Here is a 57,671-nt window from a genome sequence, read left to right as displayed (position 1 = left end):
TGACGCGTCCCGAGCGGAACGCGGAGCGGAGGTCGGTCGGCGAGTCAGGCAAGTTCGCTCCCGCGGGTCTCGGGGAGGAAGAACAGGGCGAACACGGCGATGGCGTAACCGAGCGCGCCGAAGATCATCGCGCCTCCGATGCCCAGCTGGGTGGCGGCCAGGAAACCCACGACGGCGGGGAACACGGCGCCGACCGCGCGGCCGAAGTTGTACGTGAAGCCCTGGCCGGTGCCGCGGGACTGCGTCGGGTACAGCTCGGACAGGAACGATCCGAATCCGCTGAAGATCGCCGACGTGCAGAAGCCGAGCGGGAAGCCCAGGATCAGGATCAGCATGTTCGCACCCTCGGGCACCTGGGTGTAGCCGACCATGAAGATCGCCGACAGGAACGCGAACAGCTGCATGGTCCGCTTGCGGCCCAGCTTGTCGGTGAGGATGCCGCCGCTGACGTAGCCGAGGAACGCTCCGGAGATGAGGATCGCCAGGTAGCCGCCGGTGCCGACGACGTCGAGTCCGCGCGAGGTCTTGAGGAACGTCGGCAGCCAGGACGCCAGCGTGTAGTAGCCGCCCTGCACACCGGTGGCGAGCAGCGACGCGAGCACGGTGGTGCGGAGCAGTCCGCCGCGGAAGATGGCCGCGAACGAGCCCGTCTGCTTGCCCGCGGACTCGCGGCGCTCCGTGACGACCTCGGGGTCCTTCAGATTCCGGCGCACCCAGATGATGAGGAAGGCGGGCAGCACACCCGTGAAGAACAGCACGCGCCACGCGACGTCGGGGTCGAACAGCTGGAAGACGACGGTGTAGACGATCACGGCCAGCGCCCAGCCGACGGCCCACGCGCTCTGCACGAAGGCGACGGCCCGGCCACGGTACTCGGCGCGGGCGTATTCGGCGACGAGGATCGCGCCTGCCGCCCACTCACCGCCGAAGCCGAGGCCCTGGAAGGCGCGGAAGATCAGCAGCGTCTCGAAGTTCTGCGCGAAGCCGCACAGCACCGTGAAGATCGTGTACGTCGCGACGGTGACCTGCAGCGTGCGGACCCGGCCGATCTTGTCGACGAGGATGCCGGCGAGGGCTCCGCCGAGCGCGGACACCACCAGCGTCACGGTGGTCAGCAGGCCTGCCTGACCGGTGGTGAGGCCGAAGTAGGCGGCGATGGCCGCGAGGCCGAGCGGGAGGACCTGGAAGTCGTAGGAGTCGAGCCCGTATCCGCCGAACGCGCCGATGAAGGCTCTTTTTCCCTTCGGCCCGAGGGTGCGGAACCAGTCGAAGGGGCGCGCCTGCGCGACCTCGGTCTGTGTATCTGTGGTCATGGCACCTCGCCTGAAGAAGGGATGTAACTGCTCGAAGAATCCGATGTAACTCCCATCACGGTACAAATCGTTCAACGATCCTGCAATACCTCGAGGGGATTGTTATCCTGGAAGAAATCGCGGAACCGAGCTGACAACTATGATTGCGGTCGAGATCGAAACCTGAGGAGTGGACTTGACCAGCTCGAATGCCCTTCGCGGCGATGCGCATTCCCGCCTGGCCGCTCACCGCGGCCTGCTCGAACGCACCAGCAGGACCACGCGGGTCGCCGGCATTCTGCGGGACGCCATCATCGACGGAACGTTCCAACCAGGGGCGCGACTGTCCGAACCCGACATCTGCGCCGCCCTCGACGTCTCCCGCAACACCGTCCGTGAGGCCTTCCAGATCCTGATCGAAGACCGGCTGGTGGCGCACGAACTCAACCGCGGCGTCTTCGTCCGCGTACCCACCGCCGAGGACATCACCGAGCTCTACATCTGCCGGCGCGTCGTCGAATGCGCCGGCGTCAACGGATTCGACCCCGCCACCGGCGACCTGTCCGGCGTCGCCGAGGCCCTGGACCTGGCCGACGAACGGCACGCCGTCGAGGACTGGACCGGCGTCGGCACCGCCGACATCCACTTCCACAGCGCCCTCGCGAGCCTCAACAACAGCAACCGCATCGACGAACTCATGCGCAGCGTCTGGAACGAGGCGCGGCTCGTCTTCCACGTCATGGACGACGCCCACCGATTCCACGGGCCGTACCTCACCCGCAACCACGAGATCTACGACGCCCTCGTCGCCGGCAACACCGAAGCCGCTGGTCAGCTGCTCAAGACCTACCTCGAAGACGCCGAGGCGCAGATCCTGGGGGCGTACTGAGGCGCTTCGCGCCTAGCGGATCAGCCCGTAGAAGCCCTCGATGTGCTCCCGCACCAGGCCGGCGGCCTCGGCGCCGTGTCCGCCGCGGAGGGCGGCGACGATGCCGCGATGCTCGCAGCGCAGGTGGGTCGCGACCGCGGGCCAGTCGTCGAGCAGCGGCACAGCCTGCATGACGTAGCCGTGAATGGAGTCGCGGAGCGAGACCATCATCGCCTCGACGAGAACGTTGCCGGCCAGCCCGGCCATCGCGACGTGCAGGTCGGCGTCGAGACGGTGGAACGCCTCCGGAGAGAGGTCCTCGTCGTCCATCGCGTCGAGCAGCGCGTCGATGGCCGAGAAGTCGAGGTCACCGGACTGCCCGGCGGCTTCCTGCACCGCCCACGACTCGAGCAGCGTGCGCGTCTGGACGACGTCGCGGATCGGCAGGGTGCGCGTCGCCATGTGCAGCCGCAGGGCCGCGCCGATGGACGCGGCCGGGTCGGCGGCGACGATCGCGCCTGCGTCCGGTCCGGAGCCGACGGCGGTGCGGACGATGCCCATCGCCTCGAGCACCCGCATGGCCTCGCGGACCGACGAGCGTCCGACGCCCAGTTCCTCGGCGAGTGCGCGCTCGGCGGGCAGACGACCGCCGACGGTGAGTTTGCCGGCCGCCAGATCCTGCTCGATGCGGTGCAGGACGACCTCGTGTGTGCGCACGACCGAAGTTTACCTGGTGTGGTCTGACCACAGTGCGCTACTGTGGTCAGACCACAGCCCAGCCCGGTTGGAGTACCCGATGAGAATCGCCCTGTTCGCCACCTGCCTGGCGGATGCCCTGTTCCCCGAATCCGCCACCTCCACGGTCCGCCTCCTCGAGCGGCTCGGCCACGAGGTCGTGTTCCCGCCGAAGCAGACCTGCTGCGGGCAGATGCACGTCAACACCGGCTACCAGGCCGAGGCGCTGCCGCTCGTCCGTCACCACGTGGAGGCGTTCGAGAGCGGACCGTCGTGGGACGTCGCGGTGGCCCCGTCCGGTTCGTGCGTCGGATCCGTCCGGCACCAGCACGCGATGGTCGCCCGCCGGTACGGCGACGAATCGCTCGCGACCCGCGCCGAGGACGTCGCGTCCCGGACGTACGAGCTGTCGGAACTGCTCGTCGACGTCCTCGGCGTCACCGACGTCGGCGCCTACTACCCGCACCGCGTGACGTACCACCCGACGTGCCACTCGCTGCGGATGCTGCGCGTCGCCGACAAACCGCTGCAACTGCTGCGCGCGGTGCGGGGGATGACCCTGATCGAGCTACCCGCGGCCGAATCCTGTTGCGGCTTCGGCGGAACGTTCGCGCTGAAGAACTCCGAGACGTCGACCGCGATGCTCGCCGACAAGATGGGCAACGTCCTGAGCACCGGCGCCGAGGTGTGCAGCGCCGGCGACTCGTCCTGCCTGATGCACATCGGCGGCGGGCTGTCCCGGCTGCGCAGCGGGGTCCGCACCGTCCACCTCGCCGAGATCCTGGCGAGCACCGAGAAGATCGGGAGCAACGCATGACCACGTTCCTCGGCTCACCCACCTTCCACGCCGGCACCGGAAACATCCGGGGCACAGAATCTTTCCCCGACGCCGCACGGAAGGCACTCACCGACACCCAGCTGCGCGCCAACCTCGGCGCCGCCACCACCACCATCCGCAACAAACGGATCGCCGCGGTCGCCGAGGTCGACGACTGGGAGGAACTGCGCCGGGCCGGCAGCGCCCTGAAGGCGGACGTGATGGCCCGGCTCCCCGAACTGCTCGTGCAGTTCGAGGAGAACGTCACCGCCCGCGGCGGCACCGTCCACTGGGCGCGCGACGCGGAGGAGGCGAACCGGATCATCACCGACCTCGTGCGGACCACCGGCTCCGACGAGGTGGTGAAGGTCAAGTCGATGGCCACCCAGGAGACGGGCCTGAACGAGCATCTCGAGGAGAACGGGATCGCGGCGATCGAGACCGACCTCGCCGAACTCATCGTCCAACTCGGCGAGGACAAACCGAGCCACATCCTCGTTCCCGCCATCCACCGCAACCGCGCCGAAATCCGCGAGATCTTCCTGAACGCGATGCCGGGGGTCGACAAGAACATCACCGACGACCCCCGGGCGCTGGCGATGGCCGCGCGGGCACATCTTCGGCGAAAGTTCCTGTCCGCCAAGGTCGCGATCAGCGGCGCGAACTTCGGGGTCGCCGAGACCGGAACCCTCGCGGTGGTGGAGTCGGAGGGCAACGGACGGATGTGCCTCACCCTCCCCGACACCCTCATCACGCTCATGGGCATCGAGAAGCTGGTCCCCACGTTCACCGACCTGGAGGTGTTCATGCAACTGCTGCCCCGGTCGTCCACCGCCGAGCGCATGAACCCGTACACCTCCATGTGGACCGGGGTGCATCCCGGCGACGGCCCGCAGAACTTCCACGTCGTCCTCCTCGACAACGGTCGCACCAACGTCCTCGCGGACGAGGTCGGGCGGTCCGCGCTGCACTGCATCCGCTGCAGCGCCTGCCTGAACGTGTGCCCCGTCTACGAGCGGGCGGGCGGGCACGCGTACGGGTCCGTCTACCCCGGGCCGATCGGCGCGATCCTCAGCCCACAACTCACCGGGACCACCGGCCACGACGACCCGAACGCCTCACTGCCCTACGCCTCCACCCTGTGCGGCGCCTGCTTCGACGCCTGCCCGGTCCGCATCGACATCCCCAGCATCCTCGTGCACCTACGCGCGGAACAGGTCGACTCCGAACGGCACGGACTTCCCGGCGGCCAGGACCTCGCGATGAAAGCCGCCGGCTTCGTGATGGGTTCGGAGAAACGGTTCGCCGCCGCCGAGACGGCGGCCAAGGTCGGCCGGGTGCTGGGCGGCCGGTCCGGACGCATCACGTCGCTGCCGTACCCGGCATCGAAATGGACCGCGAGCCGCGACCTGCCCGCCCCGCCGAAGGAAACGTTCCGACAATGGTGGGCCCGCACACACGAGGACACGACACGATGACCGCACGCGCAGAGATACTGTCCCGGATCCGGTCGGCGCTCGCCGACGCGCCGGCCCCCGACCCCGTTCCCCGCGACTACCACCGCGAGCCCGCGTCCGGCCCCGGCGACGTCGAGTTGTTCGCCCACACCGTCGACGACTACCGCGCACAGGTCCACCGCGCCGACGAGACCACCGTCGCCGAGATCGTCACCGGACTGATCGCGGAGGGGAAGCGGGCCGTCGTCCCACCGGACCTGCCGCAGTTGTGGCGGCCGCGATGTGACGTCGTCGTCGACGGCGCCCCCGCCGAACTGTCGACGCTCGAACTCGACGCCATCGACGTGGTCGTCACCGGCTGCACCCTCGGAATCGCGGCCACCGGCACCATCGTGCTCGACGGCGGCGCCGGTCAGGGACGCCGGGCGCTGACGCTGGTCCCGGATCACCACATCTGCATCGTGCGCACCGACCAGATCGTCGACACCGTGCCGCAGGCCTTCCAGACCCTCGACCCGACCACACCGCTGACGTTCATCAGCGGTCCCAGCGCCACCAGCGACATCGAACTCAACCGCGTCGAAGGCGTGCACGGTCCCCGGACGCTGGACGTCGTGATCGTGCGCTGACGCCCCCGTGCGCTGACGCCCCCGTGCGCCTTTTTGGTAGCTGGAACAACCAAAAAGGCTCACGGGGCGCGGAGCGCCCTCGCGGCGAGTTCGGCGGTGGCGCGGACGATCTCCGGGCCGCCGAACATCATGTCGTCGTTGTGCCCCGCGCCGGACAGCACGACGGTGTCGACGTCGCCGAGCGCGGCTTCGGCGACGCGGGCACTCTGCTCCGGCGGGACGATGGTGTCCGCCGTCCCGTAGACCACGGTGACAGGCACGTCGATGCGTGCGACGAACTCGGCGACGGGAAATCGGTCGCGCAACAGCAACCGAACCGGCAGGAACGGGTAGTGCGCCCTGCCGACGGCGGCGAGGTCGGCGAACGGCGACCGCAGCAGCAGTCCGGCGGGCGGGTGCTCGGTGGCGAGTTCGGTGACCACACCGGTGCCGAGGCTCTCCCCGAAGTAGAGCAGCCGCCCCGGCGGCACGCGACGTTCGTCGACGAGGTGCCGGCGAGCGGCCCGGACGTCGAGTGCCAGCCCCTCCTCGCTGGGCTGACCGGGGTTGCCGCCGTACCCGCGGTAGTCGAAGAGCAGGGTGGCGAAACCCGCGGCGGCGAGGTCCGAGGCCAGCAGTGCCCGGTCGGCCCGGTTGCCGGCGTTCCCGGCGGCCACGAGGACGGTCATGCGCGGCCCGCCGACCGCCGGCGGGACGTACCAGGCACCGAGTTCGAGGCCGTCCGACGTGGTCAGCGTGACGTCCTCCGCCCCGGCGATCAGCCGGCCGGCGGGGGGCACCGGGGTGGTGTCGGGGTAGTAGATCAGTTTTCGCTGCAGCACCCACGCCGCGGCGATCAGCAGTGCCATCACCGCGGCCGCGATCAGCACGACACGGATCATTGCCGAATCGGCGCGCCGGTCCACTCCAGCAGCTCGGCCACGGGCAGGGTGTTGATCACATCCGACGGCTCGACTCCGCGCTCCGCGGCGCGCTCGCAGGCGTAGCCCTGCCAGGCGAGGTGCCCGGTGGTGTGCGCGTCCGTGTCGATGGAGAACTTGCAGCCGCTGTTCAGTGCGAGGTCGATCAGGCGTCCCGGCGGGTCGCGGCGCTCGGGTCGGGAGTTGATCTCCACCGCGGTGCCGTACTCGCGGCACGCGTCGAACACCCGTTCCGCGTCGAACTTCGATTCGGGCCGCGGTCCCCGCACCCCCTCGACGAGGCGGCCGGTGCAGTGCCCGAGCACGTCGACGTGCGGAGACTTGACGGCCTGCAGCATCCGCTTGGTCGTCGTTGCCCGGTCGGTGTCCAGATGCGAGTGCACGCTCGCGACCACGATGTCCAGGTCGGCGAGCACGTCGTCGTCCTGGTCGAGGGTGCCGTCGTCGAGGATGTCGACCTCGATTCCGGTGAGTACCCGGAACGGCGCGAGTTCGACGTTCAGTTCGGCGACCACGTTCAACTGGACGAGCAGTTGCTCCGAAGACAGCCCGTTCGCGACCGTCAGCCGCGGCGAGTGGTCGGTGATCGCGCAGTAGTCGTGCCCCAGCGCAGCCGCCCGTCGCATCATCTCCCGGAGCTGGCACCGGCCGTCCGACCAATCAGAATGGGTGTGCAGGTCGCCGCGGAGCGCCTCGAGCAGTTCCGTTCCGCCGAGCCCGATCGGCTCCGCGGAACCGCGCAGATACGTCAGGTACAGCGGCACCGCATCGGCGCACTCACGGATGATCGCGGCCGCCTCGGAGCCGATGTCGGGCAGATATACCCAGCCGTTCGCCGCCAGGGCTTCCCGCTCCTCGGCGGTCGACGACTCGAGCACATCGGCCGCCCGGCGGAAGGCGCCGATCCTGGGTCCCTCGTCGCGCGAACGCTCGAGCCAGAACGCAATTTCCCGCAGCGCATCGACGGCGTCCATCTATCCATCGTGCACGCCGTCCGGGCTGCTGGCTAGACGTAAATCACTCCAGACTTAGGGTCGCCTCGTTGTCCGCGCGTTCACACCTACGTTCCCTTTCCCTCGCTTACGACTTCTACGGTGCCGGAGTTGTCCGCATTCGAATCGGGAGCCACGGTGAGTTTGAAACCCCTCGCACTGTTCGTCAACCATGACGGCGCGTCCTCACGCGCCTCCGTCACCTGCCAGTACAAGTGCGGAAACGCGTGCTCCCACGACGTGCCCAACACCTCGCACGGCGAATACTTCCGTGACATCGCCCGCACCGCCCTGTCGCGGCGCGGGATGCTGCGCGGGACCGGGATGGCCGTCCTCGCCGTCGGCGCGGGCAGTGCGCTGGCCGCCTGCTCGGACGACTCCGGCAGCGGAAGTGTCTCCGGCACGGGGGGTTCGGACGGCGCCACACCGGCGGGAACGAACTTCGGTGCCGTCGCCCCCAACACCGAGGACGCCGTCGTCGTCCCCGAGGGGTACGAGCAGGCCGTCGTGATCCGCTGGGGCGACCCAGTGCTGCCCGGGGCCCCCGCATTCGACTTCGACAACCAGACCGCCCAGGCGCAGGCGCAGCAGTTCGGGTTCAACAACGACTTCGCCGGACTGCTGCCGGTCGAGGGGCAGCCGAACACCTTCCTGCTGGTGGTCAACCACGAGTACACCACCGAGCCGTTCATGTTCAAGGGATACGACGCCGAGAACCCGTCGCCGGAGCAGTTCCAGACGGCGCTCGCCGCCCACGGACTGTCCGTGGTGCAGGTGAAGGGTGAATCCGGCTCGGGCGCGCTCACTCCCGACTTCGGGCCGTACAACCGGCGCATCACGGCGACGACGGAATTCGTCGTCACCGGTCCCGCCGCGGGCAGCGACTTCCTGAAGACGTCCGCCGACCCGACGGGCACCAAGGTGCTCGGCACGCTCAACAACTGTTCCGGCGGCGTCACCCCGTGGGGCACGGTGCTGTCGGGGGAGGAGAACTTCAACCAGTACTTCGCGAACGCCGAACTGGTCACCGACCCCACCGTCGCCCCGCGACTGAAGCGGTACGGCGTGGAAGGTGCTGCATCCGAACGCAAGTGGGAGCGATTCGACAAGCGTTTCGACCTCGCCCAGGAGCCGAACGAGGTCAACCGCTTCGGCTGGGTCGTCGAGGTCAACCCGTGGGACGCGACGTCCGCGCCCGTCAAGCACACGGCGCTGGGCCGGTTCAAGCACGAGGCCGCCACCATACACGTCACCGACGACGGCACCGTCGTGGCGTACAGCGGCGACGACGAACGCTTCGACTACATGTACAAGTTCGTCTCCAGCCGGAAGATGATGGACGGCAACAGCCAGGCCGCCGTCCGCAACAACATGACACTGCTCGACGCGGGCATCCTGTACGTCGCGAAGTTCGCCGGCAACTCCGCGGACGAGATCGACGGGTCGGGGGCGCTGCCGACGAGCGGCACGTTCGACGGCACCGGGGAGTGGATCCCGCTGCTGCGCACCGGCGAGGACGGCCGGGGCGAGTCACTCGTCGACGGCATGAGCGCCGAGGAGGTGGCGGTGTTCACCCGTCAGGCCGGCGACAATGTCGGTGCCACCAAGATGGACCGCCCCGAGGACTTCGAGCCCAGCCCGACAACCGGCAAGGTGTACGTGGCGCTGACCAACAACACCAAGCGCGGCGTCGACGGCGCCGCGGCCGCCGACGGGGCCAACCCGCGGAACAACAACAAGAACGGCCAGGTCCTCGAACTCACCGACGACCACGCCGGCACCGCGTTCACGTGGAATCTGCTGCTCGTGTGCGGCGACCCGACGGCGGCCGACACCTACTTCGGCGGGTTCGACAAGGAGAGCGTCAGCCCGATCTCCTGCCCCGACAACCTGGCGTTCGACCCGCACGGCAACCTGTGGATCTCCACCGACGGCAACGCGCTGAAGTCGAACGACGGCCTGTTCAGCGTCGTCCTCGACGGCGCGAACCGCGGGGAGACCAAGCAGTTCCTCTCCGTGCCCAAGGGCGCCGAGACGTGCGGTCCGATCGTCAGCGAGGAACGGGTCACGGTGTGCGTACAGCACCCGGGTGAACTGGACGACGCGAGCGCCGACAACCCGGCGTCGCACTGGCCCGACGGCGGCGACACGCAGCCGCGTCCCGCCGTCGTGGCGGTGTGGAAGTCGGGCGGCCGGATCGGCGTCTGACCCCATGTGAGTGGCAAAGTGTGCCCCGGCACGCTTTGCCGCTCACCTGGGTGGGCGGCCCAGCAGCGACTCGAACACAGCATTGCCCGCGGTGAAGCCGTGCCGGTCGTAGAACTCGAACATCGCGGACAACCGGGCGCGACCGTCGTCCGTCAGGTCGCGCCCGTGCCGCGACATCCACTCGTCGACGGACACCTGCTTCACCGACACCAGCCCGGCCGCCCGGTCGCACAGTTCCCGCACGGTGAGGGCCTCCGGGCCACCGAGTTCGTAGGTGGCGCCGTGGTGGATGTCCGGGCCCTCCATCAGCACTCGCGCGGCCACCGTCGCGACGTCCGCGAGCGCGACGAACGAGAACGCCGCGTCGGGGCTGTACGGCACGTCGACCTCGGTGGCCGTGCCGTCGAGGACCGACGCGAAGTTCTCGGCGTACGCGCACGGCTGCAGAATCGTCCACCGGAGCCCGCCGAACGTCCGGAGCATGTCCTCGCACCGCGCCTTGTCGACGTGGTGCGGCATCGCCGGGGTGTACGGCCACGCGACCGAGTGGTAGACGAAATGCTCGACACCCGCGGCGGCGGCCGCCGACAGCGCGTTCCGCAGCAGCGCCGGCTCGTCGGGATGCACATTCGGGGCGATGAAGTACACGCCCCGGCACCCCGACAGCGCGTCGGCCAGTCCCGCACCGGTTTCGAGGTCGACGGCGAAATCGCCGGAACGCCGGGCGGTGTGCACCACCCGGCGTACGTCGGCGAGTCCCTCGAGTGCCGCGACGACGGCGGCTCCGGTCTTCCCCGCGGCGCCGACGACGGCGATGCCGGCGCCGCGGGAGAGTGACTCGGTCATCGGATCACCGGTCGATGAAGTCGAACTCGGCGAACTTCGCACCGCCGGAGAGGCGTTCGTAACCGGGACCGCGGTCGAAGAACGGCTCGTCCAGTCCGCGGCTGTCGCGCATCTGCTCGCGCAGCGCCTCGGTGGCGTCGGCGTCCGCGACCGGTTCCTCGGTCGACGACGTCAGCACCACACCGTAGTCGGCGCGGGCACCCTCCGCGGACACCTTGCCCCACAGCACGTCCCGGACGACTTCCTCGATCGGACGGTCGAGGGGGTCGCCCCAGCCGCCGCCACCGGTGGTGCGGATGCGCACCACCTCGCCGGCCTTGATCGGTTCGGCGTCGGTCAGCGCGTCGAACTCGCGCTCGTTCGGGCCGCCCGGGTCGAGGACCACGGAGAAGGGCCGTCCGGCCTTGCCGCCCTTGACTCCCCAGCAGGAGAGGATCGAGCGGTCGGCGATGGACATGAAGTTGGCGTCCTTGAGCATCCGGATGTGCTTCTCGTAGCCCAGGCCGCCGCGGTAGCGTCCGGCGCCGCCGGAGTCCTTCGCCAGGCCCAGCTTCTCGACGATGAACGGGAACCGGCTCTCCGTGAACTCGGTCGGCAGGTTCCGTGAGTCGGGAACGACGTGGATGGTGTCCTCGCCGTCCGCGTAGTGCCGACCGCCGGACCCGCCGCCGAGCACCTCGCGCATCAGGTACGAGTGCCCGTCGAAGTCCTCGCCGTACACCCCGGTGTAGCGGATGGTCTCCTGGTCGGCGGGCATGTTCCCGTCGACGGCCTTCGCGACGACGCCGGCGAGCACGCCGAGCAGCCGCAGGATCACGAACGTCCGGGCGTTGGTGGGCGCCGGGAAGATCGGCGTGATCAGCGTGCCCTTCTCCGGGAACTTCATCTCGATCAACGGCACGACGCCCTCGTTGACGTCGAGTTCCGCCATCCGCTCGGGACTGTCCGCGAGGTTGCGCAGGATCGGTGCGAGCCACTTGATCAGGAAGTTGCCGTCGGCGTAGTCACCGCAGTGGTTGATCGGACCCTTGGCCTGCGGGCCGGTGCCGTTGAAGTCGAGGATGAGGCGTTCGCCGCCCTCGTCCTCCGGTCCGGTCTTGGTGAGCGTGATCCGCTGGCGGTGCAGCATGGGCTCGTCGACGCCGTCGTGTTCGGCGTAGTCCTCCCACGTGTATTCGCCCTTGGGGATCTTGCTGAGGATCTCCCGCCGGTACGTCTCGGTGGTCGCGTCCATCATCGCGTCGAAGCAGGCCTCGACGGTGTCGCAGCCGTACCGCTCGAACAGCTCGGTGAGGCGACGGGCGCCCATGAGGCACGCCGAGCATTCGGCGTCGAGGTCGGCGGCCAGCGCGTCGGGCATCCGCGAGTTGCGGGTCATGATGCGCAGTGCGGCCTCGTTGGGCACACCCTGATCCCACAGCTTGATCGGCGGGACCATCAGGCCCTCCTCGTACACCGTGGTCGCGCCGGACGGCATCGATCCCGGGCAGCAGCCGCCGATGTCGTCGTGGTGGCCGAACGCCTGCACGAACGCGACGACGGACGGTTCCTCCTCGCCCGGCCGGGTCGCGAACACCGGGACGGTGACGCAGAGGTCGGGGAGGTGGCCGATGCCGCCTTCGGACAGGTAGACGTCGTTGTGGAAGTAGACGTCGCCGGGCTTCATGGTGTCGAGCGGGAAGTCCCGCGCCACCGGATGCACGAGCGCCGAATACGAACGGCCGGTGAGCTTCCGGAGGTTGCGGTCGTGGATGCCGGCGCGGAAGTCGTGCGCGTCGCGGATCATCGGGGAGCGGGAGGTCCGCGAGATCGACGTCTCGACCTCCATCTCGACGCTGGCGAGGTAGCCGGCGACGATCTCCACCAGCACCGGGTCGGGCGTCGTACCGTCGACCGGTGTCAGCCTGTAGGGCTTGACCGGCTGCACTGCAACGGGTTCGGTGGTGACGGTCATCGGTTCGCTCCGTTCGAGTCGGCGATCTTGGTGATGCGGATGTTTCCGAAGGTGTCGATCCGTGCCCGGAATCCGGGGTGCACGGGAATGGTGGAGCTGAATTCCTCGATCACCGCCGGGCCCTCGAGCACGTCGCCGGCGCCGAGCTTGGCCCGGTCGTAGACCTGGGTGGTGACCCATTCGTCGAAGTACGCCGGGCGGGTGCCGGTCACGGCGGACTCCGCTCCCGTGCCCGCCGCGATCTCGTTCAGCGTCGGGCGCTTGATCGGGCCGATGCCGCTGACGCGCAGGTTCACCCACTCCACGTGCTGATGCGGATCGCCGCGGAAGTCGTACCCGTACAGCTCCTTGTGCGCCTGGTGGAACCGCTCCGCGGCCTCGTCCATCAGCTCCCGGGTGACGGGACCGTCCCCGACGGGCACCCGCACCTCGAACGCCTGGCCGAGGTATCGCAGGTCGGCCGAACGCGCGTACTTGCGCTCTGCCTCGCCGAACCCCTCGTCGGCGAGTGCGATTTCCGCCTCGGCGGCGAGCGCGTCCAGCCCCGACTGCAGGTCGGCGATCTCCAGCCGGTCGTGCCGGCAGACGTGGGTCTGCACGTAGTCGTTGCGGACGTCGACGGTGAGCAGTCCGAACGCGGACACGTTGCCCGGGTTCAGCGGGACGAGGACGTCCTTGAGGCCGAGAATGTCGACGAGCCGGCAGGCGAGCAGCGAACCGGAGCCGCCGAACGTCACCAGGGTGAAGTCGCGGACGTCGAGGCCCCGCTTGACCGTGATCTGCCGCAGTGCGTTGGCCTGGTTCCACGCCGACACCTCGAGGATGCCGGTGGCGCAGGCCTCGAAGTCGAGCTTCAGCTGGTGTGCGAGCTGCTCGACGCCCTTGCGGGCCAGTTCGGTGTCGAGGGGGATCTCGCCGCCGAGCAGGTGGGGTGGGATGCGGCCGAGCAGCACGTGGGCGTCGGTGATGGTCGGCTCGCTGCCGCCCTTGCCGTAGCAGAGCGGGCCGGGGTCGGCGCCCGCCGACTGCGGTCCGACGCGCAGCGTGCCTTCGGGGGTCTGCCAGGCGATGGAGCCGCCGCCTGCGCCGACGGTGACGACGTCGATCATCGGGATCTTCGACGGGTACGCCCCGACCCGGCCCTCGGTGGTGAGCGCGGGCTCGCCGCGGACCACGACGGTGACGTCGGTCGACGTTCCGCCGCCGTCGCACGTGAGGACCTGCTCGACACCCGCGACGCTGGCGATGAGCGCCGCACCGAGCGCGCCTGCCGCCGGGCCGGACAGCACGGTCGTGATGGGCTGGTGCACGACCTCCTTCGCGGACAGCACGCCGCCGTTCGACTTCATCACGTAGAACGGGATGTCGCGGGCCTCGCCCTCGTCGGAGGAGAATTCGCGCAGCCGGTTCGCGATGTTGTTCACGTAGTTGCGGATGTTCGGCTTCACGGCCGCGTCGACGAGCGTGGTGATGGACCGCTCGTATTCGCGGTACTCGCGCAGCACCTGGCTGGAGATGCTCACCGTCGCCTCGGGGTATTCCTCGAGCAGAAGATCCCGGACGCGGTTCTCGTGGCTCGGGTTGGCGTAGGAGTGCATCAGGCACACGCCGATGGTGCGGATGCCGCGGTCGGCGAAGAAGCGGGCCGCCTGGCGGACGTCGTCCTCGACGAGGGGGCGGATCTCGCTGCCGTCGAACGCGAGCCGGCCGCCGATGGTGCGGACGCGGTCGGCGGGGACGATGCGGTCGGGCTTGACCCAGAAGTAGGAGTTGCCGTAGCCGTCGGGGACGGACTGGCGGGCGATCTCGAGGACGTGCTCGTACCCCTCGGTGGTGATGAACCCGAGGTTCTCGACCTTGCCTTCGAGGAGCTTGTTGGTGGCGACGGTGGTGCCGTGGCTGACGGCGCCGATCGCGTCGCCGGTCTCGCCGAGCTTGGCGAGCACCTTCTCGATTCCGGTGAGGAATCCCTGCGCCGGGTCGGCAGGCGTCGAGGGTGTCTTGGTGGTGACGACGGCTCCGGACTCCTCGTCCACAGCCACGACGTCGGTGAATGTTCCGCCGGTGTCGATACCGACCCGAATCTTCCTGGATTCCACGATTCCTCCTGGGCTCGTCTCTGTAAGGCAATTGCACCGTTTCCGCCGCCCGGTTTCTTTGTCACATATCGCCGAACTCGGCGGTCCTCGTTCGGCGCTGCCCGCGCGGCCGCACCCCTGGACAGACGACAGCACCCCGAACCGGGCGGTTCGGGGTGCTGTGTCGAGGGTGTGCGCGGGTTATTTCGAGCAGGTGCCCCGCACGAGGATGCCGCCGACGAGGACACCGGCGAGGGCGATGCCGGCGCCCAGTGCGGCCGACGCGAGAACAGTTGCCGTGGACGCCGCCTCGGGTGCCCGCAGCCGGGCCGCGGCCGCCGTGGGGACCGGGGCTGCCTGCGCGACACCCGCGACCGCCGGGGCCTCACCCGCCGCGGCGGCGACCTCGGCCGGTGGGATGCCGTTGGCGATGACGCCGTCGATGCCCTTGAAGAACACCCCGGCCATCTTCTTCGCGACGCCGGTGATCATCCGCTGCCCGACGCCGCCGACCATGCCGCCGACGACGGCGTCCGCGTCGTAGCTGAGCAGGGTGCCGCCGTCGCGTTCCTCGAGCCGCACCGTCACGTCGGCCTTGACGGTGCCGGGCGCACCGGCTCCGGACGCCGTCATCACGAACGACTGGGGCCGATTCTGCTGCGACAGAATCACTTCGCCGTCATAGGTGCCCTTGATGGATGCGACGCCCGCGGTGATGGACAACTTGTAATGGTTGTCGCTGACCTGCTCGAGGGACTGCACCCCGGGAATGGTGGCCGCGAGGACCTTTCCGTCCTGCAGGTTGTCGTACACGGCCTCCGGCGGTGCGGTCAGTAGGGCGGTGCCTGCGATTCTCATTCGTTCTCCTTGCTCTGTGACGACGCGTGCGCGAGGCGAAGCTCGAACAACTCCGAAGGGGATATCGGCATGGATGTGATCGGGATGCCTTCCGCGTCCTCGATCGCGGCGGCGATGACGGCGGACGTCGGAATCACGCCCGCCTCGCCCGCACCCTTCATACCGAGGGGATTGAGGCCGGACGGGGTGACGGTGTGGTCCATCTCGAGCGAGTCGGGCATCTCGGTGACGAACGGCATCAGGAAGTCCATGTACGACGCGTTCAGCATCTGGCCGTGCTCGTCGTAGACGATCTTCTCGTACAGCGCGCCGCCGACCCCCTGCGCGACCGCGCCCATGACCTGGCCCTCGACGATCCGCGGGTTGATGACGTTGCCGCAGTCGTGGATGACGGCGTACCGCCGGACGTGGATTTCCGCCGTCACCGGATCGGTTTCGACGATCGCCGCGTGCACGCCGGACGCGAACGTCGACGTCGGGGGCGAGTAGTAGCCGGTGGCCTCGAGCCCGGGTTGTTCACCTTCCCGGACCGGCGGAATCGTCATGTCCGTGTCGGCTTTCGCGAATCCGGTGGCCTGCCGCGACGCGTCGTCGAATGCGTAGCGCAGCGGGTTCGACAGCACGGCGACCACGCCCAGCGAGATGGAGGTGCCCTCGGCGCCGGGCAGCGTGCCGATCTTGCACACGTGCCCACCGCGAAGTTCCAGTTCGGCGGGATCGAGGTTCAGCGCGTCACCGGCGATCTTGCGGGCCTTCTCCGCGACCATCTGCGCGGCCACGTGGAACGCCGACCCGGACATCACGGCGCCGCGGGACGCGAACGTGCCGACGGCATAGCCGAATCGGCGGGTGTCGCCGGTGACGATCTCCACGTCGGTGACCGGCACGCCGAGGTCGTCCGCGACGATCTGCGCGAACGCCGTCTGGTGGCCCTGCCCCTGAGTGGTCAGACCCGTTGCGGCCTTCACCTTCCCGGACGTTTCGACGAGGACGTGGGCGCCCTCGTACGGGCCCGGCCCGGTTCCCTCCACGTAGGCGCCGATCCCGATGCCCACGGCCCGGCCCTCGGCTTTCGCCTGCTTCTTGTACTCGGCGAACCCGTCCCAGTCGATGAGCTTCTTCAGCTTGTCGATCCCGGCCTGGTAGTTGCCGGTGTCGTAGATCAGCGGGCGGCCGTCCTGGAACGTGAGATGGAAGTCGTACGGCATCTCCTCGGGCCGGATGAAGTTGTGCTCGCGGACCTCGATGACGTCCTTGCCGAGATATTTCGCGATCGCGTCCATCGCCCGCTCCATCGCGAACACGGCCTGCGGGCGCCCGGCGCCGCGGTAGGGCGTCACGATGACGGTGTTCGTGTACAGCGAATACGCGTCCACCCGGAACGACTTCGGCTTGTACGGCCCGAGCACCTGCGTCGACGTGTTCAGCATGACGATGATGCCGTACGGCAGGTAGGCGCCGTTGTCGTGCCAGAACGTGAAGTCGAACGCGAGGAGGGTGCCGTCGTCGTCGAATCCGACCGTCACCTCCTGGATCTGGCCGCGTTCGTGCGCGCTCGACACGAAGTGCTCGCGCCGGTCCTCGACCCATTTGACCTCGCTCGAGATGCCCGCCGTCCCGAGCTGCCGCGCGGCCCAGGTGACCATGACCTCCTCCGGCCACGGGTGGACGATCTTGACACCGAAGCCGCCACCGACGTCGGGGGCGATGCAATGGACCTTGTTGTGCGCCATCTTCAGCCGGGCCGCGATCGCGGCCCGCGCCGACGTCGACGTCTGAGTCGACGTCCAGAACGTGAGCGCCTGCTCGTCGGTGTCCCAGCGCGCGTAGACGCCCTTGCCCTCCATCGGCATCGACGCCGACCGCTCGATCTCGAGGTTCAGCGTGAGCCGGTGCGGTGCGTTCGCCAGTTCCGCGTCCACGTCGCCGAATCCGTGCTGCAGGTGCGCCGCGACGTTGTCGGGGACGTCCGCGTGCACGGCGTTGTCCGCCTGCCGCGCCACGTCGATACCCACGACCGGCGGGAGCATCTCGTACGTGACGTCGATCTTGGCGCACGCGTCCTCGGCGATGTACCGGCTGTCGGCGACGACCATCGCGATTGCCTCACCGACGTGGTTGACCTCGTCCTTGGCGAGCGGATATCCGTTGCGCGGGGCGGTGATCGCCGGATGCGGGATCAGGAGGGGCAGGTTCTCCGCCATCTCCGGGGAGTCGTCCGCGAGGTCGTCGTACGTGTAGATCGCGTGCACGCCGGGCAGATCCAGGGCGGCGTCGATGTCGATCCCGGTGATCCGGGCGTGCGCGTGCGGTGATCGGACGAACGCGGCGATGAGCGCATTGTGGCCCAGGTCGTCGAGGTAGCGGCCGTTGCCGGACAGCAGCCGGGCGTCCTCGGTGCGGGGAATCGGTTTGCCGAACAGCTTCTCGGATTCGGCGGTGTCCCCGCCGGTGTGCTTCGTGCCTGCCGGCGCGGTGCGGGGTTTCGTGACGCTCATGCTCTCCCTGCCCTTCCCCCGACGGGGTTGGTGGTGCCGCGGACCTTCGGATCGAGTGACGCGCGGGCCGACTCGTCGTCCTTGCCGAGCGGGAATTCGCCCGAACGCTCGCGCTTGATCTCCGCGGCGCGCAGCACGGCCGCCCGGATGTTCTGGTAGCCGGTGCACCGGCAGAGGTTGCCGGCGATCGCGTCGGTGGCCTCCTCGCGGGTGGGCGAGTCGTTCTCCTCGAGGAACGCCGCGATGGTCGTGACGAACCCGGGAGTGCAGAACCCGCACTGCAGGCCGTGGCAGTCGATGAACGCCTGCTGCACCGGATGCAGCGTGCCGTCGGGTTCGACGAGTCCCTCGACCGTGGTGACCTCCCTGCCTTCGAGGCTTGCCGCGAGTACCAGGCACGACCGCACCGGCTTGCCGTCGAGCAGCACGGTGCAGGCGCCGCACACGCCGTGCTCGCAGCCGACGTGGGTTCCCGTCTGGCGCAGATGGTGCCGGATCGCGTCGGACGCGAGCGTCCGCGACGGCAGCAGCACCGTCTGCGTCACCGCGTTGAGCGTGAACGTCACCGCGACGTGCTGTTCGCCCGTCTCCTCCTGTAGCTCGGCGAGTTGCTCGTCGATGCTGGTCGTTGCCTTTGCCATGGTCATCTTCCTCCCGCCGACGCGTGCACGGCGGCACCGTCGAGCACTGCATCCTGCGCGGCCGCGAACCCAACCCGTGCGGTCAGGGCCGCCACCAGTTGCGACCGGTACCGCGCCGTGGCGTGGATGTCTGGTTCGGTGTCGATCCGTTCCCGCGCGAACTCGGACAGATTCCGCCACAACGGGTCCCGGTCGTCCGTCGCGGACGCGCCCTGGAGGATGTCCGTGTAGTCGACGACCTCACCGAGTTCGCCGGCCGACACATACGTCATCCGGGCCTCCGCGACCGCACCGTCCTCGACCCGCACCTGCGCCGCGACCCCGACGAGCGCGTAGTCGCCGTGCCTGCGGGCGATCTCGTCGATCGCCGTCCCGACACCGGGCTCGGCCGCCGGGACCGTGACACTGGTCGCGATCTCGTCCGCCTCGAGGGTGCTTTCGAGCGGCCCGGCGAACAGGTCGGTCGAGCGGATCTCCCGGACCCCGCGCACGGAACGCACGGTGATCGAGCCCCCGAGCAGCGCGAGCACGGCCGGCATCTCGGCGGACGGGTCGGCGTGAACGATCGAGCCGACCGTCGTGCCGCGATTGCGGATGGTCGGGTGCGCGACGAGACGCAGCCCGCGGCCGATCAGCGGCTGCACCTGGGCGGCGCCGCGGTCGGCTTCCAACATCGAGTGCGTGGTCAAGGCGTCGAACGTGACACCGAGGTCACGTGAGGACGACACCGCGTCCAGCCGGGGGATCGACCCGATGTCGACGAGGTGCGCCGGCGCGGCCAGCCGCATCGAGAGCAACGGGATCAGCGACTGCCCGCCCGCGAGCACCTTTCCCTCGTGAGCCACGTCCGCGAGGATCTGACAGGCCTCGTCGATCGACCGAGGTCGGTGATAAGTCAGTGGCGACGGTTTCATTCCTCAGATCCTGCCCGTATCGTACGCTCGACGTTTCGTGAACTAGTGACAAACCTCACGTGCTGACGCTGGCAGATCACGTGAGCTGACCGACCCGGTCCGGGACCGTTCCGTCGTCGGTGGTCGGCTTCGGGTGGTGACGGCCGGTGCCTGCGTCGTCGGGGTTGTCGGCGTCCTTCGGGGCGATGACGCGGCACAGGTGGTACATCCCGATCACCACGATCGTGCCGAGCGCGATGCCGCTGAGGGAGAAGCTGTCGCTGAACGTCAGCTCCACGTCACCGATCGCGATGATCAGGCCCGCCGCGATGGGCATCAGGTTGAGCGGATTACCGAAGTCGACGCCGTTCTCCTTCCAGATCTTCGCGCCGAGCAGGCCGATGATCCCGTAGAGCACAACCGTGATTCCGCCGAGCACGCCGCCGGGGGTCGCGGAAATGACGGCACCGAACTTGGGGGAGAAGCCCAGCAGCATCGCGATCACCCCGGCCGCGGCGTACGCGGCGGTCGAGTACACCTTGGTCGCGGCCATGACGCCGATGTTCTCCGCGTACGTCGTCGTGGGGGATCCGCCGACGCTGGTAGCAATGGTGGTGGCCAGGCCGTCGCCGATCAGGGCGCGTCCCATCATCGGGTCGAGGTCGGTCTTGGTGATCTCCGCGACGGCCTTGACGTGTCCGGCGTTTTCCGCGATCAGGGCGATGACACCGGGCAGCACGAGGACGATGAACGTGAGACTGAACGACGGCGCGTGGATGCCGACGATGCCGTTCGCCTCGTCGGAGAACGGCGGAAGCCCGATCCACGACGCCGAGGAGACGCCGTCCCAGTTGACGCGGAAGTGCTCGGTGACCGCGCCGGCGACCGGGTCGTACGACGTGATCATGCCGGTCGTCAGGTCGAGCACCCACGACAGCACGTAGCCGAACAGCAGGGTCAGGAAGATCGCGACCCGCCCGAGGAATCCGCGCAGCGCGACGCTCGCCACCACCAGCACGACCATCACCGTCAACGCGACCCACTGGTCCTGGGGCCAGTACGTTCCGGCGACCACCGGGGCCAGGTTGAACCCGATCAGCATGACGACGGCGCCGGTGACCACGGGCGGCAGGATCTTGAACACCACCCCGCCGCCGAGGAAGTGGATCAGCACGCCGATCCCGGCGAGCACGAGACCCGACACCAGGATCGCGCCCGTCACCTGCGCGGACGTGCCGCCCTGGGCACGGATCGCGGCGATGCCGCCGACGAATGCGGCCGACGTCCCGAGGTAGCTGGGAATCCGGCCCTTGACGACGAGCAGGAAGAAGAGCGTGCAGAATCCCGACATCATCACGGCCAGTTGAGGATTGAGGCCCATGATGATCGGGAAGACGAACGTGGCCCCGAACATCGAGACCACGTGCTGCCCGCCGAGCCCGATCGTGCGGCCCCAGCTGAGCCGTTCGCTGGGGGTGACGACCTCCCCGGGTGCGATGGTCTTGCCATCTCCGTGCAGTGTCCAGATAGGCATAGGGGGACCTTTCAGACAGGTGGCGGTGCAGGGGTGCCGGCGGGCCGCTTCTGGCGATGTGCCGCACGTCACAATTACACCTCGATAGGAGGGAAACGTTATTACAGCGTCAGCCACCCGGCGTGAGAAGAATCTGCCAGGGCGTGCCCGGCGAAATTGGCAACTTTAGGAATTGATGCCGCGCATCGCCATGATCTTGAGGGCGAGCGACAGGTCGAGGCGCAATTCGGGGTGATCGGTGAACGACCCGAGCATCTTCTCCAGCTTCACCACCCGGTACCGCAGTGTGTTGTAGTGAAAGTGGAGTTGACGTGCGGTTTCGGCGATGTTGATGTTGGTGGCGAGCAGCACCTCGAGGGTGCGCCGCATGTCCTGCGCCTCCGCTGTGTCCGCGGTCAGTTCGCGCAGCGTCTCCTGCGCGAACGACTCGAGTTCGCGGTCGTCCTCGACGAGGCTCAGCAGCCGGTACACGCCGAGGTCGTCGAAATGCGTCACCGCCCAGGCGCCGGTGATCTGCCGTCCCACCTTCAGCGCGGTCCGAGCCTGACCGTAGAGGGCAGGGATGCCGTCCACCGAGTCCGTCGGCCGGGACACCCCCACCCCGAACGCCCGGCGACCGCCGCCGCCGGCGCCGCGCACGGTGGCGACGAGTTCGTGGACGAGGTTCATCGTGTCGGTGCCGACACCCATGAGGATCACCGTCTCCGTCGCCAGTGCGGTGACGGCGGCGCCCTGGTCGCGGCCCGCGACGGCGCTGGTGAACGCCCGCGCCTGCCGCTCGACGAGCGGCATCCGGGTGGGCATCGACGGTTCGTCCTCGCCGACCGGATCGGGTTCGATCACCACGACCACCACCGGCCGGTCCAGGTCCCAGCCGAACGTCTTGGCGTGCGCGACCACGTGCTCGTGTTCGCCGCCGCGGCCGAGCAGCAGGTCGCGCACGAAGTTCGCCCGGTGCTTCTCCTCCACCGAGGAGACGACCAGTTCGCGGGCCACCACCAGGGCGCACACCGCGGCCGCCTGCTCGACGAGGTACAGGTCCTCGCTGCGCAGCGGGTGCCCGGTGGTGAAGTGCACGAGCCGCCCGTGGTCGATGCCGTTGGCCGAAATCGCTGACACCGCGATGGACTCGTCGCCCAGCCGGTGCAGGCCGAGCCCGCCCTCCGTCGAATCGGTGCGGACCCGCCCGGTGGAGTCGAGCGCTGCACTCGACGCCAGCCGGCTCAGTTCCGACTCGTCGCCCGCCCGGCACAACTGACGTCCGTCGGGTGTCGTGATCAGCACGGCCCCGCCCAATTCGGCGGCGACAGCGACGGCGAGTTCGGCGAACCCGCCGCCGGCCATCACGACGTCGACGAGCACCCGCCGCAGCCGGTCCGCCTCGAACACGGCGTCGACCTGCCGGGCCGACAACTCCGCGAGAGCAGCCGCCAGCGGATGTGCCTGCGAGTACAGGTCGGCGACCACGACGACCGGAAGCCCGAGTTCGTCGGCCGCATCGGACATCTCGGCCGGCAGCGGCGCGGTGGGGTCGTCGAGGCGCACGGCGAGCCCAGCGACACCTCGCCGGTCGAGCCGGGCCAGGAACGCGTCGATCGGCTCGACCAGCCGGCCGAGAACCGCGGTCGTGGTGATCAGCAACTGTCCGGTCCGGAGCCACGGTCCGATGCCCGGCACCGCCATCACGGCGATGTTCGACACCTCACGCGAGGTGCCGCTCTCGCCGGCGACGAGGGTCGGGGAGACGAGCAGATCGGATGCCAACACGTCGGCGAGCGGTTGCGGCGCAACGCCCGGACCAGGCCCGTTGCCGGTGTCGGCGGCTGCGCGGAACCCGGGAGCGGAACTACCGGCATCCCTCGTCGTCACTGCAACACCCTGCTCACCTGATCCGACACTCGCCCCGGATGGCGCGAAAGCCTGACCTTAAGTCTCGACCCGAATACCCGTCAAACGTCGCTCACGCGGTGCACTCGAGCGGACGGCCGGTCCCGGCGGGCGCGTCACGGTGGATCGGACCGCTCAGCTGCTGGAGCTCGAGGCCCGTGGTTCCGCGGGTCGTCTTCATCATCTCGGCGAGGATCGACACCGCCGTCTCCTCGGGGGTGCGGGCACCCAGGTCGAGGCCGATCGGCGAATGCAGCCGCGCCAGCTCCGCCGCGGTCGTCCCCTGTTCGCACAGCAGCGCGACCCGGCGCTCGTGTGTGGCGCGACTGCCCATCGCGCCGATGTACGCCGCGTCCGATCGCAGGGCCAGTTTCAGCAGCGGGATGTCGAATTTTTCGTCGTGGGTGAGCACGGCCAGGACGGTCCGGTGGTCGACCGGTGCGGTCTCGAGGAACCGGTGCGGCCACATCACGACGACGTCGTCGGCGTCCGGGAACCGGGCGCGGGTCGCGAACACGGCGCGGGCGTCGATCACCGTGACGTGGTAGCCGGCGAACGCGCCCAGCGTGCACATGGCGGCGGCGAAGTCGATGGCCCCGAAGATGTACATCCGCGGCGGCGGCGCGAAGATCTCGACCATGCACACCGTCTCCGACCGCAGCTGATACACCTGCGACTCACCGGCCTCGAGCCGCCGGCGGACGCTGTCGACGTCGGCGCCGGGCAGGTCGAGGTCGCCCACCGGCCCGTCGCCGGTGATCACGCAGCGCCGGGTCCGCGATCCGTCGCCGGTTTCCGTCACGACGGCGATCGATTCGCCGCCGCGGATGCGCCGCGCCGCGTCCGCGAAACCCGGGAAGTCGTGCCGCCCGATGCGCTGGACGAACACCTCGATGGTGCCGCCGCACGTCAGTCCGACCCCGATCGCGTCGTCGTCCGCCACACAGAACACTTCCGTCCGGCTCCGCCCGTCGGCCAGCACGTCCCGCGCCGTCTCGTACAGCGTGCTCTCGACGCACCCACCGGACACACTTCCGAGCACCTCACCGGATTCCGACACGGCCATCGCCGCGCCCGGCGCCCGCGGGGACGACTTCCAGGTGCGCACCACCGTCGCGAGCGCGAACGTCTCGCCGCGGTCGAACCACGATTCCAGGCCCGTCAGGATGTCGCGCATCGTCTCGTCCTCCTCGGGTGCTTCTTCGGGTAGCTCACGCTAACCGGCCGTGACCTGCCGTCGCGGCACACAATGCGCCGAAATCCCCAGCGGCCGCTTGTGCATTCTCGCCATCGCTATCGACCGGCGAGTCCGCAATTCTCGGACGGTCCCCTTCCTTCTCAGAGAACCGAGGATCCACCATGAACCAGTTGCTCAGCGGGATCCGGGTCCTCGACCTCACACGAGCCCTCGCCGGACCGCTGTGCACGGCACTGCTGTCCGATTTCGGCGCCGACATCATCAAGGTCGAGACCCGTTCCGGTGGCGACAGTTCCCGGCAGTGGCCGCCGTTCGACGGCAGCGACAGCCTCTACTTCACCTCCGTCAACCGTGGCAAACGTTCGGTCGCTCTCGACATGCGTAGTGAGCAGGGCCGGAAACTGCTGCGCCGCATTGCCGTCGGCGTGGACGTCATCGTGGAGAACTTCCGTCCCGGCGTTCTCGCGGAGATGGGACTCGACCAGGAGTCGCTCGCCGCGGACAATCCCGGGGTGATCGTGATGAGCGTCAGCGGTTTCGGCCCGACCGGTCCCGAGCAGTTCTCGCCGGGACTCGATCAGGTCGCGCAGGGCATGTCGGGGCTGATGTCGGTGACCGGCGCCGGTGACCACACGCCGATGCGCGTCGGGATCCCGATCATCGACACGGTGTCCGGTATCTATGCGGCGCTGGGCATCACGGCGGCACTCGTGGCCCGGGGGCGGGACGGTGCGGGTCATCACGTGCAGACGTCCCTGCTCGAATCGGCGCTGTCGATCATGTCGTTCCAGGCCCAGGACTACCTGAGCACCGGACGCGTCGCGGAGCCGAACGGGAACACGCACCCGACGATCACGCCGTACGGCACGTTCGACACCGCCGATTTCCCGATCATCATCGCGACCGGCTCGGACAAGCACTGGGACTCGCTGTGCCAGGTCCTCGGGGATCCCGCCCTCGCCGACCGGCCCGAATACCGCACCGGCCAGTCACGACTCGCGCACCGGGACCAGCTCACCAAGGAACTTCTCGAACTGCTGTCCGTGCGGCCTGCCGCCGAATGGGTGACGAAGATTCGCGCGGCGGGCATCCCGTGCGGCCCCGTCCACACGATCGATCAGGCGTTCGCCGACCCGCAGGTGCAGGCCCTGAAGATGGTGCAGCCCGTGGCCACCCCGGACGGCGGTGAGGTGCCGCTGGTCCGGAGCCCGTTCTGGGTCGACGAGGAAACCCTGCCGATCCGGAATGCGCCACCGATGGTGCTGGGGCAGGACACGGCGGAGGTGCTGGGCGAATTCGGGTTGAGCGAAGCAGACATCGAGGGTCTGCGTCGCGACCGGGTGATCTGACACCTGGCCGTGGTCGCCTCACAACCGGGCGGCCACGGCCAGCGCGACGTGCTCGCACCACGGCCGCGCGACGACCTGCACGCCGATCGGCAACCCCGACTTCGTGATTCCCACCGGAACGACGACGGATGGCAGACCCGTCACACTGATCGCGCGGCAACTCGCCAGGGCCTGAGCCCACGTGAGCGACTGCCCACCGACGTCGAACAGTTCTTCGCCGAGCGGCGGCGCCGGAATCGAGGCGACGGGAAGGACGAGGACGTCCCCCATCTCGCCGAGCAACCGGTGCACCAGTTCCGATCGCCGCGCCCACAGCCGCTCGACCGACCGGCGGTCCACGTCCCGCCCGTCGGCGAGCATCGCGGTGATGTTCGCCCCGAAGCCGGTGCCGAGTTCTTCGATGTCGGTGTGAGTTTCGACGGACCGCAACGTCCCGAACAGGTCGTTCCCCTCCGCCAGCGCCGCACCCCGATACGGGCGGGCACCGAGTTGCCGGGCGACACCGGCGACGGCCGCGACGATCTCCTCGTCCACCGGGACGGTCCCCTCACCGGGTGCCCACGTGACGTCGAGACGTGGGAGGTCCACCGTGCCCGGGTCGGTCCACCGATATTGCCGGGACGAGAGCACCCGCAGCACGAGGGCCGCGTCGTCCAGCGTCCGCGCCATCGGACCGATCGTCTGCAGCGTGCCGTGCATGGTCGCCGGATTGGTCAGCAGGTGATCGCCCGACGGGACACCGGGATACTGGCCGTCGGGGTCGACCCGACCGACGGTCGGGCGGACGGAGCGCAGTCCTGTGCAGTGCGCGGGCCAGCGCACCGAACCGCCGAAGTCGGTGCCGAGGCCGACCACGCTCATCCCGGACGCGATCGCCGCCGCCTCACCACCGCTCGACCCGCCGGGTGAGCGGGGTACGCCGTCGGGCCGGAGTGGGTTCACGGTGTACCCGAACAGGTCGTTGTGCGTGAGGCCGCTGGCCCCGAACTCCGGGGTGTTCGTCTTCCCGACGAGGATCGCGCCGGCCGCCCTCATCGCGGCCACCGCGGGGGCGTCGACAGAAGGCACGTTGTGCTCGAGCGCGCGCGATCCCGCCGTCGTCCGGACACCCGCGGTCGCGATCAGGTCCTTCACCGTGAACGGCACCCCGGCCAGCGGACCGACGTCCTCACCTCGGCCGATCCGGCTGTCGAGGTCGTCGGCGGCCCGGATCGCCTGGTCCTCGGCGACGGTGACGACGGCGTTCAGCTCCGGGTTCCGCGCCTTGATGTGCGCCAGGTGGTCGTCGAGCACCTCGCTCGCGGACACCTCCCGGCTCGTGACGGCGCGGGCGATCGTCCGCGCGTCCGAGCCGACCCAGCTGCCGTCGTTACCCCACACATGTCCTCCTCGGCTCGTGCTCAGGGGTCGACGCTAGACATCCCCGGACCCGCCGCACACGGCCAGTGTCCACAGGAATGCGGAGCCCGACCTGTGAAGAGTTGATACTTCGCCGCGCTACCGGCTCTGGGAGGATCGGATGATGCTCTCGCCCTGGGTCCGCCTTGCCGTCGCGCTGTTCGCGGTCAGCTGGGGAGCCAACCAGTTCGCCCCGATGCAGCTGGTCTACCGCGAGCATCTCGGTCTCGGGAGCGGTTCGTTCACCGCGATGCTCGCGTCGTATGTCGTTGGTCTGATCCCTGCGCTGCTGTACTTCGGGCGCGTGTCCGACCGGTTCGGCCGGCGCGCGGTGATCCGTCCGATGATCCCCGTCGGCATCGTCTCCTCCCTAGTCCTGATCGCGGGAGCCGCCGTCCCCGACCTGCTCTATCTGGGACGGGTGCTGGCCGGACTCGCCTCCGGCATGGCGTTCGGCGCCGGCACCGCCTGGATGAAGGAACTCAGCTCCACGTCGCCGGCCGGGGCGGGTGCGCGCCGCGCCGCCATGTCGCTGTCCGCGGGATTCGGCTGCGGAGCGCTGTTCGCCGGCGTGATCGCGCAGTGGCTCCCCGCGCCGGAACTGCTCCCGTATCTGGTGCACATCGTGTTGATGGTCGGCGCCCTGGCACTGGTGTGGTCGGTGCCCGATGCGCGGGTCCGCGCGACGGACCTCGTCGCCAAGCCCCTGTCGGCGCTCGCGACCTCCCGGTTCCGGTGGGGCATCGCGCCCTGGGCGCCGTGGGTGTTCGGGGTGGCGACCGTGTCGTTCGCGACGCTTCCGCCGCTCGTGTCCGAGTCACTGCGCTCCACCTCGGTGGCGTTCACCGGTCTCGTCGCGGCACTGACCCTGATCACCGGGGCGGTGATCCAGCCGTGGGCCAAACGGTGGTCGCAGCAGGACGACGCCACCGGGATCCGGGTCGGCATCGTGCTCGGGGTGCTGGGTTTCGGGGCCGCGACCGTCGTCGCGTATACGCACGGTGCGCTGCCGGTGGTCGCGATCGTCGTCGCGGCCTTCCTTCTCGGATCCTGCTACGGGATCCTGCTCGGGTCCGGTCTCGCATCCGTCGAGAAGCTGTCGCCGGAAGACGAACTCGCGCAGACCGTGGCGGTGTTCTACTGCCTGATCTACGTCGGCTTCGCCGTCCCGTTCGTCATCTCACTCCTCGCCCCGCACGTCGGCTACGCCGCGTGTTTCGCGGGGGCGGCGCTGCTGATGCTGCTGTCCGTGGCGGTGGGCCGCAAGGCGAAGGATCCGCACCTCACCCCCACGTGAGTGGCAAAGTGTGCCCGGGCACGCTTTGCCACTCACCTGGGGTTAGCGCGACCGGACGGGAAGCAGCGCCGGTGACGAGTGCGACGCGGTTCGTGAGACGGTGGGAAATTCCATTGCCGGAGGTAGGCACGAAAAGTCCTTTCGGTGGTGGGGTCGGGGACGGATCACACGACTCCTTGCGCGAGCATGGCGTCGGCGACACGGATGAATCCGCCGATGGCGGCGCCGGCGACGTAATTGTCTGCGTCGTCGGTGTAGGTGGCTGCGGTGGCCCGGGTGTGATCGTGGATGTCCCGCATGATGTTTTCGAGGCGGCTCTCGGTTTCCGCCCACGTCCACGACGTCCGGGCGGCGTTCTGCTGCATCTCCAGGGCGGAGGTGGCCACACCCCCGGCGTTCGCCGCCTTGCCGGGACCGAAGAGGACGCCGGCGTCGCGGAACAGTGCGACCGCCCCCGGGGTGCACGGCATGTTCGCACCCTCGGAGACGGCCTGAACTCCGTTGCGGATCAAAGCCGTTGCGTGCTGTTCGCCGAGTTCGTTCTGGGTGGCGCACGGGAGGGCGACGTCGCAGGGCAGGTCGAAGACGGAACCGGTCGTGACGTAGGTGGCGGACCGGCGTTCGGCGGCATACGCGGACAGCCGGGCCCGGCGGACCTCCTTGACGTCCTTGAGCAGGTCCACATCGATGCCGGCGTCGTCGACGAGGAAGCCGCCCGAATCGGAGCAGGCGATCACGGTGGCCCCGAGTGCATGGGCCTTCTCGATCGCGTAGATCGCCACGTTGCCCGAACCCGAGACCACCGCGCGGCGGCCTTCGAGCGTCCCGCCGCGGGTGGCCAGCATCTCGCGCAGGAAGTACACGGCCCCGTACCCGGTGGCTTCGGTCCGCGCATGGGATCCGGCCCACCCGACGCCCTTCCCGGTGAGCACGCCGGCTTCGAAACGGTTCACGATGCGCTTGTACTGTCCGAACATGTAGCCGAGTTCCCGGACACCGACGCCGATGTCGCCGGCCGGCACGTCGGTGTGCTCGCCCAGGTGGCGGTAGAGCTCGGTGACGAACGACTGGCAGAACCGCATGATCTCGGCGTCGCTGCACCCGGCCGGGTCGAAGTCGCTGCCACCCTTACCGGCGCCGATGCCCTGCCCGGTCAAGGCGTTCTTGAAGATCTGCTCGAAGCCGAGGAACCGGATGACTCCGAGGTCGACGGTCGGGTGGAAGCGGAGTCCACCCTTGAACGGCCCGAGGGCGCTGTTGAATTCGACCCGGTATCCGCGGTTGACCTGTACCTGTCCGGTGTCGTCGACCCACGGAACGCGGAACATCACCTGGCGTTCGGGTTCGCAGAGCCGTTCGAGGATCCGCGCCTCGACGTACTCGGGATGCCGGTCCAGGACCGGTCCGAGGGCGGCGAGGACTTCCTCCACCGCCTGATGGAAGACCGATTCCCCGGGGCTGCGATGACGAACGCTACGGAGAACCACTGAAACGTGATCGGTGGAAGGGAGAGTGTCGGTGTCCAGGAGTGTCATTGCTTCCTCCGCAACGAAGTGTCGATAGGGGGTCGGGTTCTACGAGGCGCCGTTCGGGCCGGTGAGGGTGGTGCCGGTGGGGAGGTCCGCAGGGGTCGCGGTGGTCTGCGCCGCCGAGGCCAGCGACTGGTTGCGGGTCTCCTCGGCCCAGAAGAAGCTGATGACGAAGCCGAGGAGGGTGATTGCGGCTCCGATGAGCATGGTGGTGCCGGTGCCCAGCGTGTCCAGCGACACCGGCACCAGGAAGGTCCCGGCCGCTGCACCGACGCGACTGATCGCGGTCGCCAGCCCGACCGCGCTGGCACGGATCTGGGTGGGGAACAACTCGTTCGGGTAGATGAACACCAGGATGTTTCCGGCGCTGTTGATCAGGGTGAACAGGAAGAAGAACACCATGACGAACCAGGAGGGGGCACCGGGCCACACGCCCAACGGCACGAGCGCGAGGGCGCCGAAGAAGAAGCTACCGAGGATCAGGGGCCGCCGTCCCCGCGTCTCGACCCATCGCATCCCGGGAAGTGCACCGAGAACGAAGCCCAGATTCAGGATGATCTGGCCGAGAGTTTCCGAGGCACCGTTTCCACTGAAACCCATGTGCGAGAGAATGATCGGACCGTAGGTGAACAGCGCGAACTGCGGGATCGCGAAGCACATCCAGAACAGTCCGCAGAATACGACGCGTCGCAGGTAGTCGCCACGCAGCAGTTCGGTGAACCGGCCCGGGCCGGGGGAATCTTCGTCGGCGGCCAGGGTCGCGATCTCCTCGAGGGTGACATTGCGGCCGAGCACGTCCGACACGTGTTCGCGCGCCTCCTCGAGTCGGCCCTTCGCAACCAGCCATCGGGGCGACTCGTGGGCACCCATGCGCAGGAGCAGGACGATGACGCCGAACACGGCGCCGCTCGCCAGCATCCACCGCCACGACTCCGGTCCGTACACGCTCGTCAGCGCGAAGCCGACGAGGTAGGCGACCACCGCACCGACCAACCAGACCACCGACAGCAGGCCGATGATCGCGCCGCGGGACTTCTTCGGAATCCACTCGGTCAGAAGAGATGTCGCGATCGGATAGTCGGCACCCACCGCTGCGCCGATGACGAACCGCAGGGCGATGAGCTGCCACCCGGTTTCGATCCACAGGCAGGCCACGGAGGCGAGGATCATCACCAGCAGGTCGGCGGTGTACATCACCCGCCGGCCGATCCGGTCGGTGACGGGGCCGAAGATCAAGCTTCCGAAGAACAATCCGACAAGCGAGACCGCGCCGGCGAATCCGAGCGTGCTCGCGTCCAGGTCGAGGTCGGCGCTCGCACCCGCGAGGGCGACGCCGACGATACTGAGTAGGTAGCCGTCCAGGAACGGGCCACCGGAACACGCGACGATCAGCTTCTTGTGGTATCGCGTCAGCGGACTGTCGTCGATGAGATGAGTGGTCATGGTGTGTCCTCGGGGAGGGGAGGTCAGGGGGTTGGCACAGCGTCGGGATGCGCGGTCGCGACGGTCACTTGCCGATGCGGGCGGCGTCGCCGACTGTCGCGGCGTAGGCGTCGAGAAGCCGTTCGGTGTCGGCGATCTGGTCGTTCCAGATGTCGCGGGGGATGTCGATGCGGTCTTCGGCCTCCTGCAGTCGCGCGACGTAGGCGGCGACGTCGGCGCCACCCGGCCCGGCCTGCTCGTGCAGGGTGATCATGCGTTCGGCGATCTCGGACTGCCGGCCGTAGACGGGGATCTGCGGGCCGCGCGGCGCGGCCATTCCGATGTAGTACAGCTTTTCGAGGCCCTGCGGGATGATGCCGCCGGCGTAGCGCAGCGGTCGCTGGTTGCGGCGGGCGATGAGGGCGTCGTCGACGAACGGCACGCTCGGGTGGAACCCGGTGGCCCACAGGATGGTGTCGTACTCCCTCGCCGATCCGTCCGCGAAGTGGACGGTGTTGCCGTCGAATCGGGAGATGTCGTGGCCGACGACGCCGACCCGGCCGTGGTGGATCCAGTACAGCAGAAGGTCGTTGACGACGGTGGCACCGTCCGCGAGCGTGCGGTGCTTCGGAACCGGCAGCCCGGGGTAGTCGGCGTTCTCGCCGATCGACACCCGGGCGAGCAACCGGGCGATCAGGTCCTGTTCGGAGGGTGAGAACTCGGCCATGAACGGCAGTTCCTGGCGCGGGCGGCCGAAGTACATCTTCGGCTGGAAGTACGAACCGTGCCGCACCACGATGTCGGCTTCGAGACGGTGCTGGGCGACGTCGACGGCGAGGTCGCAGCCGGAGTTGCCGGCCCCCACGACGAGCACACGGTTGCCTTCGATATCCCCGACGTTCCGGTAGCTGCCGGAATGAATCTGCTTGCCCGCGAAGGTGCCCGGAACGTGGGGCACCTTGGGGTCCCACAGGTGTCCGTTGGCGATCAGCACGCCGTCGTAGGTGCCGGCGCCGCTGGTGGTCGTGACGTTCCACCCCGCCGATCCGGTGGGGCCGTCGGTGTCCACGGGGGTGACCGACAGGACCTCGGTGTCGAACGAGATCCGCTTGTCGTGCCCCCGGGCACGGGCGTAGGAGGCGATGTAGTCGCGGATCTGGTCGCGCCGCGGGAAGTGCGGGTACTCCGCGGGCATCGGAAAGCCCTCGAAGTGGGTCATGTCGCGGGAGGTGATCAGGTGCAGGGCGTCGTAGTCGGTGTTCCAGTGGCCGCCGACGCGATCACTCTTCTCGTAACAGTCGACCTGGTAGCCACGCTCGGTCAGCACGTTCAGGGCCGAGAGTCCGGCCGCGCCGGCGCCGATGACACAGTAGGAAGTCATGGTGTTCCTTTCGAAGAGGGATCGGACGTCAGCGGATGACATCGCCGCCGGAGAGGACGATGGTTTCGCCGGTCATGAACGCGGCGTCGGGGCCGGCGAGGATGGACACCCAGCGGGCGATTTCCTCGGGTTCGGCCACCCGGCCCAGCGGAATGCCTGCGGCCGCGGCGGCCATCCGGCCGGTTGCCGCGTTGCCGGGTGTGTTGACCCAGCCGGGCGCGATGGCGTTGACGCGAATTCCCTTCGGCGCCAGCTCCAGTGCGAGTTCCTTGGTAATCATCACCACCGCTGCCTTCGAGGCGCCGTAGAGCATCTGTCCCGGCGAGACCGTGAAGGCGTCGACGGACGCGAAGTTGACGATCGCGCCGCGCTGCATGTGCGTCACCGCCTCGGCCGCGACGTTGAGCACGCCGAGGACGTTGACGTCGAACACCGTGCGGTACAGGTCCTCGGTGAAGTTTTCGAGGGTGCTGGGCGGGTAGATGCCGGCAATGTTGGCTACCAGCTCCAGGGACCTCGATCCGTCCGCGAGGTGATCGGCGATCGCGCGGCCGACGGCCTCCCGCGACGTCACGTCGACCTCGACGGTCCGCACCGTCGCACCGGGCGCCTCGAACTCCGTCGCGACGCGGTCGAGGGCGAGGACGTCCCACCCCTCCTTCACCAGAGCGGCCGCCGTGCTCTGTCCCATCCCGCTCGCCGCACCGGTGACGACCGCTGTCTTCACTTCGCCCAGGCCTGCCATCGTGAACTCCTTCGATCGACTTTCGCCGGTGTGTTCCAGCCCACACTAGACTTGCTGTTTCCCCAGTCTGTGCGACGCCTGGGGGCTCGTAAACGGCATAGTCACAGCGCCAGTTCTAGGTTTTACCTATAGATACCGGCGAATGTTGAGCGTTGGAATCGGCGAGGTTACTGCCGTATTTCGCGGGGAGCGGGATGTGTCACAGCGATGCCACGACGGGCGGAGGGGCGGCGGTCTCAGCGCCCGTTCTCGTTCGCCGCCGTCCGGGTGGGCCGTCGGCCGCTCCACCCCGAGGCCACACTCTGCAGAGCGGAGATGTGACGGTGGGCCAGGGACATGAACTGCCGGGTCGCCGGGGACAGGCTCCCGCTCGCGTGGGTGACGAACGCGAAACGCTCCTCGTAGGGCGGGTCGAGCGCAACCCACGTCACCTTGTTCGCGCTCTCGTGCGACCGGGCGACGAGATAGGAGACGAGGGTGTCACCGATTCCGTCGGCGGCAAGCTCCATGGCCGCCGACTGGAACTCGACCTCGATGGTCGGCGCCACGTCCACCGACGCCGCCTCGGCGCGTGCCGCGATACTGCGGCGAAGCGGGTCGTCGGCCTGCCACCGGGCCTCCGACAGGATGAGCGTCGCCCGGGACAGATCCTCGATGGAGATCGGCTGCCCCGTTCGATTCGCGTCGGCGCTCACGTACACCACCTCGTCCACCAGAACGGGGTCGCTCACGGCGAGGCGGGTCTCGTCGATCGGCAGCTGGACGAGTCCCGCCTCGAGATCGCCGTTGCGGACCGCGTTCGCCACCTCGGACGAGTTCAACCCGACGATCTTGACCTTGACCTGGGGGTGCAGCGACCGGAACTCCGTGATCAGCGGTGTGAGGAGGTAACGGTGCGCGCTACTGAACGTGCCGAACGAGACCTCGCCGCCAGTCAGCGTGCGGGCCTCGCGGGCGGTGGCCGCGAGGTCGTCGGCACTGCGCACGGTCTGCCGGGCCAGCGGAATGATCATTCGGCCGACGTCGGTCAGCTGTAGCGTCCGGTTCGTCCTCGTGAACAATTGCGCGCCGATGTTGCGCTCGAGCCGTCGGATCTGCTCGGACAGGCTCGGCTGGGCCACGTGCTCGGCCGCGGCTGCGGCCGAGAAGGATCCGGCCTCCACCGAGCGCAGGAAGTACCGCAGCTGACGCAGAGTCGGCCCTTCGGACATCGGCAGAAACCTTCTCGATAGGAGCTTCCTTGGTCTGGAGTCCCAGTATGCCGCACACCGGCCGGCGCCGACGCGCTGAATCGACACCATCGCAACACCTTCGACGCGCTCCGGAACCACCGATACGGAACGTCGAGAAGGAATGTGCAATGACCGTGATCGAGCCGCGTGTTCCCGGTTACGGGCGTAAGAGGAATTCTCCGGCGAGCCGGATGGCTTCGCGTTTGGTGTACCCGGGGTGGTCGGCGACGATGAAGTGGCGGCCGATGGCGAGCCCGAACATCAGGGTGCTGCGCGCCTCGATCTCGTCGGGGTCGGTGACGAAGGTGCCGAACATCGTGCGCAGGAACTGCATCCGCTCGTTGTCGATGCGCTGCAGGCGTGCCGCGACGGACCGGTCGTGGTGCGCCCAGGCCCGGATCGCGAGGTCGATCCGGTGCAGGTCCTCCGAGTAGGTGAGTTGACCCACGCGCCGGATCCGCTCGGCCGCGTCGCCGCCTTCGGCGTCGGCCTGGGCGATGACGGCCTTGGTGCAGCGGCGCTCCCACTCGTCGAGCATCTCCGTGAGCAACGCGGGACGGCCGTCGAAGTAGCCGTAGAACCCGCCCTTCGTGACGCCGAGTTCGGCGGCGAGTGCCTCGACGCGGACGGCGTCCGGTCCGCCGCGCGCGAGGGCGTCGAGCCCGGCCTCTATCCAGCGGGCTCGTGTGGTGCGGGCGACGGCGGGAATCGGTCCACCTCCATTGATCGCGGTCAATTTGTACGGTACCGTATAGATGAAATATACGGTACCGTATAGATCGGGGACGACAGTGCTACGAATAGCAGAGGCCACCTACACCGAGCAGCCCTGGCGCATCCACGAATTCACGAGCGACTTCGACGTCGAGGACGTGTGGTCGTATCGCACTCCGGGAGCCGGTCCGGACGACTTCCCCACAATGCTCGCCGCGATGCGGGCCCAGGGCGGACTCGGGAAACAGCCCCGGGTCGTGAGATTCCTGTTCGCCGTCCGGTGGAAGCTCGGCGAACTGTTCGGCTGGGACGATCCGTCGGCGGGCGTCGGCGAACGGGTCGCCTCGCTCCGCGACCGCCTGCCCGACGACCTCCGCGACGCTCCCCGCGGCCCCGACGACGCAGGCATGCCGCTCACAGCGGTGTACGAACTCGACACGGAGGCCGCCCGCGAACTGGCGAACACCACCGTTCACACCGTGATGCATCTCGGCTGGGTGCAAGCAGCGGACGGCGACTACGGGCTCCAGATGACCGTCCTCGTCAAACCCAACGGCCGGTTCGGGCGGCTCTACATGGCCGCCATCGCACCGTTCCGGCATCTCCTCGTCTACCCGGCCCTGACCCGGCAATGGGAACGCGCCTGGCGTGACTACGCCGCGAGGTGAACAAATCACTGTTCCCGATAGGAGACGGCCCCAGCCGGGTACCTTCGTGGCATGGGTGACGAGGCCATCGACCCCGTGACGGCGTATGAAGCGCTCTCCGCCGGCGCGCGCCTCGCCCTGCTGCGAGACCCCGAAGGCATCATGCCGCCGCAGTTCATCGGGCAGGTGATGGCCGTGTGCGGGCACGCGTGCGTCGTGGGCATCACCGGTGGACCCGATCCGGTTCCGCAGATGGCGATGCTCCAGGGGCCGCTCTCGGAGTACCTCGCCCAATGCCGGTGCGTCCTCGACTCGTGGTGGAACTCGCTGACGCCGCGAACCCGGGCGGGCATCAGGTGCCGCGAAGCGGTACCCGAATCGCTGGCACTGCAACTGCCCAAGCACATTCCGTGGACGGCAGTGTCCACGCCCGGTTCTCACCTGCTGGTGCGCGACTATCTGGAGCTGCAGGCGACGGGCTACGAACTGATGTAGATCGCGCGGTCAGTCGGGGGTCTTCTCTCCTGAAATCGCGTCCGGTTCGTATTCGTCATGGCGGCGCAGCCAGCTCATGAACGGGTCGTCGCCGCGGCGCGGTTCCGGTTCCCAGTCCTCCTGACGACCGCGCGCGGTGAGGTCGAGCCAGTGATAGGTGCCGACGAGCATGTCGGTGGAGCGCGCGTAGCCGGAGTAGGTGTGGAAGACGCGCTCACCCTGGCGGAGGAAGGCACTGACGCCGTGCTCCTCGCCCGACCAGCCCTTCCACGCCGGGTCCATGCGCTCGAGTTCCGCCTCGTCCTTGTAGTTGTATTCGACCGGCGCGACCGACGCGTCGATAGTCACATGGAAGTCGTAGTTGAAGTTGCTCCCGAGCGAGGAGTACCAGGGGATGGTCCAGCCCATGCGCTGCCGGTACTGCTCGAGCTTGTGCAGGGGTGCGCGGGACACGGCCGCGAACGAGGTGTCCCGGGCGTAGAGGTGGTGGAGGTCGCCGACGTTGTCCATCGTGAACGTGCAGGACGGGCATCCCTCGTCGGCGTCGGGTTCGAACATGAAGTGGTAGATCAGGAGTTGGCCGCGGCCGTCGAACAGGTCGACGAGCCGGGCCCTGCCCCCGGGACCGTCGAACTCGTAATTCTCGGTGATCTCGACCATCGGTAGCGCACGCCTGGCGGCGTTGACCCGGTCGCGGTGGCGGGTCAGCTCCTTCTCCTGTGCAAGTAACTCGCGCCGCGCGACGAGCCATTGCTCGCGGGTGGTGACCTGTGGATCGGACGCTGTCATCGTTCGTCTCCTCTCGAAGGGCACCTGTAATCCTCGCAAGAGACTCTCTGCGATGGCTCCCCGACCGCGCGCGCTACCTCGCCTCACGAATAATTCGCGTCGACGCGAACTCGCGCGGGTCCTATTCGAAATGGGCCGGTCTACACCCGTAACTTTGTGGCATCCGGTACCAAGGACTGTGCCGAGCGATTTCACCACACGCCGAACACCTGATGCGCCGCGGCTCGTTCACCACCAATTTGTTTCCGACGAACGTATGCACGATGAGCGACTTCGAGTGGCTCGCGTCCACCAGGCCGGTGAAGACGAAGTCGTACATGGTCAGCAGCCGTCCGCAACTTTGACAGGACAGTCTTTCGAGGTAGTACTCGTCACCGGCGAGCATGCCCGGCCGCAAGTCCAGGAGCCGCTCCATCTTCGCTATGTCGACTGCATCGGATTTCGTCGACTTGGTTTCGTCGTCAAGTTCCGCCTGGCTCGGCCCCGACTGCTCGAATTCCTCACGGGACAACGAAACAACGCTGTTGTAGTCAGCCATTTCTCCACTCCCACTTCCCAGAATTGCCCGCCTTCGAACACGACCGGTTGGTTCTCATCCTTGTCGGCGGCCTCGGGATTGTCACTGGTGGTTCGCTTCTCTAAACGAAACCACCGCGGCGACGCCAGGAGCTCGTGAGGATGACGAGTCGCTGGGTGGCCCGGGTCATGGCGACGTAGCGGTCGACGGCACCCTCGATGCCCTCGCCGAACGACTCCGGGTCGACGAGAACGACGAGGTCGAACTCGAGCCCCTTCGACAGCTGCGGCGACAGCGACCGGATGCGCGAGGTTGCCTGGAACGTCGGATCGCCTATGACGCAGGCGATCCCGTCAGAGTTCGACGCCAGCCAGGTGTCCAGGATCGAGCGCAGATCCGAAACCGGGCCGTGGACGACAGGAATGCCGCTGCTGCGGATGGAGGTCGGCACATTGGCGTCCGGGAGCGCGGCCCGGATCACCGGTTCGGCTTCCGCCATCACCTCTTCCGGTGTCCGGTAGTTGATGCTCAGCGCGGCCAGGTCGATCCGGTCCACCCCGATCCGCTCGAGACGTTCCCGCCACGACTCGGTGAACCCGTGCCGGGCCTGGGCCCGGTCGCCGACGATGGTGAAGCTGCGGGACGGGCAGCGCAGCAGCAACATCTGCCACTCCGCGTCCGTGAGTTCCTGGGCCTCGTCCACCACGACGTGCGCGAACGGTCCCGCCAGCAGATCGGGGTCGGCACTCGGCAGAGCGGTCTCGTCGACCAGGGACTGCTGCAGGTCCTGGCCGCGCAGCATCGACATCACGAGCAACTCGGAGTCATCGGCCGCGATCAGATCGTCGACGACGGTGCTCATCCGGGCGCGTTCGGCGGCGACGGTGGCGTTGTACCGGCGCTGCCGGAGCGACGCCTCCGGGTCCCCGAGCCGCTGCCGTGCCGCGTCGAGGAGCGGCAGATCGGACACCGCCCAATTCTGGGCGTCCGCGCGCTGCAGTGCCCGAACCTCGCCGGGGCTGAGCCAGGGCGCGCACTTGCGCAGGTAGGCGGGCACCGACCACAGGTCGCCGACGAGATCGGCGGCCTCGATCATCGTCCACGCGTTGTCGAGGGTTGCGCGCAGTTCGTCGTTCTGCAGCAACGACTTCCGAATCTGGGCCGCGGGAGCGTCGCCGTCGTACTTGTCCACCAGGATCGTGAGCAGCAGCTCCCAGATCTGTTCGCGCGCTTCGTTGTGCGGGGTACCGGGCTCCGGCGCTTCGAACGCCTCGGCCCAGTCTTCGGCGCTCAGCCAGATGTCGGACCAGTCGGTCGCGACCGTCATGCCCTTGGCAGGCGGCTCCTCGTAGAACTTCACGGCCGCGTCGATCGCCTTCACCAGATCTGCCGACGACTTCAGCCGCGCCACCTCCGGATCCTGCTCGACCCGGGCGGTGGCACCCTCGGTGACGAGGTCCCGCAGCGTGCAGAGCTGCACGCCCTCCTCTCCGAGACTGGGCAGCACGTCGGCGACATACGCCAGGTAGGGCTCGTGCGGGCCGACGAACAGCACGCCGTGACGGAGCCGGGGATCGGAGTACAGCAGGTACGCGGCGCGGTGCAGCGCGACGACGGTCTTGCCCGTACCCGGACCGCCGTCGACGACGAGGGCGCCGCCGGATCCCGCGCGGATGATGGCGTCCTGATCGGCCGCGATGGTGCCCAGCACGTCACGCATCCGGGCCGACCGGTTGCTGCCCAGGCTGGCGATGAACGCGGACTGGTCGTCGAGCGCGGCGTTCCCGTCGAACCCGTCCGGGGTGAAGACCTCGTCCCAGTAGTCGCTGATCCGGCCGCGGGTCCAGCGGTATCTGCGTCGGCTGGCCAGGCCCATCGGGTTGGCGTGGGTCGCGCCGAAAAACGGCTCGGCCGCGGGGGACCGCCAGTCGACCAGCAGCTGATTGCCCGCGCTGTCCATGAGGCCGAGGCGTCCGATGTACACGGGCTCGGAGTCGTCGGCACCGACGATGTGCCCGAGGCACAGGTCCAGGCCGAATCGGCGCAGGGCGCGCAGCTGAGCGCTCAGGTCGTGAACCATCATGTCCCGCTCCATCGCCTCCTGACCGAGGCGCCGGGGCGCCTTGCGCTCGGAATCGATGCGGCGGGACAGATCGGCGATGGACTGCTCGAGGCTCTCCTCGATCGCCGCGAAGTGCCGCTCGTCGCCGGCGATCAGCGCCGGGTCGGCCTTGGGTGCGAGGTGGTCGGGAAGGTCGAAAGCGCCGGCAGTAAGGGGTCTCACGTCAACAACTCCGATCTGTCGTGGGTGTTGTGGATTCAGATTTTCGGCGCGCACTCACGACTCCCATTTCGGCAGGTTCCGGGTCAGGCCGGTAATTCTGCGACACCACCCGGGCCTTGCCGCAAGCCCCGGGGTGCGCTATATATTGAAAGTGGAAGAGAGTTGCACTCATTCCTCCCCTCGTCCGATTCGGACCGTCAAACCCCTTTGCGCAGTAAACCCCCGTCGATTCGACGCGGGCAAGGTCCGCCCGAATATTCGAGACGCGCATACTCGCGTTCGGAAGTCGAATCAGGTGGACCGTCAGTACATTTGACGATGTTCGTCAGCGTCGCGATGAGTTTCGGCCGGATCGCGAGTCCGTACTGGTGACCGCCTTGGGACGCCGCACGACGCTGCCCGGCACGAGACACCACGGAGGACACCATGACGACCACGCCGAACGACCCGACCGCCGCGCTGCCCGGACGTCCGCCCGTCGTCGACCGAGCCACCTGGCAGGCCGCCCGCGACGAACTCATGGTCCGCGAGAAGGCCTACACCCGTGAGGGCGACGCCCTCGCCGCGGCCCGGCGCCGGCTGCCGATGGTGGAGTTCGACGGGACCGTCGAGGTCGTCGGACCGGGCGGCCCGGTACCGTTCCTGGACCTGTTCCAGGGCCGCGACGAACTCGTCGTCTACAAGCACATGTGGCACGACGGCGCGCCCCACCAGGGGCAGTGCGAAGGCTGCACCACCACGGCGTGGCACGTGAAAGACGCCGCGTACCTCAACGCCCGCGGCGTCTCGTACGCCGTCCTGACCACGGGCCGGTGGGACGAGGTGGCCCCCTACGTCGAGTTCATGGGCTACACCGAACCGTGGTATTCGGTGCGCGACCTGGACGCGCCGGTCGGCGACAGCATGGGTTCCCTCACGTCCTACCTGCGGGACGGCGACCGCGTGTTCCTCACCTACTCCACGACGGGCCGCGGCAACGAGCGGATCAACAGCTCCCTCGGCCTGCTCGACATGACGCCCTACGGCCGCGGCGAGGCGTGGGAAGACAACCCCGAGGGCTGGCCCGAGGGCAGGAACGCGTGCTGGTCCTGGCGTTCGGACGCGGACGGGAACGCCACCTGGGGCCCGACCAGCCGTCCCGTGCCGCAGTGGACCCGCCCCGGCGCGACCCCCGTCGAGACCCTCGGCCGGAACGGCCACCACTGACGCGCGCTGGACCGAGCAGTCCGAGCGACGGTATCGATCACGGCAAGCGGAACTCTCGACGCGAACTCGAACACTTGATCCACTGAGAACGTGGATCTGACCCAACTCTCCGACGACGTCGAGCACGTCTCACAGGTATATGCCGCGAGGTTCGACATCGAGCGTGATGCAACGTGGTTCCTTCTGAAGTTGCAGGAAGAGGTCGGCGAGCTGACCCAGGCTTTTCTGATGATGACAGGCCAGGCACGGGAGAAAGGACGATCACCGGAAGAACTGGACGAGGCTTTCCGGCACGAAGTCGCCGACGTGTTCTGCCAGACCTTGCTGCTCGCCCGCTTTCACGACATCGACCTGACGAGTGCAGTGAACGACAAATGGCTGGTGTGGGCGGAACGTGGAACGGCCGTCGATCGCATCAGCGCCCGCGACTGAACGCCGGCGGGTCAGGGAACGCTGATGAAGTTGGTGAAGCCCCCGTGCCTGGCTGGGAGGTCTGCGAGTGCTTCGTTGATCTTGTCGAGCGGGAAGCTGTGATGTTCGAATACCGACAGGTCGAGGATACCGGCGCCGGCGAGGTCGGCCATGTCCTGGGCTTCGGCGGTGGAGAACCACAGGCTTCCGAGGACACTGATCTGCTGGCACATCAGCGAGAACATATCCAGCGGTGGGCGTTCCATCATTCCACCGATGTCGACCGCCACCCCGCCGCGGCGCAGGGCGGTGATCGCGTCCAGGAATGATTCGGCCGGTGCTCCGGGACCGAGTGAGTCGATGACGATGTCAACGCCGTCACCATTGTTGTGCTCACGCACCCAGCTGCGCAGATCCCCCTCGCCGGCGGGCAGCACGTGTATGCGGTCTGGGGCGATCGCACGGACGTCCGCAAGGAGATCGGCATTGCGACCGGTACCGAAGATTCGGCTCGTACCGAGCGCGAGGGCGCTCAGGCAGGTGCCCAATCCCAGGGTCCCGGAGATGCCGTCGATCAGGACTGTCGAGCCCGGTCCGGCTCCGGCCTTTCGGAGAGCCGAGTATCCGGTACCGAGGTATCCGAATCGGGCGCCTTCCTCGAAGGTGACGGAGTCGGGCAGTTTCACCAGGTTGCGTTGCGGCGCAGTCAGATACTCGCCGAGTCCGCCATAGGGGTACGCGTCGAAGATCGTCTGGCCGTCGGACCCGAAGGAGAAGTAGCCCATGAAGGTGTATTTGTCGCAGTTCTGGTCGTGGCCCTGCCTGCAGGCGCGACAGCCCCCGCAGCCGATGCCGGGATTGACGTAGACGCGGTCGCCGACGGCGACGTCGGTGACGTGACTGCCGACTGCCGCGACGACACCGGCGGAGTCGAGGCCGAAGATTGCGGGAAGCTTCGGTAGCGGCAGGTACGGGAACCATTCGCTGTAGGTGGCGAGCACGTTGCTCAGGTTCGGTACGACGTTGCAGGCCTTGACCTGAATCAGCACGTCGGTCGCCCGCGGTTCGGGGGTCGGGAGTTCCTCGATCTTCATCGGCTGGTTGATCTCGTGGAGGCGGGCGACGCGCATGGTCGACTTCATGAAAGGAAACTCCTCAGTGGGGTTGTTCTTCTGGCTGGGTTGCGCGGTGGAGAGAACACGGAGTAGTGGTGCGGGCAAAGGGGTTCGGTTCGGGTGGGATCAGGCGGTGGTGCCGACCGATGCGGTCAGGGCGGTCCGGATGGCGTCGGCGGTCGCGATCTCGGCCAGCAGTCCGAGTGAATTGATGCTCGCTTCGTGCGCCTCGGGAGTGGCCGCCGAGCACGCGTCCTCGACGATTACGACTCGGTATCCGAGATCACTTGCAACGCGGGCAGTTCCCTCGACGGAGGCGTTGGTGGCGACACCGGCGAACAGGAGCGTGGTGATGCCCTTGTCGCGGAGGATGGTGTCGAGGTCGGTTCCGGCGAAGGCTCCGATCCGTTGGTGAGTGAGCACGGTGTCGTCTCCGTGCGGCTTCAACGGTTCGACGATCTCGGCCAGTTCGCTGCCCTCTTTGAGGCAGCCGGATTGGGCAACGATACCCAGCAGCGGTGAGTTGACGTCGAGGTCGGAGAAGTCCGGCTTCCACGCGACCCGGGTGTAGACGACAGTGCCACCGGCCTCGCGTACCGCGCCGAGGACAGCGGAGACCTGATCGATGACGCGGCGTTCGGTCACCTGCTGATAGAAAAAGTCCACGAAGGCGCCAGTGGGGCCGATGACATCGCCCTGGCAGTGAACGGCCATGGCGGCGGTGGTTCGGGGATCGAGTTCCATGAAGAAGCTCCTGACTGTGAGGTGGCCGGGCACGGCGAGGACGCAGTAGCCGATGTTGTTGATGTCGCGGCCTGCGATGATGTGTTGAACGGTGAGCAATTCCGTTGAAGCGGAATGGCATTGAACCGCACGCTTGTGGTCCCAGTTGGCTGCCGCCCAACCGTTGCGCCGGTCGATTACGCCACGCACCAGAATTGGAATTCTAGCGTTCCAGACAACAGTAGCCCACAGTGATGCGGACCACAAGTACTAGAATGCAAGTTATTGTAGCGAGCGCCGCAGACGAGGGGATTCCATGATCAACGCGCCCGACGAAAGCGTGAACGTATGAGCACCACCAGCACCGATCCGGGGGCTGCGGCCCTTATCGCGAATGTCCGGACCTCGGGCGCGCGGCTCTCGGCCACCATGTACGACATCCTCAAAACCAGACTGCTCGAAGGACGCTACGCGGCGGGGGAGAAGATCGTCGTCGAGTCGATCCGTCAGGAGTTCGGGGTCAGCAAGCAGCCCATCATGGACGCGCTACGCCGACTCTCCAGCGACAAGCTCGTCTACATCTTCCCCCAGAGCGGGTGCGAGGTCGTCTCCTACTCCCAGCGTGAGGTCGAGGACTTCTTCACCCTGTTCGGGGGCTTCGAGGGAACGATCGCGGCGGTCGCCGCCGCCCGCCGGACCGACGCGCAGCTCATCGAGCTGGACCTGATCTCATCCCGGATCGATGCACTGCTCACCTCCCACGACCCCGACGTGCGCGCTCACGGTTACCGCATCCACAATCGCGAATTCCACGCCGCCATCCACACGATGGCGCATTCGCGGATCATGGCCGAAACCAGCCAGCGGATGTGGGACATGTCCGACTTCCTGATCAACACCACCGGGGCCACGAACCCGCTGTCGAGCGCGTTGCCCGAGCGTCAGGACGATCATCGCGCGATCATCGAGGCGATTCGGGATCAGGACGAGGCGGCCGCCCGCAAAGCCATGGAACGACACATCGTGGGGACCATCGCAGTCATTCGCAACGAAGCCGACGACTTGGCCGGCTGAGACGCCCCGCAGCGGCCCGCCCTCGCAACCACGCGTTGCACGGGGCGGGCCTTTTCTCTGCCCGCTGCCGGGCGAAACGGACGACCGGGGCTTCGCGTGGGTGAGTACCGCGGGTCGCATCCTGTACATGGAGAGACTTGCATCACCTTCTACGACGGCGTAGCTTCGCTTCTAGACGTCTAGCATTCCAGTTGCGAATGTTTCCTTCATTCCCCTCAGAGAAAGGAGCGGCCATGGCGACCACTTCGCGCAGGTTGGTCCACGCGGCGGAAGCATGTTTCGGCCCGCGGATCGGAGAAGCCCGACCGTGAGCAACACCTCCGTCTCCTCGACGACGCCCGCAACCACCTCGCCGCTTCGAGTCGCGATGGCCAGTTTCATCGGCACCACGGTCGAGTACTACGACTTCTTCATCTACGGCACCGCCGCCGCACTGGTGTTCCCAAAGCTGTTCTTCCCGGACGTGTCCCCGGCAATCGGAATCTTGCTGTCCTTCGCGACCTTCGGGGTCGGGTTCCTCGCCCGCCCGCTCGGCGGTATCGTCTTCGGTCACTTCGGTGACCGAGTCGGCCGCAAGCAGATGCTGGTGATCTCCCTGGTCGGAATGGGCTCGGCCACCGTCCTGATGGGACTGCTGCCCGGTTACGCCCAGATCGGCATCGCCGCCCCGATCCTGCTGACCCTGCTGCGCCTGGTGCAGGGCTTCGCGGTCGGCGGCGAGTGGGGTGGGGCCACACTGATGGCCGTCGAGCACGCCCCGACCGCGAAGAAGGGCTTCTTCGGATCCTTTTCCCAGATGGGCGCCCCGGCCGGGACCAGCGTCGCGACCCTGGCATTCTTCGCGGTCTCCCAATTGCCGGACGAGCAGTTCCTCAGCTGGGGCTGGCGATTGCCGTTCCTGCTCAGCGCCGTACTGATCGTGATCGGGCTGTTCATCCGGCTGTCGTTGACCGAGAGCCCCGACTTCGCAGAGGTGAAGGCGCAGAGCGCGGTGGTGCGGATGCCGATCGCCGAAGCATTCCGCAAGCACTGGAAGGAAATCCTGCTCATCGCGGGGACCTACCTGTCCCAGGGCGTGTTCGCATACATCTGCATGGCCTACCTCGTCTCCTACGGCACCACCGTCGCGGGAATCAGCCGCACCTTCGCCCTCGCCGGGGTGTTCGTCGCCGGCCTCGTCGCCGTCATCCTCTACCCGGTCTTCGGGGCGCTGTCCGACACCTTCGGCCGCAAGACGATGTATCTGCTCGGGGCCGTGTCCATGGGGGTGGCGATAGCGCCGGCGTTCGCGCTGATCAACACCGGCAACCCCTGGCTGTTCATGGCCGCACAGGTACTGGTCTTCGGGATCGCGATGGCACCCGCCGCCGGCGTCACCGGATCCCTGTTCACCATGGTCTTCGACGCGGACGTGCGCTACAGCGGTGTCTCGATCGGCTACACCCTCTCCCAGGTCGTGGGCTCGGCGTTCGCGCCGACAATCGCCACCGCCCTGTATGCCTCCACCAAGTCCAGCACCGCGATCGTCGTTTACCTGCTGGCAGTCTCGGCAATCTCGGTGGTCTCGGTGATCCTGCTGCCCGGCGGCTGGGGCCGCAAAGGCGCCGCGCGCCAACTCGTTCGAGACGAAGCCGGCTCCGCCCAGCCCACCCCTGCGGCGACCACAGTCTCAACCCCGGACACGGCCACGGACCTACGTGTCCTCGACAAGTGAAGTGATGACAGACATGAGTGACCACGACCGAACCTCCTACGACACCGACGTCGTGATCGTCGGACTCGGGCCCGCCGGTGGCACGGCGGCGCTCGCCCTGGCTACCTATGGCCTGCGCGTCCACGCCGTCTCGATGTTCCCCTGGGTGGCGAACTCGCTGCGCGCGCACATCACCAACCAGCGCGCCGTCGAAGTGCTCCGCGACCTGGGCGTCGAAGACGAGGCCCGCAGATACGCCACACCGTGGGACCAGATGGGTGACACGCTGTTCACCACGAGCCTGGCCGGCGGGGAAATCGTCCGGATGCAGACCTGGGGAACCGGCGATACCCGCTACGGGGACTACCTGTCCGGCAGCCCGTGCACGATGCTCGATATCCCCCAGCCGCTGATGGAACCGGTGCTGATCAAGAACGCCGCCGAACGCGGCGCGATCATCAGCTTCAACACCGAATACCTCGACCACACCCAGGACGAGGACGGGGTGACCGTCCGGTTCCGCGACGTCCGAGCGGGCACCGAATTCACCCAGCGGGCCCGCTTCCTGCTCGGATTCGACGGCGCCCGCTCGAAGATAGCCGAGGAGATCGAACTTCCCTTCCACGGCGAACTCGCCCGCGCCGGCACCGCCTACGTCCTCTTCAACGCCGACCTGAGCAAGTACGTCGCTCACCGGCCCAGCATCCTGCACTGGATCGTCAACTCGAAGGCCGGTTTCGGTGAGATCGGCATGGGCCTGCTGCGGGCGATCACACCGTGGAACCAGTGGATCGCCGGCTGGGGATTCGACATGGCCGAGGGGCGGCCCGACGTCTCCGACGACGTCGTCCTCGAACAGATCCGAACCCTCGTCGGTGACCCGCACCTGGACGTCGAGATCGTGTCGCGGTCCTTCTGGTACGTCAACCAGCAGTACGCCGAGCACTACCAGTCCGGCCGGGTGCTGTGCGGCGGCGACGCCGTGCACCGGCACCCCCCAAGCAGCGGGCTGGGATCGAACACCTCCATCCAGGACGCGTTCAACCTGGCGTGGAAGGTCGCGTTCGTCGTCAAGGGTTACGCCGGGCCGGGCCTGCTCGAGTCCTATTCCCCCGAACGGGTCCCGGTCGGCAAGCAGATCGTCGCTCGCGCCAACCAGTCCCGCAAGGACTACGCCGGGCTGCGCGAGTGGTTCGACCAAGACAGCGACGATCCGGTCGCCGCCGGCCTGGCGAAGCTGAAGGAACCCACCCCCGAGGGGGTCGCCCTGCGCGAGAAGCTGTACGAGGCGCTGGAGGTGAAGAATACCGAGTTCAACGCCCACGGCGTCGAACTCAACCAGCGCTACACCTCTTCCGCGGTCGTCCCCGATCCAGAGGCGGGCGACGAGGTGTGGTTACGAGACCGGCAGCTGTATCTGCAGGCCACCACCAGGCCCGGCGCGAAGCTGCCGCACGCATGGCTGGTCGGCGAGGGCGGCACCCGCATCTCCACTCTCGATGTCACCGGGAAGGGAATGATGACTCTGCTCACCGGAATCGGGGGCCAGGCGTGGAAGCGTGCCGCCGCCAAACTCGACGTGCCGTTCCTGCGGACCGTGGTCGTCGGTGAACCTGGCACCATCGACCCCTACGGCTACTGGCGGCAGGTCCACGACATCGACGAGGCCGGTGCCCTCCTCGTCCGCCCAGACGGGTACATCGCGTGGCGGCACAGCGCCCCGGTCTGGGACGACAGCGAAGCGCTGACGAGCCTCGAGGACGCGCTCACCGCGGTCCTCGCTCGCTCGGCGGGCAGCAGCGAACCGGCCTCGGGCGCCACGCAGGAGCCGCAGTACAACACCCAGGCTGTGCCGATCACCGTCCCGCACACCACCCCCGCGGACGCAGCACCCGCCTCCGCCACCACAACTGAGGGAGTAGACCGATGACCCGCCCGTACACCAGCGTCTGGAACGATCTGAACCAGGTCGAATTCCGCCAGGGCTTCATCCAAGCCGGCCCCTACCGGACCCGATACCTACACGCCGGAGACACCTCCAAACCGGCACTGATCCTGCTGCACGGCATCACCGGCCACGCCGAGGCGTACGTACGCAACCTGGCCGTGCACGCCGAACACTTCTCGGTATGGGCGATCGACTTCATCGGGCACGGCTACAGCAGCAAGCCCGACCACCCCCTCGAGATCAAGCACTACATCGACCACGTCCTGAAGTTCATGGACGCGATCGGCGTGGAGAAGGTCTCGCTCTCCGGGGAATCGCTCGGCGGCTGGGTCACCGCCCAATTCGCACACGATCACCCGGAGAAAGTCGGCCGAATCGTCCTCAACACCATGGGCGGCACCATGGCCAACCCGAAGGTGATGGAACGCCTCTACACCCTGTCCATGGAGGCGGCGAAGGAACCGAGCTGGGAACGTGTCCAAGCCCGGCTCGAGTGGCTGATGGCCGACCCGGCCATGGTCACCGACGACCTGATCCGCACCCGGCAGGCGATCTTCCAACAGCCGGACTGGCTCGAGGCCTGCGAAGCGAACATGGCCCTGCAGGACCCGGAAACCCGCAAGCGCAACATGATCACCGACGCCACACTCGAGGGCATCACGGTGCCGGCGCTGGTGCTGTGGACCACCAAGGACCCTTCCGGTCCCGTCGACGAAGCCAAGCGGATCGCCTCCCACATCCCCGGCGCGAAGCTCGCGATCATGGAGAACTGCGGGCACTGGCCCCAGTACGAGGACGCAGAGACGTTCAACCAGCTGCACCTCGATTTTCTGCTCGACCGCGCCTGAACGACCGTGGCCGCATAGCCCCCGATCACCTCACGCCCCCGCCGGACCGCGCGAGAACCAGAAGGAAACCCAGATGCCCGTAGCGCTGTGCACGATGTCGCATTCACCCCTCATGGGACGAAACGACCCCGCCCAAACCGTGATCGACGACGTCGATACCGCATTCGAGAATGCGCGCACCTTCATCGCCCACTTCGCCCCCGACCTGGTGGTCATGTTCGCCCCGGACCACTACAACGGGGTCTACTACGACCTGATGCCCCCGTTCTGCATCGGTGCCGCCGCCCAGTCGGTCGGCGATTACGGCACCGAAGCCGGGCCGCTGGACGTCGACCGCGACGCCGCCTACACGGTCGCCCGGGAGGTCCTCTCCAGCGGTGTCGACGTCGCGTTCTCCGAACGGATGCACGTCGACCACGGCTTTGCTCAAGCCCTGCAGCTGCTGGTGGGCTCGATCACCGCGGTCCCGACCGTGCCGATCTTCATCAATTCCGTCGCCGAACCACTCGGCCCGGTCAGCCGTGTCCGGTTGCTCGGCGAGGCCGTCGGGCGGGCCGCGGCGAATCTGGACAAACGGGTGTTGTTCGTCGGATCCGGTGGGCTGTCCCACGATCCGCCGGTACCGCAGTTCGCCACCGCCCCGGCGGAGGTGAAGGAGAAGCTCATCGATGGGCGAAACCCCACCGAGGCCGAGCGCAACGCCCGCGAGAAACGGGTCATCGACGCCGGACGTGACTTCGCTGCAGGCGTGGCGACCATTGCGCCTCTCAACCCGCAATGGGATCGCACACTGCTCGACGTTCTCGCGTCGGGCTACCTCGAGCAGGTCGACTCCTGGACTAATGAATCGTTCGTCGAGCAGGCGGGCCACTCCTCCCACGAAGTGCGAACCTGGATCGCCGCGTACGCGGCAATGAGCGTCGCCGGGAAGTACCGCGTCACCTCGACCTTCTACCGCGAAATCCCCGAGTGGATAGCCGGATTCGGCATCACCACCGCCGTCTCCATCGACGAATAGGCCGAGGCGCACCTGGAAGAAAGGGGCACACGAATGACCTCCGCCTCGGGATGACGAACCAGGTGCCTGATGCCGACGAGTCGACCCCGCGTCGAATCCGGTCCGCGCGCGTATTCCCCGGTGTTAATGTGGGAATACTCGTCCTCACCGAAAGGTGCACCTCGATGAGAAGATTCGCTCGAAGAGCCGGTGGAACCCTCGTGGCAATGACGCTCACCGCGGCCGCTTTCGTCGTGTCACCGCCACCGGTGTACGGATTTGCCGAGGATATTTGCTACACCGAGGACGGTGCCCCGCCGCACAATTGCGCACCACTGCCCCCCGAATGTCTACTCGACGATCCCAACTCGCCGATCTGCGGCGCCGAGGCGTTCCTCCGCTACGGGTTCACGTTGCGCCGCCCGCTCGGCGGACGGAGTCTCGTGCACTCGGACTCGACGTACATCATCGCCCGCACTGTCGGCTTCTCCGAACAGGATGCGTACTGGATCGCGGCGTACGACGAGGCGACCGACCTCGGCACGTTCGTCCCACGCGACATCTTCGGCCGGCCTGCCCCCGGCGCCGACGCGCTGACCACCAAGGACATCAGCGGCCTGGTGCGCACGCACTTCGACACCGGCGGGTTCCTCTTCCACTTCCTCCCCACGTTGCGCGGGCCGGCGGATCCGCTGCCCAACGGGTTACAACCGAACGTCGACGATCCGCGGCACGAGATCATGCTCACGCACCTGCGGACGTGGGCCATGGCCGGTCCGGGAAGCAACGCGCCGTTGTGCACGGGAGGTTTCACGAATCTCTCCGTTAACGGCGACTATGGCACGGGCGCAACGTGTTACGGAGACGCGAACCCGGTCCCGATCAACGGCACGTACAGCCTCGAGACGCCGGCCGCCATCCCGTTCACCAACATGACCGGGCAGCAGGTCATCACCGATAACGTCCTGTCGTCACAGTTCGACTCGTGGATCGGCGAGAATTCCTGGAACGCCCGGACCGGCATCTACCTTCACGCTCTCGGTGACCGCATCTCGCACCACGTGTGCACCGACGCCGGCACGATCACCCCGCCGGGCCCTGCCGGGCAGGACTTCCGCATCGACCTGAATCAGCCCACCTGCGACCAGGGTCCGCACGCGGTCCGCCACGAATACGAGACGGGCGTGGACTTCGCCGGCCTGAACCCGGAAGACCAGACGACCGAGGCTGCGTTGTCGATGGTGTACGACGAACTCGTCAACTTCGCGCGAGCACGCGGAACGCTGGATGCGCGCGCCACGGCACCCGCGACGAAGAACGCCCTCCTGAACGACGGCCTCCTGCCGGCGCTCGAGATCCGCGAACCGGTCGAGCGGCTGACCGCCGTGACCGACGTCGGCTGCCGCGCGGGCGTTACCCCGTTCCCCGGAAATCCGGCCTGCCGCTGATCGCGCCCGTCGGCCGTCAGCTACCGAAGGGGGACGCGCTGTTGGAGTACCGCGCGAAGTCGCCCTGCGCCCCGCTGTAGACGTTGAGGTCGACGTCGCCGTTGACGCCGGGGATGCGACCGGTGCTGGTGTACTGCCAGAACGTCCAGTTGCTCCAGCCGCCGGGGAGGGGACCGGGCGTGTTCTGACCGTTGTAGTCGGCGATCCACAGGGGGTATCCGGCGAACTCGTTGGTGTTCGCCATCGCCGTCCGCCAGAAGGTCGGGTACGTGTAGATGATCGGCTGACGGCCGGTGAGCGATTGGACCGTGTTGAGGTAGCGGTGCGTCCAGTCGATCAGCGCGGCGGGCGGCAGCCCGGCGGAGTGCTCGATGTCGAGGACCGGGGGCATGTCACCCGGACCGTTGATACCCAGGACCACGGTCGAGTAGAAGGCGGCCTGCGCTTCGGGAGACTGGGTGGGGTCCGCGTAGTGGTAGGCGCCGCGGGCGACGCCGGCGACGCGCATGGCGAGGCAGTCCTGGACGAAGTACGGATTGACGTAGTTGAGGCTCTCGGTGGCCTTGACCATCGCGAAGTCGTGGCCTGCGTTGCGGACGGAGAACCAGTCGATCGGCGACCCGCCAGGGTGTTGCCACGACGCCACGTCCGGACCTCGTACGGGTTCGGCTGCGGCATGCCCCGGCACCGCGGCCGCGAGTGCACCGGCGAGCAGTAGCGGTGCGATCTTGGAGAACCTTCGGACCTTCACCCCGATAGCCATGCGCCCGAGGGTAGTGGTTGCGGCGTCCCAGTTCCGGTCAATGACGAGGGTTGCCGGGACACGCGAACGGGAAACGATCCCCCCGGTCTGTTTTGTCCGAAAATTTGACCATCGCGGTAGGTTATGCGACTCTTCCTTAGTCAAATCCATAGGTTACCCAAACCTAACTAGAGCTTTTCCGTAGTCGGTCCCCGGAGCACGAGTCGTCACCCGCTGCTCCCAGCAGATAAGAGAACGACCCTTGGAACCGGCAGAATTCGCGGCTGGTAGCCCCGCCCGCACCGAGACCAGTGGCAGCGACGACGCTGCGCGCCCCTTCGCACTGACCGCCGCTCAGCGCGGGATCTGGTTCGCCCAGCACCTCATGGGCGACGTGCCGATCACGATCGCGCAATACGTCGACATCGAGGGCGAACTGAATGTCGACGCCCTGCGACGTGCAGGTCAGGCCGCTGCCCGCGAGATCGGCAGCGGCATGCTCCGCATCATCGAGGTCGACGGCGAGCCGCTCCAGACGGTCGACTTCACCCTCGACGACGGGGTGGAGCATCACGACTTCCAGACCGAGCCGGACCCCCACGCCGCCGCCCTGCGCTGGATGCGCGCCGACTACACCGCCCCGCTCGACCTGCTCTCGGACCGGCTGATCCGCGGCGCCACGCTGCAGATCGGCGAGCACCACCACCTCTGGTACTGCCGCATCCACCACATCGCGCTCGACGGGTACGGCGCGATGAAGTTCATGAACCGGGCCGCCGAGTTGTACACGGCCGAGGTCCGGGGCGTGGAATCCGCGGTGTCGGTGGCGGGCGACCTCCGGGACGTCTCGGCCGCCGAGGACGTGTACCGCGGTTCGTCCCGGTTCCTCTCCGACCGCGACTACTGGGCCACCCGCTCCCGGGACCTTCCCGCGCCGACCGGGCTCGCGGGCCGCAGTGCCCCGGCGCAGGCCCGGTCGCGATGGCACGGCGGGCCGGTGCCCACCGGCATCGCCCGGGCGGTGGATGGGGCCGTCGAGCGTCTCGACTCCGCCTTCGCCGCCGTCGCCGTGGCGGCGACCGCCGCGTTCGTCGCCCGGATGACGGGTTCCGACGACGTCGTTCTCAGCCTGCCCGTGTCGGCCCGCACCAACGCGGTGCTGCGCCGGTCGGGCGGCATGGTGTCCAACGTGGTGCCGCTGCGGGTGTCGATCACCCCGGACACGACGGTCGCCGCGCTGGTCTCCGCCGTCCAGCTCGAACTCACCGGCGCGCTCCGGCACCAGCGGTACCGCAGCGAGGACATCCGGCGCGACGCCGGCGCCGCCCGGGATCAGCGGGGCTTCTTCGGGCCCGCGATCAACATCATGAACTTCCACTCCGAGATCACCCTCGGCGAGCTCACCGGGCAGTTCCACGTGCTGTCGACGGGACCCGTCGAGGACCTCTCTGTCAACCTCTACCCGAGTGTCGCGGGGAGTTCGTCGCGCATCGATTTCGAGGCGAACCCGGCCCTGTACGGCGACGAGGAGCTCGCCGGGCACCACGCGCGCTTCCTCGACCTCCTGGCCCGGTTCGCCGACGCGGACCCGGGCGCAAAGGTCGCCGCCCTGGACGTGCTGACCGTGGACGAGCACGCGCAGCTCGTGCCCGCGGCCGGCCCGCAGGCACCCGCCCCGGCGCTGCTGGCCGACCTGTTCGAGGCGGGGGTCCGCGCGAACCCGGACGGCACGGCACTGATCCTCGGCGGCACCACGATCGGCTACCGCGAACTCGACGAGCGCAGCACCGCGCTCGCACGTCTGCTGCTGGACCGCGGGGTGGGCCCGGGCGACTTCGTGGCCGTGTCGTTCACCCGGTCCGTCGACTCCGTGGTGGCGGTGTGGGCCGCGGGGAAGTCGGGCGCCGCCTTCGTCCCCGTCGACCCGGCCTACCCGGCCGAGCGCATCGCGCACATGCTGTCCGATTCCGGGGTGACCCTGGGGCTGACGGCGACGGCGCACCGCGACGTGCTCGCGGGAACCGACGTCGACTGGCTCGCCCTCGACGACCCCGCCCTGGCATCTGCGTGCACGGAAATGGCGGTGGCGCCGGTGACGGACGCCGACCGTCCGGCAAAGCTGATGCCGCAGCATCCGGCGTACATGATCTATACGTCCGGCTCCACGGGCACGCCGAAGGGTGTGGTGGTCACGCACACCGGACTGGCCACGTTCGCCGCGTCCGCCCGTCCCGAACTCGGGGTAACGTCCCGGTCGCGGGTCCTGCGTTTCTCCTCGTCGAGCTTCGACGCGTCCGTGTTCGAGATGGTGCAGGCGTTCAGTGCGGGCGCGGGGATGGTGATCGCACCTGCCGACGTCTACGGCGGCGACGACCTCGCGGCACTGCTCCGAGCGCAGCGGGTCACCCACATCATCAGTGCGCCCGCGGTGCTGGGCACCGTGGACGCCACCGGTCTCGACTCGCTCGAGGCCGTGGTGGTCGGCGGCGATGTGTGCCCGCCGGATCTCGTCGAGCGCTTCGGCAGTCGCTGCCGCCTCTACAACAGCTACGGCCCCACCGAGTCGACGATCGTCATCACCATGACAGATCCGCAGACCGACCCCGCGGCGATCACCATCGGCGGTCCGATGCAGGGTGCACGCGCACTCGTCCTGGACCGCTGGCTGCGGCCGGTGCCGCGCGGAGTGACGGGAGAGCTGTATCTCGGCGGCCCCGGACTCGCCGAGGGGTATCACGGCCGATCGGGTCTGACGGCGTCCCGTTTCGTCGCCGACCCGTTCCCCGCGGCCACGGGCGACCGCCTGTACCGCACCGGCGACCTCGTGCGATGGAGCCGCGGCGACAGTCCCGTGCTCGAGTACGTGGGGCGCAGCGACTTCCAGGTGCAACTGCGGGGACTGCGCATCGAACTCGGCGAGATCGACGCGGTGCTGTCGGCACACGAGTCGGTGGACTTCGCCGTGTCCGCCGTGCACGAACGTGACGGTGGCACGCCGGTGCTGGTGTCGTACGTGCGAATCCGGCCGGATCACCGTTTCGATCCCGCCGCGCTGGCCGCGTTCGCCGGTGAATTCCTCCCGGCGCACATGGTGCCGTCGCTGACGGTGCCGCTCGACACCATTCCGCTGACACCGGCGGGCAAGGTGGACCGCAACGCACTGCCCGCACCCGAATTCGACATCACCGCAACGCCGTTCCGCGCACCGTCGACGCCGATCGAGCAGATCGTCGCCGACGCGGTGGCCGAGGTGCTGCACGTCGAGGCCGTGGGCGTCGACGATTCCTTCTTCGCGCTCGGCGGCGACAGCATCGTCGCGATCCAGCTGGTGTCGCGGGCCAAGGCCGCCGGTGTGGTGTTCACCCCGCGGGACGTGTTCGAACGCAAGACCGTTGCCGGCCTCGCCGAGGTCGCGGTCGACCTCGCGGCGGCGCAGAAGTCGCGTCTGCCCGAGCTGCCCGGCGGGGGAGTAGGCGTCCTGCCCCTCACGCCGATCGGCCGCGATGTCCTCGGTCGCAGCCGCGGCAACCGTACCAACCTCGATGCCTTCTATCAGGCCGTGACGCTGACGGCGCCCGCCGACCTCGACCTGCCACGGCTGCACCGGACCGTCGCCGCGATCCTCGACCACCACGACGCGTTGCGCTCCCACCTCCCGGCGGACGGCCAGGAACTGATGGTCGAGCCGGCCGGATCCGTGAGCGCCTACAGCGCCGTCACATACGTACGTACCGATTGCGTTCCGGGCAACGCACAGTTCGACGCGGTACTCGACGCCGAGTGCCGGGCCGCGGCAGACCGTCTCGACACGGCCGCGGGTGTGATGCTGCAGTTGGTGTGGATCGACCCCGTCGATGCGCGCGGAGTACTCCTGGTGGTGGCCCATCACCTAGTGGTCGACGGAGTGTCCTGGCGAATCCTCGTGCCGGACTTCGCCACCGCCTGGGCACAGGTGGCCGCCGACCGCACCCCCGAACTGCCGCCCGTCGCGACGTCGGCCCGCCGTTGGGCCCATGCCCTCGTCGAGACGGCCGAAACCGACTCGGTGCTAGACGAACTCGACGCCTGGCGGTCCATCCTCGACGGCCCCGTTCCGGCACTCGGTTCCCGCCCGCTCGATCCCGCCGTCGACACCGGCGCGACCACCGGCCGGGTGTCCGCCGAGATCGGACCCGACGTCACCGCCGACCTCCTCACGACCCTGCCGACCGCGTTCCGCGGGAGCGTGACCGACGGCCTCGTGACGGCACTCGGTCTCGCGTTCGCCGCGTGGGGCGGCGACCGCACGCTACTGCTGTCCCTCGAGGGCCACGGCCGCGACGAGGCCCTCGTGCCCGGCGCCGACCTGTCGCGCACCGTCGGCTGGTTCACCACCGCCTACCCGGCCCGGATCGCACTGGGCGCGCTCGATATCGCGGATGCACTGGCCGGCGGGCCTGCCGTCGGGCGGGCCGTGAAGACGGTCAAGGAGCAGCTGCGTCGTATTCCCGGGAACGGCACCGGTTTCGGGCTTCTACGCCACCTCCGCGACGACAGTGCCGAGATCCTGAACTCCCTGCCCTCACCGCAGGTCAGCTTCAACTACCTCGGACGCGTCGGCGCGGGCGACCTCCCGGACGCGGTGCGCGAGAACGGGTGGATTCCCGACGCCACCCGGATCGACGTCAACGCGTTCAGCGGCGCCGGACTGTCGACCGCCTTCGTCCTCGACATCAATGCGTCGGTCGGCGACGACGGCAGGCTGTCCGCTACGTTCGACTTCCCGTCCGGTGTGCTCACCGCGTCCGACGTCGAGCGGTTGGCGGAACTGTGGCGGACGGCGCTCGAGGCGCTGGCTTCGCACGTGCGGGGTGGGGGGCCCGCCGGACTGACCCCGTTCGACGTTCCGCTGGTGTCCGTGGACCAGGATCGGATCGAGCTGTGGGAGAACAGTTACGGACCGCTCGACGACATCTGGTCGTTGTCGCCGCTGCAGTCGGGTCTGCTGTTCCACGCCGGGCTCTCGGCCGGCGCGGTGGACGTGTACACCGCGCAGATCGTGCTGGAACTCGGTGGCGACGTCGACGCGAGCCGGTTGCACCGCGCGGCGCAGCGCCTGCTGGATCGGCACGCGGCGCTGCGGACCGCGTTCGTCTACGACACCGACGGCGTCCCAGCCCAGTTGGTCCTCGATTCGGTGACCGTGCCGTGGCGCGAGATCCACGTGCAGGGGTCCGGCGGATTGGACGAACTCGTCGCCGCCGAGCGCGCGACGCGGTTCGACATGGCGGCACCACCGCTCCTGCGATTCGTGCTGGCACATTCCGGCGACCGGTCGACGCTGGTGATCACCAACCACCACATCCTGTTCGACGGCTGGTCG

General features: G+C 68.2%; 46 protein-coding genes (2 of these 46 cut by a window edge). 18 read left to right on the top strand and 28 right to left on the bottom strand.

The window, feature by feature from the left end; genetic code table 11:
* Together BLV94_RS29055 and BLV94_RS29050 are read right to left on the bottom strand one after the other, a co-directional pair.
* Window positions 1-52: the 5' portion of a putative hydro-lyase gene (locus BLV94_RS29055; RefSeq protein WP_072945144.1), read on the bottom strand. 737 nt of this gene lie to the left of the window's left edge; 52 of the gene's 789 nt are visible here — the first part of the coding sequence; its start codon is at window positions 50-52; the stop codon falls past the left edge of the window.
* The gene (locus BLV94_RS29050) at window positions 45-1,379 is read right to left on the bottom strand and encodes an MFS transporter (RefSeq protein WP_255314998.1); all 1,335 of its coding nucleotides are present in this window, start codon (window positions 1,377-1,379) and stop codon (window positions 45-47) included. Before BLV94_RS29050 ends, BLV94_RS29055 begins: the two co-directional genes overlap by 8 nt.
* Window positions 1,380-1,482: 103 nt before the next feature.
* Between BLV94_RS29050 and BLV94_RS29045 the strand changes: the two genes are divergently transcribed.
* Entirely contained in the window at window positions 1,483-2,181 is a 699-nt protein-coding gene (locus BLV94_RS29045; protein ID WP_072945142.1) for a GntR family transcriptional regulator, read from the top strand.
* A 12-nt stretch (window positions 2,182-2,193) separates the two neighbouring features.
* On the opposite strand, the gene BLV94_RS29040 is transcribed toward BLV94_RS29045, so the two are convergent.
* On the bottom strand, window positions 2,194-2,877 hold the full coding sequence (locus BLV94_RS29040; RefSeq protein WP_072945140.1) for a FadR/GntR family transcriptional regulator: 684 nt from the start codon (window positions 2,875-2,877) through the stop codon (window positions 2,194-2,196).
* 79 nt (window positions 2,878-2,956) lie between these two features.
* Here BLV94_RS29040 and BLV94_RS29035 point away from each other — a divergent pair, with 79 nt between their 5' ends.
* The 3 genes from BLV94_RS29035 to BLV94_RS29025 are packed head-to-tail and all read left to right on the top strand — an operon-like array spanning window position 2,957 to window position 5,798.
* A complete protein-coding gene (locus BLV94_RS29035) occupies window positions 2,957-3,712 on the top strand; it encodes a (Fe-S)-binding protein (RefSeq protein WP_072945138.1) in 756 nt (251 codons plus the stop codon).
* Window positions 3,709-5,190, top strand: coding sequence for a LutB/LldF family L-lactate oxidation iron-sulfur protein (locus tag BLV94_RS29030; RefSeq protein WP_072945136.1), 1,482 nt, complete (start codon window positions 3,709-3,711; stop codon window positions 5,188-5,190). The genes BLV94_RS29035 and BLV94_RS29030 overlap by 4 nt, the downstream gene beginning before the upstream one ends.
* The gene (locus tag BLV94_RS29025) at window positions 5,187-5,798 is read left to right on the top strand and encodes a LutC/YkgG family protein (protein ID WP_072945134.1); all 612 of its coding nucleotides are present in this window, start codon (window positions 5,187-5,189) and stop codon (window positions 5,796-5,798) included. The genes BLV94_RS29030 and BLV94_RS29025 overlap by 4 nt, the downstream gene beginning before the upstream one ends.
* A gap of 59 nt (window positions 5,799-5,857) precedes the next feature.
* On the opposite strand, the gene BLV94_RS29020 is transcribed toward BLV94_RS29025, so the two are convergent.
* Together BLV94_RS29020 and BLV94_RS29015 are read right to left on the bottom strand one after the other, a co-directional pair.
* The gene (locus BLV94_RS29020; protein WP_072945202.1) at window positions 5,858-6,679 is read right to left on the bottom strand and encodes an alpha/beta hydrolase; all 822 of its coding nucleotides are present in this window, start codon (window positions 6,677-6,679) and stop codon (window positions 5,858-5,860) included.
* Complete coding sequence (locus tag BLV94_RS29015; protein WP_072945131.1) at window positions 6,676-7,692, bottom strand: PHP domain-containing protein; 1,017 nt, start codon at window positions 7,690-7,692, stop codon at window positions 6,676-6,678. Before BLV94_RS29015 ends, BLV94_RS29020 begins: the two co-directional genes overlap by 4 nt.
* A 156-nt stretch (window positions 7,693-7,848) precedes the next feature.
* Here BLV94_RS29015 and BLV94_RS29010 point away from each other — a divergent pair, with 156 nt between their 5' ends.
* On the top strand, window positions 7,849-9,918 hold the full coding sequence (locus BLV94_RS29010) for a PhoX family protein (RefSeq protein ID WP_072945199.1): 2,070 nt from the start codon (window positions 7,849-7,851) through the stop codon (window positions 9,916-9,918).
* A 42-nt stretch (window positions 9,919-9,960) separates the two neighbouring features.
* On the opposite strand, the gene BLV94_RS29005 is transcribed toward BLV94_RS29010, so the two are convergent.
* The 10 genes from BLV94_RS29005 to BLV94_RS28960 all read right to left on the bottom strand — a co-directional run bounded on the left by BLV94_RS29005 (window position 9,961) and on the right by BLV94_RS28960 (window position 24,284).
* On the bottom strand, window positions 9,961-10,764 hold the full coding sequence (locus BLV94_RS29005; RefSeq protein WP_072945129.1) for an NmrA family NAD(P)-binding protein: 804 nt from the start codon (window positions 10,762-10,764) through the stop codon (window positions 9,961-9,963).
* A 4-nt stretch (window positions 10,765-10,768) separates the two neighbouring features.
* Window positions 10,769-12,718: a hydantoinase B/oxoprolinase family protein gene (locus BLV94_RS29000; protein WP_074933821.1), complete on the bottom strand. Its 1,950-nt coding sequence runs from the start codon at window positions 12,716-12,718 to the stop codon at window positions 10,769-10,771.
* Window positions 12,715-14,817 carry a hydantoinase/oxoprolinase family protein gene (locus BLV94_RS28995; protein ID WP_072945089.1) on the bottom strand — a complete coding sequence of 701 codons (2,103 nt, stop codon included), beginning with the start codon at window positions 14,815-14,817 and terminating at the stop codon, window positions 12,715-12,717. Before BLV94_RS28995 ends, BLV94_RS29000 begins: the two co-directional genes overlap by 4 nt.
* Before the next feature lie 180 nt (window positions 14,818-14,997).
* A complete protein-coding gene (locus BLV94_RS28990) occupies window positions 14,998-15,654 on the bottom strand; it encodes an SRPBCC family protein (RefSeq protein WP_072945087.1) in 657 nt (218 codons plus the stop codon).
* The gene (gene cutA, locus BLV94_RS28985; RefSeq protein ID WP_072945085.1) at window positions 15,651-18,152 is read right to left on the bottom strand and encodes an aerobic carbon-monoxide dehydrogenase large subunit; all 2,502 of its coding nucleotides are present in this window, start codon (window positions 18,150-18,152) and stop codon (window positions 15,651-15,653) included. Before cutA ends, BLV94_RS28990 begins: the two co-directional genes overlap by 4 nt.
* On the bottom strand, window positions 18,149-18,799 hold the full coding sequence (locus tag BLV94_RS28980) for a (2Fe-2S)-binding protein (protein WP_083395698.1): 651 nt from the start codon (window positions 18,797-18,799) through the stop codon (window positions 18,149-18,151). Before BLV94_RS28980 ends, cutA begins: the two co-directional genes overlap by 4 nt.
* Window positions 18,796-19,707 carry an FAD binding domain-containing protein gene (locus BLV94_RS28975; RefSeq protein WP_072945081.1) on the bottom strand — a complete coding sequence of 304 codons (912 nt, stop codon included), beginning with the start codon at window positions 19,705-19,707 and terminating at the stop codon, window positions 18,796-18,798. The genes BLV94_RS28980 and BLV94_RS28975 overlap by 4 nt, the downstream gene beginning before the upstream one ends.
* A 76-nt stretch (window positions 19,708-19,783) precedes the next feature.
* Window positions 19,784-21,220 carry a uracil-xanthine permease family protein gene (locus BLV94_RS28970; protein ID WP_072945079.1) on the bottom strand — a complete coding sequence of 479 codons (1,437 nt, stop codon included), beginning with the start codon at window positions 21,218-21,220 and terminating at the stop codon, window positions 19,784-19,786.
* Window positions 21,221-21,385: 165 nt separating this feature from the next.
* Entirely contained in the window at window positions 21,386-23,089 is a 1,704-nt protein-coding gene (locus BLV94_RS28965) for a PucR family transcriptional regulator (protein WP_083395697.1), read from the bottom strand.
* Between the two features lie 91 nt (window positions 23,090-23,180).
* A complete protein-coding gene (locus tag BLV94_RS28960; protein ID WP_072945077.1) occupies window positions 23,181-24,284 on the bottom strand; it encodes an XdhC family protein in 1,104 nt (367 codons plus the stop codon).
* Between the two features lie 182 nt (window positions 24,285-24,466).
* On the opposite strand from BLV94_RS28960, the gene BLV94_RS28955 reads away from it, so the two are divergent.
* Window positions 24,467-25,654, top strand: coding sequence for a CaiB/BaiF CoA transferase family protein (locus BLV94_RS28955; protein WP_072945075.1), 1,188 nt, complete (start codon window positions 24,467-24,469; stop codon window positions 25,652-25,654).
* 18 nt (window positions 25,655-25,672) lie between these two features.
* Here BLV94_RS28955 and BLV94_RS28950 read toward each other — a convergent pair whose 3' ends face one another.
* Window positions 25,673-27,034, bottom strand: coding sequence for an amidase (locus tag BLV94_RS28950; RefSeq protein ID WP_072945073.1), 1,362 nt, complete (start codon window positions 27,032-27,034; stop codon window positions 25,673-25,675).
* 142 nt (window positions 27,035-27,176) lie between these two features.
* Here BLV94_RS28950 and BLV94_RS28945 point away from each other — a divergent pair, with 142 nt between their 5' ends.
* A complete protein-coding gene (locus BLV94_RS28945; RefSeq protein WP_072945122.1) occupies window positions 27,177-28,349 on the top strand; it encodes an MFS transporter in 1,173 nt (390 codons plus the stop codon).
* A gap of 164 nt (window positions 28,350-28,513) precedes the next feature.
* On the opposite strand, the gene gdhA is transcribed toward BLV94_RS28945, so the two are convergent.
* The 6 genes from gdhA to BLV94_RS28915 all read right to left on the bottom strand — a co-directional run bounded on the left by gdhA (window position 28,514) and on the right by BLV94_RS28915 (window position 35,472).
* Window positions 28,514-29,884 carry an NADP-specific glutamate dehydrogenase gene (gene gdhA / locus BLV94_RS28940; RefSeq protein ID WP_083395696.1) on the bottom strand — a complete coding sequence of 457 codons (1,371 nt, stop codon included), beginning with the start codon at window positions 29,882-29,884 and terminating at the stop codon, window positions 28,514-28,516.
* Between the two features lie 39 nt (window positions 29,885-29,923).
* Window positions 29,924-31,321: an MFS transporter gene (locus tag BLV94_RS28935; protein ID WP_072945071.1), complete on the bottom strand. Its 1,398-nt coding sequence runs from the start codon at window positions 31,319-31,321 to the stop codon at window positions 29,924-29,926.
* Window positions 31,322-31,385: 64 nt separating this feature from the next.
* Window positions 31,386-32,681, bottom strand: a complete 1,296-nt coding sequence (locus BLV94_RS28930) for a flavin-containing monooxygenase (RefSeq protein ID WP_072945070.1) — start codon at window positions 32,679-32,681, stop codon at window positions 31,386-31,388.
* A gap of 28 nt (window positions 32,682-32,709) precedes the next feature.
* Window positions 32,710-33,426 (bottom strand): SDR family NAD(P)-dependent oxidoreductase, encoded by a 717-nt coding sequence (locus BLV94_RS28925; protein WP_072945068.1) that lies wholly within the window; start codon window positions 33,424-33,426, stop codon window positions 32,710-32,712.
* A 236-nt stretch (window positions 33,427-33,662) separates the two neighbouring features.
* A complete protein-coding gene (locus tag BLV94_RS28920; RefSeq protein WP_072945066.1) occupies window positions 33,663-34,637 on the bottom strand; it encodes a LysR family transcriptional regulator in 975 nt (324 codons plus the stop codon).
* Window positions 34,638-34,815: 178 nt separating this feature from the next.
* Complete coding sequence (locus BLV94_RS28915) at window positions 34,816-35,472, bottom strand: TetR/AcrR family transcriptional regulator (RefSeq protein WP_072945065.1); 657 nt, start codon at window positions 35,470-35,472, stop codon at window positions 34,816-34,818.
* On the opposite strand from BLV94_RS28915, the gene BLV94_RS28910 reads away from it, so the two are divergent.
* Both BLV94_RS28910 and BLV94_RS28905 read left to right on the top strand, forming a co-directional pair.
* Window positions 35,450-36,040, top strand: a complete 591-nt coding sequence (locus BLV94_RS28910; protein ID WP_072945118.1) for a DUF2867 domain-containing protein — start codon at window positions 35,450-35,452, stop codon at window positions 36,038-36,040. The genes BLV94_RS28915 and BLV94_RS28910 overlap by 23 nt on opposite strands.
* A gap of 51 nt (window positions 36,041-36,091) precedes the next feature.
* Window positions 36,092-36,514 (top strand): hypothetical protein, encoded by a 423-nt coding sequence (locus tag BLV94_RS28905; RefSeq protein WP_072945063.1) that lies wholly within the window; start codon window positions 36,092-36,094, stop codon window positions 36,512-36,514.
* A 9-nt stretch (window positions 36,515-36,523) separates the two neighbouring features.
* Here the strand turns inward: BLV94_RS28905 and BLV94_RS28900 are convergent, their stop codons facing one another.
* The 3 genes from BLV94_RS28900 to helR all read right to left on the bottom strand — a co-directional run bounded on the left by BLV94_RS28900 (window position 36,524) and on the right by helR (window position 40,104).
* On the bottom strand, window positions 36,524-37,303 hold the full coding sequence (locus tag BLV94_RS28900) for a DUF899 domain-containing protein (protein ID WP_072945061.1): 780 nt from the start codon (window positions 37,301-37,303) through the stop codon (window positions 36,524-36,526).
* Between the two features lie 121 nt (window positions 37,304-37,424).
* Window positions 37,425-37,841: a hypothetical protein gene (locus BLV94_RS28895; protein WP_072945059.1), complete on the bottom strand. Its 417-nt coding sequence runs from the start codon at window positions 37,839-37,841 to the stop codon at window positions 37,425-37,427.
* Between the two features lie 100 nt (window positions 37,842-37,941).
* Window positions 37,942-40,104: an RNA polymerase recycling motor ATPase HelR gene (helR, locus tag BLV94_RS28890; RefSeq protein WP_072945057.1), complete on the bottom strand. Its 2,163-nt coding sequence runs from the start codon at window positions 40,102-40,104 to the stop codon at window positions 37,942-37,944.
* A 426-nt stretch (window positions 40,105-40,530) separates the two neighbouring features.
* On the opposite strand from helR, the gene BLV94_RS28885 reads away from it, so the two are divergent.
* The gene (locus tag BLV94_RS28885; protein WP_072945055.1) at window positions 40,531-41,310 is read left to right on the top strand and encodes a DUF899 family protein; all 780 of its coding nucleotides are present in this window, start codon (window positions 40,531-40,533) and stop codon (window positions 41,308-41,310) included.
* Between the two features lie 90 nt (window positions 41,311-41,400).
* Window positions 41,401-41,742: a nucleoside triphosphate pyrophosphohydrolase family protein gene (locus tag BLV94_RS28880; RefSeq protein ID WP_072945053.1), complete on the top strand. Its 342-nt coding sequence runs from the start codon at window positions 41,401-41,403 to the stop codon at window positions 41,740-41,742.
* 11 nt (window positions 41,743-41,753) lie between these two features.
* Here the strand turns inward: BLV94_RS28880 and BLV94_RS28875 are convergent, their stop codons facing one another.
* Window positions 41,754-42,863: an alcohol dehydrogenase catalytic domain-containing protein gene (locus tag BLV94_RS28875; RefSeq protein WP_072945051.1), complete on the bottom strand. Its 1,110-nt coding sequence runs from the start codon at window positions 42,861-42,863 to the stop codon at window positions 41,754-41,756.
* Window positions 42,864-42,962: 99 nt separating this feature from the next.
* Window positions 42,963-43,580 carry a cysteine hydrolase family protein gene (locus BLV94_RS28870; RefSeq protein WP_072945116.1) on the bottom strand — a complete coding sequence of 206 codons (618 nt, stop codon included), beginning with the start codon at window positions 43,578-43,580 and terminating at the stop codon, window positions 42,963-42,965.
* 327 nt (window positions 43,581-43,907) lie between these two features.
* Between BLV94_RS28870 and BLV94_RS28865 the strand changes: the two genes are divergently transcribed.
* The 6 genes from BLV94_RS28865 to BLV94_RS28840 all read left to right on the top strand — a co-directional run bounded on the left by BLV94_RS28865 (window position 43,908) and on the right by BLV94_RS28840 (window position 51,567).
* Complete coding sequence (locus tag BLV94_RS28865) at window positions 43,908-44,633, top strand: GntR family transcriptional regulator (RefSeq protein WP_072945049.1); 726 nt, start codon at window positions 43,908-43,910, stop codon at window positions 44,631-44,633.
* A 367-nt stretch (window positions 44,634-45,000) separates the two neighbouring features.
* The gene (locus BLV94_RS28860) at window positions 45,001-46,347 is read left to right on the top strand and encodes an MFS transporter (RefSeq protein WP_083395695.1); all 1,347 of its coding nucleotides are present in this window, start codon (window positions 45,001-45,003) and stop codon (window positions 46,345-46,347) included.
* A 13-nt stretch (window positions 46,348-46,360) separates the two neighbouring features.
* Window positions 46,361-48,256 (top strand): FAD-dependent monooxygenase, encoded by a 1,896-nt coding sequence (locus BLV94_RS28855; protein ID WP_443096527.1) that lies wholly within the window; start codon window positions 46,361-46,363, stop codon window positions 48,254-48,256.
* Window positions 48,253-49,122 carry an alpha/beta fold hydrolase gene (locus BLV94_RS28850; RefSeq protein WP_072945045.1) on the top strand — a complete coding sequence of 290 codons (870 nt, stop codon included), beginning with the start codon at window positions 48,253-48,255 and terminating at the stop codon, window positions 49,120-49,122. The genes BLV94_RS28855 and BLV94_RS28850 overlap by 4 nt, the downstream gene beginning before the upstream one ends.
* A gap of 73 nt (window positions 49,123-49,195) precedes the next feature.
* Window positions 49,196-50,140, top strand: coding sequence for a 3-carboxyethylcatechol 2,3-dioxygenase (locus BLV94_RS28845; RefSeq protein ID WP_072945043.1), 945 nt, complete (start codon window positions 49,196-49,198; stop codon window positions 50,138-50,140).
* A 164-nt stretch (window positions 50,141-50,304) separates the two neighbouring features.
* Entirely contained in the window at window positions 50,305-51,567 is a 1,263-nt protein-coding gene (locus BLV94_RS28840; RefSeq protein ID WP_072945041.1) for a hypothetical protein, read from the top strand.
* A gap of 16 nt (window positions 51,568-51,583) precedes the next feature.
* Here the strand turns inward: BLV94_RS28840 and BLV94_RS28835 are convergent, their stop codons facing one another.
* Entirely contained in the window at window positions 51,584-52,330 is a 747-nt protein-coding gene (locus BLV94_RS28835) for a glycoside hydrolase family 25 protein (protein ID WP_072945039.1), read from the bottom strand.
* A gap of 241 nt (window positions 52,331-52,571) precedes the next feature.
* On the opposite strand from BLV94_RS28835, the gene BLV94_RS28830 reads away from it, so the two are divergent.
* Window positions 52,572-57,671, top strand: partial view of a non-ribosomal peptide synthetase gene (locus BLV94_RS28830; RefSeq protein WP_072945037.1) — the 5' end (the start) only. It continues 20,559 nt past the right edge of the window; the window shows 5,100 of its 25,659 coding nt (coding positions 1-5,100); its start codon is at window positions 52,572-52,574; its stop codon lies beyond the right edge, outside the window.

It is taken from the genome of Rhodococcus koreensis, assembly GCF_900105905.1.
Classification (GTDB): Bacteria; Actinomycetota; Actinomycetes; order Mycobacteriales; family Mycobacteriaceae; genus Rhodococcus_F; species Rhodococcus_F koreensis.
This window is presented reverse-complemented; position numbering and strand designations above follow the sequence as displayed.

Bases quoted from the DNA above. Each gene is read 5' to 3' on its own strand.
- BLV94_RS29035 (WP_072945138.1), top strand. From the start codon at position 2,957: ATGAGAATCGCCCTGTTCGCCACCTGCCTGGCGGATGCCCTGTTCCCC.
- BLV94_RS29030 (WP_072945136.1), top strand. From the start codon at position 3,709: ATGACCACGTTCCTCGGCTCACCCACCTTCCACGCCGGCACCGGAAAC.
- BLV94_RS29025 (WP_072945134.1), top strand. From the start codon at position 5,187: ATGACCGCACGCGCAGAGATACTGTCCCGGATCCGGTCGGCGCTCGCC.
- BLV94_RS29020 (WP_072945202.1), bottom strand. From the start codon at position 6,679: ATGATCCGTGTCGTGCTGATCGCGGCCGCGGTGATGGCACTGCTGATC.
- BLV94_RS29015 (WP_072945131.1), bottom strand. From the start codon at position 7,692: ATGGACGCCGTCGATGCGCTGCGGGAAATTGCGTTCTGGCTCGAGCGT.
- BLV94_RS29005 (WP_072945129.1), bottom strand. From the start codon at position 10,764: ATGACCGAGTCACTCTCCCGCGGCGCCGGCATCGCCGTCGTCGGCGCC.
- BLV94_RS29000 (WP_074933821.1), bottom strand. From the start codon at position 12,718: ATGACCGTCACCACCGAACCCGTTGCAGTGCAGCCGGTCAAGCCCTAC.
- BLV94_RS28990 (WP_072945087.1), bottom strand. From the start codon at position 15,654: ATGAGAATCGCAGGCACCGCCCTACTGACCGCACCGCCGGAGGCCGTG.
- cutA (WP_072945085.1), bottom strand. From the start codon at position 18,152: ATGAGCGTCACGAAACCCCGCACCGCGCCGGCAGGCACGAAGCACACC.
- BLV94_RS28980 (WP_083395698.1), bottom strand. From the start codon at position 18,799: ATGACCATGGCAAAGGCAACGACCAGCATCGACGAGCAACTCGCCGAG.
- BLV94_RS28975 (WP_072945081.1), bottom strand. From the start codon at position 19,707: ATGAAACCGTCGCCACTGACTTATCACCGACCTCGGTCGATCGACGAG.
- BLV94_RS28970 (WP_072945079.1), bottom strand. From the start codon at position 21,220: ATGCCTATCTGGACACTGCACGGAGATGGCAAGACCATCGCACCCGGG.
- BLV94_RS28960 (WP_072945077.1), bottom strand. From the start codon at position 24,284: ATGCGCGACATCCTGACGGGCCTGGAATCGTGGTTCGACCGCGGCGAG.
- BLV94_RS28955 (WP_072945075.1), top strand. From the start codon at position 24,467: ATGAACCAGTTGCTCAGCGGGATCCGGGTCCTCGACCTCACACGAGCC.
- BLV94_RS28945 (WP_072945122.1), top strand. From the start codon at position 27,177: ATGCTCTCGCCCTGGGTCCGCCTTGCCGTCGCGCTGTTCGCGGTCAGC.
- gdhA (WP_083395696.1), bottom strand. From the start codon at position 29,884: ATGACACTCCTGGACACCGACACTCTCCCTTCCACCGATCACGTTTCA.
- BLV94_RS28935 (WP_072945071.1), bottom strand. From the start codon at position 31,321: ATGACCACTCATCTCATCGACGACAGTCCGCTGACGCGATACCACAAG.
- BLV94_RS28930 (WP_072945070.1), bottom strand. From the start codon at position 32,681: ATGACTTCCTACTGTGTCATCGGCGCCGGCGCGGCCGGACTCTCGGCC.
- BLV94_RS28925 (WP_072945068.1), bottom strand. From the start codon at position 33,426: ATGGCAGGCCTGGGCGAAGTGAAGACAGCGGTCGTCACCGGTGCGGCG.
- BLV94_RS28920 (WP_072945066.1), bottom strand. From the start codon at position 34,637: ATGTCCGAAGGGCCGACTCTGCGTCAGCTGCGGTACTTCCTGCGCTCG.
- BLV94_RS28905 (WP_072945063.1), top strand. From the start codon at position 36,092: ATGGGTGACGAGGCCATCGACCCCGTGACGGCGTATGAAGCGCTCTCC.
- BLV94_RS28900 (WP_072945061.1), bottom strand. From the start codon at position 37,303: ATGACAGCGTCCGATCCACAGGTCACCACCCGCGAGCAATGGCTCGTC.
- BLV94_RS28895 (WP_072945059.1), bottom strand. From the start codon at position 37,841: ATGGCTGACTACAACAGCGTTGTTTCGTTGTCCCGTGAGGAATTCGAG.
- BLV94_RS28885 (WP_072945055.1), top strand. From the start codon at position 40,531: ATGACGACCACGCCGAACGACCCGACCGCCGCGCTGCCCGGACGTCCG.
- BLV94_RS28875 (WP_072945051.1), bottom strand. From the start codon at position 42,863: ATGAAGTCGACCATGCGCGTCGCCCGCCTCCACGAGATCAACCAGCCG.
- BLV94_RS28870 (WP_072945116.1), bottom strand. From the start codon at position 43,580: ATGGAACTCGATCCCCGAACCACCGCCGCCATGGCCGTTCACTGCCAG.
- BLV94_RS28865 (WP_072945049.1), top strand. From the start codon at position 43,908: ATGAGCACCACCAGCACCGATCCGGGGGCTGCGGCCCTTATCGCGAAT.
- BLV94_RS28860 (WP_083395695.1), top strand. From the start codon at position 45,001: ATGGCCAGTTTCATCGGCACCACGGTCGAGTACTACGACTTCTTCATC.
- BLV94_RS28855 (WP_443096527.1), top strand. From the start codon at position 46,361: ATGAGTGACCACGACCGAACCTCCTACGACACCGACGTCGTGATCGTC.
- BLV94_RS28850 (WP_072945045.1), top strand. From the start codon at position 48,253: ATGACCCGCCCGTACACCAGCGTCTGGAACGATCTGAACCAGGTCGAA.
- BLV94_RS28845 (WP_072945043.1), top strand. From the start codon at position 49,196: ATGCCCGTAGCGCTGTGCACGATGTCGCATTCACCCCTCATGGGACGA.
- BLV94_RS28840 (WP_072945041.1), top strand. From the start codon at position 50,305: ATGAGAAGATTCGCTCGAAGAGCCGGTGGAACCCTCGTGGCAATGACG.
- BLV94_RS28835 (WP_072945039.1), bottom strand. From the start codon at position 52,330: ATGGCTATCGGGGTGAAGGTCCGAAGGTTCTCCAAGATCGCACCGCTA.